The following is a 48,328-nucleotide window of genomic DNA, read 5'->3' as shown; positions in this document are numbered from 1 at the left end:
GGCTGCTTGCGGCGTGTGATTGCGATGAGGATCGCGATGCAGTCTTGGAAATTTCGGCCGATGTTGCCAGTTCAAGCCTTTACCGCGCGCTGAGCCGTTGCCGCAAACTCATGATGGCTGACGCGCGAGGCGCGGAGTAATGGGGAGTGTGATGCGTATCGATCCCATCCCCGACACCAAGCCGGTCACCCTCGAAGAGGGGATATCGCTGTTGGAAGCCGGGCAGGGCGAAGGCCTTGTTGTGGATCTCGGCAATGGGCGTACCGCCAGTGCTGACGGGCATCGCGGAACCGACGGCCTACTCCAGAGGTTGCGCGGTCACCGTATGATGCTCTCGCTCGCGACTGGCGGCGCAGACCTTTCCCGCTTTGAAGGCCTGAACGACTCAGTGATCGTTGCGCCGCTCGTGCAGGAAATCCTCGACGCAACGGGTCAAAAGGACTAGTTCGGCGCCCATGAGCGCAGACCTTCTCTCCCTATTTACCGCGACCTTTGTCACTTTCTTCGTGTTGATCGATGCATTGGGTGTCGCGCCAGTTTTTGCGACGCTTACGGCAGGCGGCGACGCCGCCTATCGGCGAAGGATGGCGGTGAAATCCATCATCGTGGCCACGATCATCATTTATGGTTTTGCGTTTGGCGGGTCCTGGTTGCTCGGCGCGATGCATATTTCCATTGATGCGTTTCGGGCGGCTGGCGGCATTCTGCTGTTCATGATTGCACTGGACATGGTGTTCGAGAAGCGCACCGAACGCCGCGAACACCGGGCCGAAGAACATCTCGGGACGCACTCCGCCGATCCCGAGCCAGACGACATTTCGGTATTCCCGCTGGGGATTCCCATGGTGGCAGGCCCCGGTTCCATTGCAACCGCCATGTTCTACATGTCGGACAAGTCGGACTGGATCGAGAAGGGGATCGTGTTGTCGGCGATTGGGCTCAACCTCCTGCTGACGCTGGTCATATTTCTGATTGCCGGGCCGCTGGTGCGTCTCATGGGCGCGAGTGTTGCCGGGGCACTCACACGAATCCTGGGCGTTATCCTTGCGGCGCTTTCGGTGCAGCTCCTGATTGATGGCATTCGCGGGGCATTCAGTCTGTAGGGATCAGATGCCGGAGGGCTCCACGCTCTTCTTCGGCAGCCGGACGTTCCGTCGGAAGGTCGCAATCATCACATAAAGCAGGGCGAGACCAGACGCGGTCAGTCCCATTACCTGCAGCATCAGTTGTTGCGTCCATTTGATGCCGGTGTCGGCGATCCGCAGCGCGCCTGGACCATCCTGCTTGACCAAGGCAACCGACCGGTCTCCGCCAGCTTCAGCCAGCAAGCGCGCGCGCCGCAAGTCTGAACTGTCCTTCACATGTTCAATCAGCGTGATGGCCGCCGGTGTGCTGGTCAGCGTGCCGATGCGGTCGATCTGGCTCAGGTCCTTCTCGAGCTGCTGCAGGCCACCTGCGTCGATGGAGTTGAGATAAGCATTCCTTACCCGGTCGACGCGGACACTTGTCGTGGCCAGCTCACCGAGCGCTTCTTCCAGCGCTGGCTGCAATACATCGTCAGGCAAGGCATCATTGAGCCGGCTCTTCATGTAAGCGGTGAATTCGGGTGTCATGCGCCGTGCCCTGCGCGCGGACTTCAGGATCGAGGCGGCTCTTACATTGCCGTCTGATACACCATCAGATCCCTCCGCGCCGATCAGGGCGAGTGCCGTGATTTTCAGCGTAATGGGATCCACCCGGTCACCCTTCAGCCAGCGTTCGGAATTGTTGGCGAGATCAGAGAAGCTGCCCAGCAGCACAAACCGGCGGTCTGACGGTCGCGTATTGCCCGATACGGTCACTTCGAGCTTTTCGCTTGGCACATCGGCATCTTGCGTGTCGGCGGGATCGTCGGAGGCCTCTTCTTCCTCCACGATACTTGTGGAAGAGGGCGTGTTTCTTGGGCCGGCGGATGCCTGTGCCTTTTCGAACTTCAGGCCAATATCAAGAGGTAATTTACGGAGCGCCGCCGCGGCCATCCGGTCATCCGGACGGTCCAGCTTCACACCGCTGGAGTCAGCTTCGAGTTCGCGCACCGATTCCCGATCAAGCATTTGCGGCGCCGCCAGGAGGAAGCCGCGTGCTGCCGCAACATCCATATCCATCAGTTCACGTTCAACGATGTCGTGCCAGAATTTGTACTTGTCGCCGCCATTGCGGGGGGCGATTGACGCAAACGTTTCGTCAATGTTGCGACGGGTCTGATCAATCGATTCAATGGTGGGGGACTCTGAAAAACTCTCGCCAGAGAATGCCATGGCAAGACTTTGCGCAGCAATCACCGGCATGAGGACCAGCAGTGAGTTGAACACTACTGCCTGCATCCAGCCGGACGACTTATCCATAGTTTTCCGGCGTCGGGCCATCTACGCTGAAACCAGTGCATCAGTTGTGTTTTGGACAGGCGTTTATAGAGCGCGTCGTCGTCAGAAAGATCAAGTCCCGGCCTGTAAATTGCACGGGAATAGTCGATTTCAGGTGCCGAGGATCAGGGGCAAACTCATGAAGATTACATGATTTCGCCTCAATTGTCTGAAAACATTGATAAAAATTACACAGCATCAGGAATTGCAGAGAATCGCTAGGCGGTCTATATCCGCCCCCAAACAGAGTAAGGTGATAAGCGATGAGTGTTGACCTTTCGGACGACTATCGCCCCTCGGATGACGAGGAGTTCATGAACGAGCGTCAGCTTGCCTTCTTCCGGCGGCTTCTGGAGAACTGGAAAGCCGATATCCTCGACGGTGCGAAGCAGACGATCAATAATTTGCAGGATGAGTCAGGTTCGCTGCCGGATATCGTCGATCGCGCTTCAGCAGAGAGCGACAAGGCTCTTGAGCTGCGCACCCGTGACCGTCAGCGCAAACTGATCTCCAAGATCGATTCCGCGCTGCGCCGCATTGATGACGGTTCCTACGGATATTGCGAAGTGACCGGCGAGCCAATTGGCCTGCGCCGTCTGGAAGCGCGTCCGACAGCAACGCTCAGCCTCGAAGCGCAGGAGCGCCACGAGCGCAAGGAACGCACGCTGCGCGACGACTGAGCCTGCGCAAACCATTTCCGAATTAAAAAGCGGCGGTGATCCTGATCGGATCACCGCCGTTTTCATTTGCCCATCAACCCAACGCTTCGGCGGTTATGCTTGGAGCCTCATGCGTTGAGGACATAATGGCATCAAGGTCCAAAGGATGTCTTACAGCATGGTAATCAAGGCCTTAACGACGGCATGTGATATTTAACGCGAAGCGGACCTGCATTAACACTGGCGGAGTTTCGAGTGGAATCATGGCTGACAATGACCGCACCAAAGCGGAAATTCCTAACCAGTCGTTAACCGTATCTGACGCAAAACAGACTGGAACACGGAAGTCAGCTCACCGAACCATGACCAATGATCTGCCTCTTGCTGCCGATGACGGCTGGGACATGTCTCCCAGACGGGAAGCCGACATCATGCTCGACATGCCGACGACGTTCGAGCCAATTACTCCGGATCGTCCGATCCCGACATCTCGTGGCGTGCTGAGCGCCGCCGAGATCGAGGCATTGTTGCGTCCCAATCTGGACGACATGCCAGAACCGGAACCCGAGCCTGTCAAAGTTACGGACGTTGATGTTCCGAATTTGCGCAAGCTGGCGCCGGCTGAATCGACCGAAATTACAGAGGATGCGCGCCGTATCGCGTCCCGGCTGACTTTGGCGCTGAGAGATGGCTGCGGTCTGAAGGCGGCGGCGCTTGCCCGCGCCAGCGCGCGTGGCAGTTTTGACCAGGGACTGGCAACAGAATGCTCTGGTCGTGGCTCTGCCATTGCCTGCTATTCTGCGCCCGGTGGTGAAATTGCGGCGATGCTGGTGATCAGCGCGTCGCTCGCAAATGCACTCATTGAGACTGCCTGTGGCGGAAAGCCGACACAGGGGCATCATCGCGCCCTGACGCCGATGGATGCTGCGCTCCTCGAAGGCCTGGTACGCCCCCTGGGAGCGGCGCTGGCATCCTCACTGAAATTCTCTCGCATCGAAACTGATACGGAGTTCGCCTGCGCCCTTGCCGGACCGGGCATGACATCCATTCTCGATCTCGATGTGCGCGTCGATGACATCAAGATGCCGGCGCGCCTGATCCTGGCTGAGGATGACCTGTTTGACCTGTCCAGCGATGTGCCGACGACGCGCTCGCAACAGCGCATCTCCCGCGAGGTCGCTCCGGTTGTTGGGGCAGGGGCGATGACGGCTGTGCTGACCGCTCGCGTGGCAACCCTCAGCGTACCCATGTCACGCCTCGCCAATCTCAAGCCGGGTTCAACCCTGCTGCTGGGCCTGCCAGCCGATCAGCCCGTTGAACTGCTGACCGGTGGCCGCGATGGCGCTGTTGTTGCCGAAGGCGAGATTGGCCGGAAGGGCAATCGGATGGCGGTGCGCATTAATCGGCGGACAGCCCTTCTGCGCTAGGCAGGGGCTGCCCGAAAATTCCTACATATTGGCTTCAGCGCCCGCTTTCGACGCTTCTTCTGTGCCTCCACCCAGAATTTCAGCCTCGCGCTGCGCCCAGAGGCGGCGCTGGTAGCGTACTGAGATGATGTCAGTGACCACCAGTACGAAGATGACGAGGTAGAAGGAAGACTTCGACATGGCTTCGATCGTGTAGTCGAACAGTTTCAAGTGGGCGAGATGTGCGCCCTCGGTGACCAGAAGAACGCCGACGAGAAACAGGATGAACAGGCCCATGACCTCATACATCCGGTTTTTCTTCAGGAAGTCCGCCACCGCGTTTGCCATCAACGCCATAACGATGCCTGACGCGATGATCGCAATTGCCATCAACCAGACCTGGTAGTCCTTGCCCGGCCGGCATGCGACCGCATCTGCTATTGGCTGAGCGATCAGGGCTTCCTTACAATCGGTGACCGTGCCCTTGAACGTGCCAATCGTCTCACCTGCGGAATTCACGATGCGCGCGATTTCCTCATTCGCAATGGCCATGGCCGACAGGATGGAGTCGAACGAGAAGACGAGGTTCATTGCCACGATAAGGCCAATTGCCTGCAACACAGATTTCGACTTGCCGCCCTCGCTGTGTTCGATGTGCTCCACCGTCAACATGTGGGAGATTTCCTTGATCGCCGTGTAGATGATGAAGGCCCCACCGACGAAGGTGATCATGCTCTGGAAGGTGAACTCTCCCTCGATTATTCCTGATAGATGGAAGCCGAACAGAGGCTCGGCCAGAGCATCGAACAGCGCGACGATGACGAAGAGCAGGACGATCCGGAACAGCACTGCGAGGCCGATGCCCCATTGGCGCACCATCGGCGCTTTTGCTTCGCCGACCCGCTTTGATTCGATGGAAATGTAGAGCAAATTGTCGAAGCCGAGCACGGCCTGAAGCAACAATAGCATGAATAACGTAAACAGGCCCGATACGGAGAAGACCTCCGCCAACATTTCACCCAGCATCCCCGAATCTCCTGATATTAGTTCTGATCCTGTTCCCTGATAGGGAGGGTAGACCCGTCAGATCAAGTTACGCCGGGAGTCTTTAACAGTTCCACCTCGATTTCAACGCCCACCATATCTGTGATCAGTCCGCTGAACCGGCTGATGCCGAAAACGGTCCGGTCGATCTCCGTGGTAGCCGAGAATCCGGCCACCTGCGCGTTGCGTAGCCGGTCGAAGCCCGCGCCATTGAAGGTCACGGCCAGAGTGACTGGAGCATTCTTTCCATGCAGGGTCAGGATGCCTTCGACGTCCGCTGTGGTTTCGCTGGTCATCACGATGCGAGTCGATTGGAACCGGGCTTCGGGGAAGTTGGCGGCGTTGAACCAGTCTGCTCCCATAAGCGTTTCGGCAAACTCGTCATTTGCGATGTCGAGCGAACTCATGTCCACCTTGCCTTCGACCTTCGCATCGGCTGGATTGTCAGCGGCGCCGCTCATCTGAACATCAAATCGTTCGAACCGACCAATATAAGTCGAGTAGCCCAGATGATCGATCTTGAAGGTGAGGGCGGCGTGAGCCGGATCCAGCTGCCAGTTGCCGCCCTCCAATTTCACGACGTCCGTGGTGACGTTCGGTTTGAGCACCGGCGCCAGCACAGATGTACACGCAGCCAGCCCCACCAGTGCGACAGAAGCGAAACAGGCGGGACCGAAGCTGCGTGCAGTCATGATCAGTCTTCCTTTTTCTCGGCGACCCAAGCCATGACATTCTCTTCCAGAATGCTCAGGGGCACGGGGCCATCCTTCAGGACAACATCGTGGAATTCGGCGATGTCGAATGACTCACCAAGTTCCCCCTTGGCTTGTTCGCGCAACTCGAGAATTTTGAGCATACCGATTTTGTAGGCCGTTGCCTGTCCCGGCATCACGATGTAGCGCTCAATGGCCTTCTTCGCGTCACCTTCCGGGTTGGGCGTATTGTCAAGCAAATACTGGATCGCCTCTTCGCGGGTCCATTGTTTGTCATGGATGCCTGTATCGACGACCAGGCGTGCTGCGCGCCAGATCTCCATCGCAAGTCGTCCGAAATCGTCATACGGGTCGGAATAGTAGCCCATCTCTTTTGGCAGGAATTCCGAATAGAGGCCCCAACCTTCGGAGAAGGCAGTATAGCCGCCATACTTGCGGAAGCTCGGAATGCCTTCCAGCTCCTGCGCAATGGCGATCTGCATGTGGTGGCCTGGAATGCCTTCATGGAAGGCGAGGGCCTGCAACTGGTAGGTCGGCATATCCTGCATGCGATAGAGGTTGGCATAGTAAGTGCCGGGCCGGCTGCCATCCGGGGCAGGGCGGGAATAGAAGGCCTTGCCGGCGGATTTCTCGCGGAATGGTTCGACCGCTTTGACGATCATGTCAGCCTTGGGGAATGTGTTGAATACGCTGGGCAGGTCGACCTTCATAAGCTCGATTTGGGCGCGAGCTTCGGCCAGATAGGCCTCGCGGCCTTCTTCAGTGTTGGGAAGATAGAATTGCTCATCTGTTCGCATGAACTCGAAGAATTCCTTCAGCGTGCCCTCGAATCCGACCTTCGCCATGATCCCGCGCATTTCCTCATGGATGCGAGCCACCTCGTCAAGGCCGAGCTGGTGGACTTCTGCCGCGCTCTTGTCGGTCGTCGTCATCCGCTTCAGACGCATCGCATAATAGGCGTCGCCCTCGGGCAGCTTCCATGCGCCATCCTCTGTGGTCGCGCTTTTGGCCTGCTCGGTCATGGTCGCGATGAGGTTTTCATAGGCCGGGCCGACCGCTGATGTGAGGGCGGTGGTGGCATCAGCGAGCAGCTTAGCCGCCTGAACATCGTCAATCGTTCCGGCCTCAACAAGTCCGGAGACCTTGCTGCGGAAATCCTTCATCAGTGGGCTGTCTTCGCTGCCATCACTCACATCGGTCGTGAAGGGATAGCCGGTGATTACGCCCTTGGAATCGTTCAGTACGTAGGGGTAAGCGAAGGCGGGTGGTATGATACCGAGGCTGGCGGAATATTCCGCATTTTCAATGTTTTGCGCCAGGTAAGTTTCCACGCCTTCGAGGCGGGCCACATAGGCCTCCGCATCGGACAGGCTGGTCACGCCATGCTGGTTGACCAAGAAGGCCGGAATGCCGGACTGGACGCCGCGCATCTGGTCGAAAACATAATCATAGTGGCGATACGGAAATCCGGCTTCTGCTTCGGCCAGCTCATATTCGGCGAGCCGCCAGGACAGTTTGGCCTGATCATTCAGTAGGTCAAAATCAAAGAGTGTTTTCATCTCAGCGATATTGGCGCGCTGGATTTCCATATCTTCGATAGCCTTGGCGTCGGAGACGTCATTCCATTTGTCATAGTCGGTCTTCACACCGAGATAGGTCTGGTACATCGGGTTGCGGTCCAGAGTTTCCTGGAACTTGTCCTCGAACCATTCATTCAGCCGGGCGCTTTCGGCCGCGACCAGTTCGCTCCGGTCGGCTTGGGTTGGCGAAGGCGGCATTTCAGCGACAGGAGGCGGCAGCGTTGTGTCATCCGCGCTTTGGCAGGCGCCGAGCAGCAGGAGCGCTGCGATTGCTGTTGAAGTTCGTCTCATGAAAAGCTCCGATTTCACTGTGATTTCTGTAATTTTCAACGTTTGTCTTAACGCCTTTTTCGCTTTCATTAACCTTTGTCGTGCCACATTTGGTACACTAGGATTCCGTATGACTGAGTCGGCAGTGATGCCGAACGGAAAAGGCGTAGAGTGCTGGCCTGACCTTGGCGGCTGGCAACAGGAGTGTAAAGCGACCAATGGATTTTCAAATGCAGGCGAAGGCCGCTCCCGCTGACGATCAGGATACCACCGCTGAAACAAGCGAAGTGACTGAGCGCGGACGCGTGGATTTCATGCAGCTTTCGTTCTGGGTCTGCCTGCTCGTTTCGATTGCTGCGGCCAGTGTTGCGCTTGCCTGGCCAAATGCTTCGGGCGCGCCTGGCCCGATCCTGCTGATTGCGATGGCCTCTGGTGGACTGGTATTCTTGCTGTGGAGCGTACGCGGCGCTGGCCGGATGCTGGGCTTGTTCCCGGAGCGCGGCTCGATTGCGCGCGCCGCTCAAGCGGCGACGCCGCGCTTTGGCTGGATCGAGGCGCTGGATGAATCGGTCCTGATTGCCGATCAGGGGGGTGCACCTGTTGCGGCCAATACATCTTATCGCGAGCTGACAAGCCTCGCGCTGATCGGCTCCCAAGCCGAAGGCGCTCCGGTGACCGTGGATCGCCTGTTCGGTGCCAATCCAGGTCTGGCTGCACCGGTTTACCGCCTGTCCAAGGGGGCGAAGGCTGGTCATGCGCGCCGCGAAATCCTGCCGCCGATCACGATTGGCCCGGAGCGTGTGCCCGCCCAGTTCGAAATCACTGTGTCGCCGCTACCGCGTGACAAAGTGCTCTGGCGCATTCGTCCGATCGCCGGCGAGCGCGAAGCGACCGGCGCGGCCGACTTGAAATCGCTTTATGTCGAAGACGCGCCGATGGGCTTCTTCGCTGCGCGCCCGGATGGCACGATCACTTATGCCAATGGCTGGCTGCGCGATATGCTGGGTCTGCCGGAAACGGCCAAGAATATTCGTATCGACGACATCATGCGCCCTGAGTTCGTGAAGATGCTCTCGCGCGACCGCAAATCCGGCGTGCCGGGCCGGGTCGACATCCAGCTGCGCGGTCGTGACGGTGTTGAGCGCCCGGTTCAGGCGATTACGACCTGGTCGGGCAAGGGCGCGGACGCGACAGGACGCACGATCATTCTGGCTAGCCAGCAAGTCATGAACACCGGCGAGGAAGGCTTCCGCATTTCGACCGCGTCACGCCCACCGCGTCCGGATGGTGATCCGATGTTTGATGATGCGCCCTTTGGAGCGGTGCGCCTCGAGGGCGGCAGCGTAGACAGCGCAATCATCATGGATGCCAACCGTTCGCTGATGGACCTGACCGAGGGCAAAGCCGCGCCGGGCGGCAAGTTCTCTGAATTGTTTGCCCCGGAAGAAGGCGAAGATGCACTCAAGAGCCTGCTCATTGATGCCATCGACAAGCCAGTGAACCTGAAACTGGTTGGAGAAGAGCCCAAGCACGTAAACGTCTTCGTGGCGCTTGACGGCGCAGGCCGTCCCTCGGTGGCCTATGTCATGGACATCACCGAACAGCGCCAGCTGGAAATGCGTCTGGCGCACGGTGAGAAGATGCAGGCCATCGGACAACTGGCCGGCGGCGTCGCGCATGATTTCAACAACGTGCTGCAAGGCATCATCCTGAACAATGAACAGCTGATGGTTCACCACCCTCTGGGAGATCCATCCTATTCCAATCTGAAATCGATCCACGAATTCTCGATCCGTGCGAAAGACCTTGTGAAGATGCTGCTCGCCTATGCGCGCCAGCAGACCTTCAAGCGCGAAGTGTTTGCGGTGACGGACTTCATGTCAGAATTCTCGATCCTCCTGCGCCAGTTGCTGGATGAGCGGATCGAGCTGGACGTCAAGCATGGCCGCGATGTGCCTTACATCAAGGCCGACAAAAACCAGCTTGAGAACGCACTGTTCAACCTTGCCACCAATGCGCGCGACGCGATGCTCAGCCACAAGAATGGTGGCAAGCTGACAATCCGCACGGCGCGCGCCACCGGCAAGGAAGCCCAGGACAAGGGCTTCGCCTTTGTGAGCGATGGCGACTATATGCTGATCGAAGTGGAAGATAGCGGTCACGGCATGCCGAAAGACGTCATGGACAAGATCTTCCAGCCCTTCTTCACGACGAAGGAAGCTGGCGTCGGCACAGGTCTCGGGCTTGCGACGGTCTACGGCATCATCAAGCAGTCGGGCGGCTATATCTGCACCACTTCCAGCGTAGGCAAGGGCACAACGTTCCACATCTATCTTCCCGCGCTCAAGGCAGAGGAAATACCTGAGCCGGTGGACATGGCGCAGGCCGAGAAAATTGCCAGCCAGCCGGTGGATATTTCCGGTCGCGGTCGCATCCTGTTGATCGAGGATGAGGACGGCGTGCGCGGCATTGCCGCCTCCTTGCTACGGTCGAGCGGCTATGAAGTCGAAGAGGCCTGCGATGGCGAAGAAGCGATGGAAATTCTCGAGGACAATCCGGAAAGTTTTGATCTTGTCATTTCCGATGTGGTGATGCCGGGCAAGGATGGTCCGACGCTGATCCGCGAAGCCAAGGATCTGCTGGGTCACGCCCGCGTGATCTTCATCTCCGGCTATGCCGAGCGCGACATTGCCAAACAGCTGGACGACGACCGCGCGGTCTCGTTCCTACCGAAGCCGTTCACCGTCCGTCAGCTGGCCGAGCGCGTGAAACAAGAACTCGGCAGCCCGAAGAAGGAAGCTGCCTGAAACTCAGGCCCAGTGTGATTGGAGCAGGGCAGCGAACTCGGTTGCCCGCTCCGCACAGGCCCAATGTCCGGCGCCACGCTCGACATGCAGCGGCACGTTCCAGCGTTTGGAAAATCGTTCGCCCACAGAGAGGTCGACATAAGGGTCCGTCTCGCCCCAGAATAACTGGCCGCGCTCCGGAAGATTTTCGAGACCCTTCACCCATTCATCCGAAAAGCGCAGGCCGGCCGCTGACCGGTAGAGGCGAAGAATGCTCTGCCGCATCGTCTTGTCGATGAGCGGAACTTCCTGCTCGGCCAGGTTGCGCGGCATGCCGCCGGAAACCAGTGCAGGAAGGAGCCGTTTCTTGTTGCGCATGCCCAGCATGACAAGCTCACCCAACACAGGCGTTGCCCAGCGCCTTGCCAACGAGTGGCCGCGATAGTCGGGGTCGATCACCGCATTGGTGACGCACCAACTGCGTACAAGATCCGGCCTGAGGGACACGGCGCGCAGGGTCAGCAGTGCGCCCCAGTCATGGCCGACAATATCGACGTTGCCACCGGCCGCTTCCATCTGGTCGACCAGCCAGTTCGCATAGGCGTCCTTGGTTGCGCTGAACCCGTCCGGACGCGGGCAGCCAAAGCCGGGTAGGGCGGGGGCGCGATAGTCATCGGCGCCGAGACCGAGCGCCGCAATCAGTGGCTCCCACAGATGCGGCGTATCCGGAACGCCATGTATGAATAGTTTCATAGCAGTTTTCTCACCCTCACTTGACAATAGGTGAATATTCCTATTTAGCGGCGAGTGCAACCTTTGGGAAAATTATCCCATGAAACATCGAGATATCTGGCGGGGGCTTGATGCCCTTGCTGCGTATCATGGGCTGACGCCGTCTGGACTGGCACGCCGGGCCGGGCTGGATCCGACGGCCTTCAATCCTTCCAAGCGGGAAGGGGCTGATGGACGTCCGCGCTGGCCGTCCACGGAAAGCCTTGCGCGCGTCCTGGAATCTGTTGGCAGTCGGTTTGAGGATTTTGCCGCCTTGGTCGATGGTCGGCGCGGAGCGATTGCCCCCCTGATAGGCTTTGCGCAAGCCGGGCAGGACGGCTTCTTCGATGATTCCGGGTTTCCGGTTGGCGGGGGCTGGGAGGAGGTTCGGTTTCCGGGGCTGGAAACGGAGTCGGTTTACGCATTGGAGATCAGCGGAGATTCCATGGAGCCGGCCTATCGGGCCGGGGACCGGATTATCGTGTCGCCGGGTTCCGAAGTGAAACCGGGCGATCGGGTGGTGGCAAAAACTGTTGGTGGCGAAGTGATGGCCAAGGTCCTGGCGCGCAAGAATACGCGCACAGTTGAACTGGCCTCGTTGAACCCGGCCTATCCCGTGCGCAGTTTCAAACCGTCAGAGATTGCCTGGCTCGCCCGTATTCTCTGGGCGAGCCAGTAAGCCTTATCCCTTGCGTTGGTCGGATGTCGCTTGAGCCAGTTCCTCATCCTGGGCGGGCTGGTAGAGTGGGGCATATTTGTCGACCATCTCGATGCCGTCTTCTTCGTGATAGACGTCACGCCAAAAATTCGGCTTCCCGTCTTCGTCCACTGTGACGGTCATGTAGGTGATGTGAATCTGGGTTTCGGACTTGAACTCGATTCGTTCCGGATTTGACCCTTCGAGCGCCTCCGATACATCCCTGGATGTGATTTCCGGGTCATGCGCCGCAATCCATTTCGCCATGTCTTCAGGCCTTTCCAGACGGACGCAGCCTGAGCTGAACGTGCGCTGCGCGCGGTCAAACAGGCTCACGCCGGGCGTGCCATGGAGGTAGACAGAATACTGATTGGGAAAGATGATCTTCAGATCGCCGAGGGCATTACTGGCGCCGGGGCCTTGGACCAGTTGGTAGTTGTCGGCGGCGGCTGGCTCGGTCCAGTCCACCGAGGCGGCGGAGACGGACTGGCCGGTGGCTCGGTCAATCACCCTGAAATTCTTGCGGGCCGCATAGGACGGGTCCTTGGCCAGCTTTGGCAGCTTGTCGCGGCGCACGATGCTGACCGGGGCATACCAGCGCGGATTTGCGACTGCGTATTCCACCTGGTCGGAAAAGACCGGGGTTTCGCGGCTTGGCATGCCGACGATTGTCTTCATCGCGATTTCGCGACGGTTGTTGCGCCAGCCTTCGGCGGTGAAGGAGGGAATATTGGCCCAGATATACTGGTCACCCAGATCATCATAATGACGCCAGCGATTCATCGTGTCGGCGATCCGGTCGATTTTCGAATCGACACTCTCATTCAGGGCGGCAATCGTATTGCCACCTACAACACCGTCATCCTCAAGGCCGTGATGGCGCTGGAAATCCTTCAGGGCGTTCTGAAGACGCTCATCAAACACGATCTCCGTAGCGGATGTGCCGTCATCATTTTTCGAAGCCATGCTGATGGCGGACAGCAAATCGCCTGCCCATGTCTCGGGCGTGTAATAGCCTTCCGCTTCCAGGCGGTCGCGCAGGGCCGGAATACGTGGGTCTTCGTCGTCCAGTTCAATCGCTTCCCCATCCGGGATGGCGAGCCAGCCGCCCTCCGACCGGATTTCGCGATACTGTTTCAGCTGTTTCTTGAGACGATTATATTGGGGGTGCACAGGTTCGAGCTCGGAAAGGATGTCGTCGGCATCACCCCGCGCCGCCTTGATCAGGCTTTTCTGCACAGTGGATTTCGAGGGCGCGTCGGTCTTCGATTTTGCCGCTTCGCCATTATCGGACAATCCTCCGCTTACGGCAGAGGCCGTGCGGATCCAGGCTGCGGTCAGTTGCAGATCGGCTGTGGCGCGAATCTCGTCGCTGTCGCCTTTCAGGCGCTTGGCTGCGATCTTTTTGAGATTGGCTTTCGAGACGTCGGATGGGACGAGGCCGTATGAGAAGAGATCACTGCGCGCGCGCTTCAGCGAGCGGATTCCTTTCTCGGTCCAGATCGGCTTGAAGACATTCTGAGCATAGGCGGCGCGCACTGTGGTCAGGACACCAGCTTCGGTCTCACTGCCCAGTTCGTGCTCCAGCCAGTCATTCAGGATCAGGGTCTGCATGGCAGAGGCTTTTTCCGCTTCAAGTTCGCCGCCCATGACCTCTTTCTCGCTCAGATCGGCCAGCTGCACAGTATCGGCGGGTGCGGCATGCTGGGCGCTGGCGGGAACGGCGGTCAGCAGGCCAGCGGTCGCGAGGAGGGTTGATGCAAGAAGTCGGCGATGCGTACGCATAAATAATCTCCAAAATACTCTTGTTAGAGAAGAGCGCGGCCGCCGCATCAGGCTGGCCTGGCCGGTCGGGAAGACTGGCGGAACTCTTCGCGGTGTTGCTGGATAAACCGATCGCGCCCGTTCCGGTTCCGAATTACGGCTCTGAAAAACATCAGAAAAAGTATGGCACTATTTGCCCTCTGATGCGTTTGAGGAGGCATGCGTAATGGTTAAAGTGATGCGTGCCAGCTCAGACCAGACAAGAGGACCAGACCCATATTTTCCGCGTTCATGAAATTCATCTTCATGCCCTGGATCATCGCATCGGCGGAGCTGCACCCGGTCCAGCCGGTCGACAAGACTGAGACCGTCAAGACAGGTGCTGGCGTCGAGATTACCGTAAACGGAACACGCTCTGCGCTGCCGCTGATCTCTGTTTCCGCCATGCCGAGTGAGAAGGTCAGGCTGGCCATTCCCGAAGATGCCCGTATTGAGATTTCTGATGGAAAATTGAGCCGTGACGCGGCGGAGATTGCCTGGACCGCTCCGGAGGCGCCGGGGCTGGCCGACATGAAGATCTCCCATCGCGGCGCTGAAACCCGTCTGAACCTGCTGGTGCTGACGCCGTTCGAGAATGGCGTGGATGACAGCCTGAATGGCTATCGCATCGGGATGTATGCCCGGCCGTTGCGGGATCTTCCGTCCTATGCCGTGCCCAAGGGCTTTATCGATTTGACGGCGATGTCGGAGGATTTGCATGTCTCGCCCAATTTCCAGCTCGGCCAGTTCCGCTGCAAGCAGCAGCCGGGACATGAGCCGACCTATCTGCTGATGCAGCCGGAAATGCTGGTGAAGCTCGAAACCCTTCTTGCCGCTGCCAATGAGAAGGGCTGGGAAGCGGATACTTTCTTCGTGATGAGCGGCTATCGTACGCCATTCTATAATGCGGCCATTGGCAATACGACAACTTCATCGCGCCATTTGTATGGTGATGCCGCCGATATCTATATTGATCAGGACCGGGACGGGCAGATGGATGATCTCGACGGCAATGGCCGGATCGACAAGGAAGATGCCCGCGCACTGGTCAAGCTGATTGACGAACTTGCCGCCGAGCAGCCCGAAGGTTGGGTCGTGGGCGGCGCATCGGCCTATGGATCGAATGCGGCGCATGGGCCGTTCGTGCATGTCGATACGAGAGGCTATTCGGCGCGCTGGTAGTTAGTTGACGGTTTTCTCGGCATTCCACATTTGCATGAAGGCCGGCGGCGGAGAGGGCTTGAACTCGGTTTCCCACAAGGCGTCCAGCGCACGTTGACGGTCGGCCTCGGTGAAGGTGCCGGAGGTCAGGCAGAATTCCACTGCATTGTCGTTCGGGTCCTTCGTATAGATCGAGTGACACCAATTATGGTCAATCTCGAAGACGTCCAATCCGGCGGCGAGCCATTTCTGTTTCCAGCTTTCCAGTTCTTCCTTCGTATCCACCGAAAAGGAATAATGATTTGTGCCCGGCGGGAGTTTGGCGGCGGCGTTGATATCGTAGACATAATCGTCCCTACCATCGGTCTCGTGCAATTCCCAGAAGGCGATGAAGTGGCTGTCATTGCCATCCATGCGGTAGAAGAAATGCTTGCCCCAGCCACCGCCCATGATCGGGGCGACTTCCACCTTGACCAGTTCAAAGCCCATGATGCCTTCATAAAAGGCGTGCGTCGCTTTCATGTCTTTCGCAGCGAGCGCGAGGTGATGGTAGGCCATGTCAGTTTCCTCCTCTGTCGACCATCGACATTACATCCGTATCCGATCCATCCGGCGCGGCGATCTCGACCACGCGGTCATCGACATCATCATATTCCAGTTTCAGCGCACGGCTCATGATGGCGTGCATCATATAGGTGCAGGTGATGTAGGTGAATTCGAGGATTTCCTCGTCTGACAATTCCGCTTTCAGGGCCTCGAAGACGCCATCGGGCACGCGGCCGCGTTGCAGGACCAGGCCGTCGGTATAGGCGAGCACGGCGCGCTCCACCGGGCTGAAACAGTCTGCGACCTGCCAATGGGGGATGGCGGCGATCTGGTCTTCGGTCAGGCCGACATCGCGGCAGGCCTTGCAATGCTGTGAGAAGACGAATTGCGAGCCGACGGCAAAGCCGGCGCGGATCTGGCCCAGCTCGCGCAGCTTCGGATCAAGCTTGCGGTTCTTTGAGCGGTAGAACTGGAAGCCTTCGGTCGTGTGCTTGAAGGCATCCGGCACAATGTTGAAAACCGTCCACCAGTTTCCGGGCGTGCCGGTTGCGGTGCCGGGCTCGGCAATCGGGTCGCGGTCGGCAAACAACAGATCGAAAATCTGGTTGGCAAACGGATTGCCGGCTTCGCGGCCCGCCTGTTTCAGTCGTGGCATACGCGTATCCTCCCGGTCGGGAGTGTACCACCGCGCGGAAAGAAAGACAGGCATGACAAGGGGCCGTCACGCGAGGGAAACGGGCGGAAAGGAATGGTTTTTCGGGGGAGTCAGCCCGAGCTTTCCCACGTTTCCAGGCCCACGCTGATCTGCGCGGGCAGCAGCGTGGCCAGCGCGCCAAGCTCTGGCGAGAGGCGAAAGGCGGGGATTGCTGCGCCGACCATTGGCTTGGGCTCGCCGTTTGTCTGCAGGCGTTTGAGGGTGCGGGCGAGGCGGGTTGCGTGGGCTTCGGGCGCGGCAATCACGCGCCGGAGCGCGGCGATGCGGGCCATCAGCTTGTGTGGGGAAACGGGTCCATAACTGGTACCGGAAATGTCCGGAAAGCCGCCGGGGCCTTCAAAGGCCTGGCGCGCGGGCAGCAGTGTCAGCCGTCTGGGCGAAAGGCGGGGGAAAATGGCCAGCTCGACGCCTTCGGGCAGGTCCGGCTCTGGTGCGGGTTTGGCAGGAGCCGGGCGCGGCTGCGTGGGAGCCAGCTGCAGGCCGAGCGCCATCAGGAGGATCAGCCGACGAACGATTGTCTCAAGAATGCGGAGCCGGCCGGAGACGCGCTGTGCCAGGCCGCGCCCGATCCGCTTCGGCCCCAGATGCAGGTTCGCCAGCGCCGACGCATCCATCACGGCAAGGGCAGCGTGTTCCAACCCGCGTTTGAGAATGTCGGTCTGCGCATCCATGCGGGAAGTATGGGGGAAGGGGCTATCAGACGGATTGTGGGTTGGATTTTTCGCTAACTAGCAAATCCACCCATGCATCTGAATAAGTATAGTCGTGGTGTGCTTGGTGATACATGCAATAGTCTAGGTTGGTATTCGCCGGGTTTTTCGCTTTCGCATGGGGCCGGACTTTGTGCTTCTTCCAAGCAAGCGTGTGGTCACTCATGTTGAACTTCGAGCCAAGAGATTGCGAGACAAGGGTGCAAACAGTTCCAGGTTTGTGGGGATACAGCTCATCCGAAGCTTTGTATTTTACCAGAACATTCTGAATCGCCTTGCCTTCCGAACTCTCAGGCCGAACAAAGTGCATGTGTGCTTTCGACTTCGAGGAAGCTGTGAGTGTATAAACAACACTGAATTGATAGTCTAAATCTCTAAGTTGATCCTCTGTCATGCCTTTAGAAAGGCTAGCATCAATGGCTTTCATTTCAGATGGAATATCAAACGGGTTTAGCTCGCTTAATTGCGCAATATCCATTTTAGCGAATTGTATAGCCAGACCAAGCTCTTCTGAGAGAGATAAGTTCGCGCCAAAATTCTCAGTCAGCACACGGTCAAAATTCAAGCAGCAGGCTTGAAATAAACTTTGCCATTGAACATCCGATTTTCCAAGCAACAAATGCTCAACTTCATCGCGTATTACCTTGAGGGACCTCAGGTTGTTCTTCATTCCATCGGTTAGCGGAACGTCATGTCTCTCAACCATTTGGCTTAGTAATAGCGATCGCCCATCTTTTCCGACAATTTTAGTGCCGCGCCTTTCGTAGAACTCATGGAGCAAATACGTCCAAGCAATATTTGCGATAACTGCGAAGACCTCGGTCTTGAATTTTAAACCCGCACTATTGAAAATTTGAACTGCTAAAATCATCGATTCACGCGCACGTATCAGCCGCTCGTCATCGTATAGATTCAGGCCCGTCTTTGGATCAAATGAGTGCTTCTTCGCTATGAAGAAATCTACTTCTTCATTGGTTGCCACTCGTTGCTTGGTATTTTGTTTCACCTCTGTGACGCGCGCACTATTTACAGTGGCATTTCTTCCGCGATTTACTAATGCCTGAATATCTTGATTGCGCCATCCGCGCGCAAGCAGTGACTTAACTACGCGGCGCTCTTGTGCAGTTAGCGCACCATCTCGCGATCTCTTCGTCATTGAAAAAGCTAATCATAAATCGCTTAACAATCGCATTCCACTTGATGTTGAATTTTTGTTCCCAGTCAAAGTTTGAGTATAAGTTTCTGTTTGCTGTATTATCCCCACGAAAAGCTGTTTAGCTGTAATGCGGGTATCGCTTTGCTCAACCCGCCCTACAGATTGCGCCGCTGCCACCTCCCGCATTCTCTGCTTGCCGCCGGGTCATTTAGGCGTCACAAACGATCCCCATGGATTGGGGTAAGCTGAAGTCTTTTCACGCGGCAGCGGAAGCGGGCAGCCTGACGTCTGCGGGCGAGCGGCTGGGCATTTCGCAGTCAGCGGTGTCGCGCCAGATCGCAGCGCTGGAAGAGGCGCTCGGCGTCTCCCTGTTCCAGCGGCATGCGCGCGGCCTGGTGCTGACCGATAGCGGCCACACGCTGTTCCGTTCGACCATGGAAATGGCGACGGCGGCGCAGTCGGCCAATGCCTTGCTGAAGGACCAGCAGGAGACCCCACAGGGCGAATTGATCGTCGCTGCGCCGGTCGCGTTCGGCTCGACCTGGCTGGTGCCGCGCCTGGGCGGGTTTGCCCGCAAGCATCCGGACATGAATCTCGACCTGCGCCTTGATGACAGCCGCGAATATGACTTGCTGAAGCTGGAGGCCGAATGCGCCATCCGCCTGTGGGCTGCCGACAAGGCGGACCTGATCCAGCGCAAGCTGGGCACGGTGGCGACCAATCTCTATGCCTCGCCGGAATATCTCAAAGCCTATGGCATGCCGCGCACGCCGCAGGACCTCGATAATCACCGGATCATTGCCTATGGCGATGAAAGCTCGATGCTGGATGTGATGAGCTTTGCCTGCCGTGTGGGCCGGGATGACAGCCCGCCGCGCCAGGCCGCACTGAAGGTGAACAATGTGTTCGCCATGTTGCGGGCCGTGGATGCCGGCCTGGGGATTGCCGACGTGCCGGACTATATGGCCGGGACCATGCCGCGGCTTGTGAAAGTGTTGCCGGAGACGGTCGGCCCGATCTTCGATCTCTACTTTATCTATCCGAGCGATCTGCGCCGCTCGAAGCGCGTGTCGGCCTTCCGGGACTTCATCACCGCAGAGACCGAGATCCTGCGCCGTCCGGCTATGCGTCAGAATTAGTCAGAAATGCGACATCCATGCATAAGTGCATGAAAGCTTTGCTGTCATGTTGGTTGTATTCATCGGGGGAGAGGTTATCTACCACGCATGCCAAGGGCCTCGGGCATTAACCCAATCATTCCTCCGATTGGGCGTTTCCTCCCCCCTACGGGGCCCGATACTTACAGCCCGGCGCGTTCATTCGCTGCCGGGCCTTTTTTTGCCTTGAATTCAGGGCTCTAACGGCCGCTTTTTCATTAACTGAATGCAAGATTGCCGCGCCTCATGGGCGCGGTCAAGCCCATGAGGCACGGCAAGTGTTGTGCAGTGCAATATGCAGGATGCGCCAATCCAGTATTGGCGGGCGGATCAGAGGTTCGCGCGCAGCATCCAGGCTGTTTTTTCTGCGATCGCCGCGCGCTGCGTCATCAGGTCTGCGGTTACCGCGTCACCATTGTCTTCGGCAATTTTCAGGCCTGCCTTGCCAGCGCGGCTGACGGCTTCATGCCCTTTGACCAGATTCTCGACCATCGTGTCGGCATCCGGAATGCCATTGTCTGGCTTGATCGTGGCTGGCTCTACCATTTCTGCAGGTGATGTCGGGGCGAAATGGCCCAGCGCGCGGATGCGTTCGGCAATCTCGTCCAGCGCCATCCACAGTTCGTTATACTGTGTCTCGAACATGGTGTGCAGGCTGTTGAAGCGCGGACCGGTTACATTCCAGTGATACCCGTGGGTCTTGGAATAGAGTGCATAGGTCTCCGCCAGCAGAACGCGCAGGGCGTCAGCGGACGTATTACGGGCTTCGTCGTTCAAACCGATATCTACAGGCATGGGGTAACTCCTTTGTCTCTCTTATGAAAGACGTAAGAGCCCCGATCGTTCCATGCCAATCAATAGGGGGAAGGCCGGATATAGGATTGTTCTATAGCAGTTTCCTACGTCAGATTTGCGCAGAAACGCTGGATGCGCGTGAGGGCTTCCTGCAGCGCCTCGGTTGAGGTGGCATAGGATACGCGGAAGGCCGGGGACAGGCCGAACGCCTCGCCGAAGACGATGGCCACCTTTTCCTGCTCCAGCAATTCGGCGGCGAAATCCTTGTCGCTTTCAATCACCTTGCCGGACGGGCTGGTCTTGCCGATGACGCCCGCGCAGGACGGATAGACATAGAAGGCGCCTTCCGGCGTGGGGCAGGTGATTCCTTCGGCGGCGTTGAGGCCGGCGACCACCATATCGCGGCGTTGCTGGTAGACGGCGCGGCGTGTGGGCAGGAAATCCTGTGGGCCGTTCAGCGCTTCGACGGCGGCCCACTGGCTGATCGAGCAGGGATTGGATGTGGTCTGGCTGATCACCTTGCGCATGGCGGTGATCAATTTTGCCGGGCCGCCCGCATAGCCGATGCGCCAGCCGGTCATGGCATAGGCCTTGGAGACGCCATTTACGGTGAGCGTGCGCTCGTACAGGGCGGGCTCGACCTGGGCGATCGTGAAGTATTTGAAGTCGTCATAGACGAGGTGTTCGTACATGTCGTCGGTCAGAACCCAGACATGCGGATGGCGCAGCAGGACATTGGCGAGGCCGCGCAGCTCAGCCTCGGTATAGGCGGCGCCGGTCGGGTTGGATGGTGAGTTCAGGAGCAGCCACTTTGTGTTCGGGGTGATGGCGGCCTCGAGGGCTTCGGGTGTCAGTTTGTACTGGGCATTCGGGCCGCATTCGATGGCGACGGGCGTGCCGCTGGCGAGCAGGACCATGTCTGGATACGACACCCAATAGGGGGCCGGGATGATGACTTCGTCGCCGGGGTTCAGGGTGGCGAGGAAGGCATTATAGATGACCGGCTTGCCGCCCGGCGCAATGTGGATCTGGCTGGGCGTGTAGGTGAGGTCGTTCTCGCGCTGGAACTTGGCGCAGATCGCCTCCTTCAGCTCCGGGATGCCATCGGCGGGCGTGTATTTGGTCTTGCCATCGCGAATCGCCTGGATGGCGGCGTCCTTGATATTGTCCGGCGTGTCAAAGTCCGGCTCGCCCGCGCCAAGACCAATCACGTCATGTCCGGCCCGTTTCAGCTCATTGGCCTTGGTGGTGACGGCGATGGTGGCAGATGGCTTTACGCGGTCGAGGGCATCGGAGAAGTGGAAGGTGTCGGACATGAGGTTTTCCCGTGAAGTGTCACGCGCGGCGGCGTTTGCCTTCGCTTAATCCTGAGGGCCCCGGCCCGCAAGGGGAGGGCGAGGGTAATTCTGACGCACGGGCCTCAAGGGCCGGCCTCAAAGCCTTTCTGAGGCCTTAACAACATTCCCCAAAATCACCTGCGCGCTTGGGCCAGACTATTAGCCTTGTTTTGGCATGATGCAGGATTATGCAACCCAGTCGAAAGGCGGTCCCGGAAAGGGATCAGTGATACGGAGCCATGAGCATTTCATCGAGTATGGACCTGTTGAATCGGGTTCTGGACAAGGTCGCCGAAGTGGCCAATGAGGCCTATCTCGAATTCTCACGTTGGGTAGATCGTCTCGACGACATGGAGAAGCTGTTCTTCATGGTCGTGTTCATTCTGATATTGTTCATGCTCATCCTGGTGCGGGCAGGGCGTCGCAAGGCCGACCCGGCACGGGGGCGATCCTTCGTCTCGTCGATCGTCCTGGTGATGCTGTTCAGCTTCGGTGCGGGATGGATGATTGATTCCCGGTTTGACGTTCAGGATGTAATCAACTTCTTCTGAGGCTCGCATCCCCGGCCAAGCCGGACTATCTGTTGAGGCATGAACCCGACTGATTCCGGCGCAGCTTCCCTACGGGGCATTGACGTCATCAAGGACAATCTCAAACGACTGCCTGCAAAGCCGGGCGTCTATCGCATGTTCGGTGAGCATGACGATGTCCTGTATGTGGGCAAGGCGCGCGACCTGAAGGCGCGGGTCTCGAACTATGCGCGGCTCGGCGGGCATACCCAGCGGATCGCCCGCATGATCTCCATGACCAAGCGGATGGAGTTCGTGGTCACCGAGACGGAGACCGAAGCGTTGCTGCTGGAAGCAAGTCTCATCAAGAGCCTGAAGCCGCGTTTCAACGTATTGCTGCGTGACGACAAATCGTTTCCCTACATCCTGATCCGCCGGGACCATGAAGCGCCCCAGATCAAGAAGTATCGCGGGTCCAAGATGGATCAGGGCGACTATTTCGGTCCGTTCGCCAGTGCCGGGTCTGTCATGCGGACGCTGGACACATTGCAGAAAGCCTTCCTGCTGCGCACCTGTGAGGACAGTGTCTACAGTGTGCGCACGCGGCCCTGCATGTTGCACCAGATCAAGCGCTGTGCGGCGCCCTGCGTCGGGCTGATCGAGACCGAGGACTATCAGGCGCTTGCCGATCAGGCGGCAGACTTCCTGCGCGGAAAGGGGGCCGATCTGCAAAAGCGCCTCGCTGCCGATATGGAAGCGGCGGCAGATGACATGGAATTTGAACGTGCGGCGCGGCTGCGCGACCGGATCCGGGCGCTGGCCCATGTGCGTGCCAGTCAGGATGTGAACCCGGAAGACATCGAAGAGGCAGATGTGTTCGCCATCGAGATGGATGGCGGGGTCTCCTGTGTGCAGGTCTTCTTCATCCGGGCGGGACAGAACTGGGGTGCGACCGCGCACTATCCACGCCATGAGCGCGAGCAGACACCGGAAGAAGTGCTGTCGGCCTTCCTCGTGCAATTCTATGACAAGCGCCCGCCGCCAAAGCTGATCCTTGTGAACAAATTACCGGGCCAGGCCGAACTGATCGCTGACGCGCTTGAGCTGAAAGCCGGGCGCAAGGTGGAAGTGCGTCGTCCCGAACGGGGCAGCAAGAAGGACCTTGTCACCCAGGCCGCGCGCAATGCAGGGGAAGCCCTGTCGCGCAAGCTGGCCGAGACGGCCAGTCAGACGCGCCTGCTGGCCGAAGTGGCGAAAGTGTTCGAGCTGGAGACTCCTCCGGAGCGTATCGAGATCTACGACAATTCTCACATTCAGGGCACAAACGCCGTGGGCGGAATGGTGGTTGCCGGTCCGGAAGGCTTCATCAAGAACGCGTATCGCAAGTTCAATATCAAGGATACGAGCATCGAGCCGGGCGATGATTACGGCATGATGCGCGAGGTTATGCGACGGCGGTTTTCCCGCGCCCTGAAAGAGCGCGAAGAGGGCAATGGCGCAAACTGGCCAGACCTTGTTCTGATTGATGGTGGGTTGGGGCAATTGAACGCCGTGATCGAGGCGTTGGCCGGAATTGGTGTGACCCCGGAAGATGTGAACCTTGTCTCCATCGCCAAGGGCGTGGACCGGAATGCCGGGCGGGAGCAATTCTTCCGGCCGGGCCGCGCGCCCTTCAAGCTGCCGGAAACCGCCCCAGTGCTCTATTACCTTCAGCGCCTGCGCGACGAGGCCCATCGCTGGGCGATTGGCGCGCACCGGGCAAAACGCTCTGCTGCAATCAAGACCTCACCCTTGGACGAGATCGAAGGGGTCGGTCCGACGCGGAAGAAGGCTCTGCTTCACCATTTCGGATCGGCCAAGGGCGTCTCGCGCGCGAAGGTCGCCGACTTGATGGAAGTGGACGGCGTCAACGAAGCTTTGGCCGAACGCATTTGGGGCCATTTCAATAGCGGCTAAGCTGACCGCGCAGGGGTGCGTGTCATCAGGCTTTCGATATAGCTTTCCACCAGATGGACGAGTTCATCTTCCAGAATGTCCGCATCGAGTTCCAATTCCGGTTCTGCGGCAGCCGCTCTCAGCAATTGCACGACAGTGTGTGTCAGGATGAAAGCCGCTTCCCGGCCGTGGGGGAAATCGAAACTTTGCTGCCCACTGATGGATTCAAGGAAGGCAAAATGCTGGCGGCTCATGACATCGCTGCCGCCAGAGCGAAACAGGACGTCTGAGAGGATGAGCCGTGTTTGAGGCGAACCTGTGGGGCCATGCATCAGTGCCCGGATGACAGCACGTACGGGTGATGTCTCTGGGGAATCCAGAACAATCTTCGTGATCATTTTGCGGACATTGTCGCTTTGGCGCTGACTGAGCGCAAAGAGGATGGCTTCCCGGTCGGCAAAATACTGGTAGAGCGTGCCAATACTGACGCCAGCGCGCTCAGCGATGTGGTTTGTGGTTAAATTTGTGAGACCATCCGATTCCAAAAGCTGAAACGTTGCTTCCAGAATGGCTTCCACCGTTGCCTGAGCTCGGGCTTGCCTTGGTTTTCTTCTATTTTTTTCAGTCACTTGTGCATTCCGATTTGCTTGACCCTGCGTACATCCTGATGCGAGTGGAATATCTGAGCTTTGCTTACATTATAGGGCGGCGACTGCCAAGAACACTACAGGAGGCGTCTGGATGCATCCCTCGCTCGCGCAGGTTCACGACCGGATTGAGCTGCAGAAATTAGCCTTGCCTCAAATGTATGGCGATGTCGATTTCACGCAGACACCAGAACGCTACACTCAGGATGTAGCGGAAAGTTCACTACCGCCATCGCTGCACAATATGGCGCCGCCTCCAGCGGATATGGTTGCGCGGGTCAAGGCCTATACGATGTTGGGGGATGTGACGGCTGATGCCTATGCGGCCCTGATGGGTGAGTATGGTTTCAGGCGGCTCGTGGATATGTTGACGACGGCCTGCGATGAGGGACTGGAAGCTGTGCCCGATGCGCCGCCGGAACTGGTGGCCCTGATCACGGAAATGGAAACCAGGCCGGACTGGTTGGACATGGACATGGTGCGGAAGGGCGCGGCGCTGAACCGCCTCCCCATGGCGGTGACGTCCCCGTGGATGATCCGGGGGGCGTTCCTTGCAACCTTCATGAACAAGTATACCGCGCTGCCCATGGCGATTACGGGCACGCTCGGCTACTCGACGTCTGCGCGCCGCGTCAACGAGACGGCGACTTTCTTTACGGTGACCACGCTGCCCGGTGCGCTGGAGCCGCGTGGCGAGGGCTTCAAGGCCGCTGCCATGGTGCGGCTGATGCATTCCATGGTCCGGTTCAACATCCTGCGCAAGATGAAAAGCTGGGACGTGTCCGTGTACGGCATTCCGGTGCCACAAGTCGACCAGATGCCAGCTGGCCTGATCGATGTGTTCCTGCTCGCCTACCAGATGTTGGATGAGGGGCGTACCGAGTTCACTGCGGATGAGCGCGCCCGTGTCGAGTTCAGCCGCTATCGCTGTTACCTGCTCGGCCTGCCGGAAGATTTGCTGATGGACACGCCGCAGGGCATTGTTGACATCATGAATGCCCGGGGCGCGTCCATCCGCCAGGGCTTTGACGACGAGACTTGTGGCACACTGGTGCGCGCCACGCTGGAGGCGTATTTGCCACCAGACCGCAAGCTCGGTCACCGCATATTCAACGCACTGGAAAAGCGGCTCGCGCGGCTGGTCCTGGTGAAACACTTTCTTGGCGGTGACAGCCAGAAAGCGCGTGAGATCGGCGTGCCAGTCGGGCCGCTGGACTATGCGGTGGCGATGGGCCTGTTCCCTTACATCTCGGCCAAGATGGCACTGTACCGATTTGCCCTTTCCGTGCCCGGATTACGCGGCATTGCGGATCGGCGACTGACGGCGCGTATCCGCAAGTTGCTGAAACGCTACGGCCATGCCGAGTTCACATCAGATGCTGAAGCTTACCGTCCTGCAGTCCCCGTGGCTGCATGACGGTGGGAGGGGAGTTTGGTGCCCCCCGAGGGACCCGGGTGGGCGGGGGGCATGAAACGTTTTTTAGTCCCCACTATCCATTGCCACAATGATCTGGGCATAGCCTTCCGACAGGCGTTTCATGTTCTCGACCGCGAGACGTTCATTGGTGCCGTGAAAGCCTGAAAGGTCGGTCGGGTTCAGCACGGACGGCGCGAAGCGGTAGACGCTGTCGGTGATGGCGCTGGCATAGCGCGCATCCGTGGCACCCAGCACCAGGCCGGGTGCCACTGCGGACCCGCCGCCTTGNNCTGCGGCGCCGCCGCCTTGCGCTTCGGCTACGGTAGCGAGCACGGCATAGGCCTTGTTGTCGGTAGGCGAGACTGGCGATGCTTCGCTGCCGCTGATGCCGCCGTCGGAGACCGTCACTTCAATCCCCTTGATGTCAGACGTGACGTCTTTCACGTGTTTGATCACGTCCTCGACCGTATTGTTCGGGTGCACACGGAAATTCACGGTCGCCATGGCGCGCTGGGCCAGAACATTTTCCTTGGCGGAGCCGGCCAGCATGGTGGGCGCCGTGGTCGTGCGGATCATGGCATTGCCGGCCGGGATATCGGCCATGGCGGAATCCACGCTGCCTGCGAACAGCCAGAGATTGGCAAAGGCCATCTTCTGCATGAAGGGCAGGTCCGGGGCGGAGACGCGGAAAAGATCAGACACCGGAGGTTTGGAAAAGTCGGCTGGCATCTGATTCTCATCCAGCGCAACAATGGCGCGAGCGAGACGGACCGCAGCAGAGTCGCGTGGCGGTGTGGATGAATGCCCGCCCTCGGCCAGCGCGGTCAGGGTGAGCGTCAGATAGCCTTTCTCGGAGACGCCGATATAGGCCATTGGCTTTCCGGTCAGCGGGGAAGGGTCAATAATCGCAAAGCCTTCGTCCAGTGCCATGACCGGCGAGATGCCGCGTGATTTCAGCAGGGCGATACCAGCCTCGGCACCATTGCCGAGCACTTCCTCGTCATGGCCAAACATGATGAGGACGGTGCGCTTGGGCTGGAACCCGTTTGCGGCGAGTGCGTCAGCCGCTTCCATCAGGGCGACGAGGCTGCCCTTGTCGTCAAGCGCGCCGCGACCATAGACATAGCCGTCGACGATCTCGCCTGCGAAGGGCGCGCCGGTCCAGTCGCCCTCAGTGCCGATGTTCACCGGTACGACGTCCTGGTGGGCCATCAGCAACAGCGGGTCGAGCGAGGAATCTGATCCTTCCCATGTGTAGAGCAAGGACAGGGTACCGGGCACGAGTTCACGGCTCATGGCGGCGTGCGCGGCGGGATAGGTCGTCTCCAACCAGTCATGCAATTCCAGCCACGGGCCTTCCTGACCGACGCGCGGGTCACCGGAAGCGACCGTGATCGTGCGGAACTGGATGGCTTCGCTCAGATGGCTTGCGGCGCGATCTGCGGAGACCTCGGGCGCAGGGGGAAGCTCTACGCGTTCGCCCGTCGCCGCGCCGCCATATGTGAATGTGCGGAACAAGACCACCGCCACCAGAAGCACAATGAGCGCGACGACCCCCAACAAGATTTTCTTCAGCATTGGCCCATTTCCTCCCGGCACATCTTTTATCCGGTGTCAGGCCCGACCGGCGCGACGTCAACCGTTCCGGCAATAAAAAAATGACTTGGCCGTCACGTTTTTACCGGGCAGGCTGCGCACATGACTGACGCAAGTGGCCCGCGCCTGTCCCTACCGAGAGTACTCGCCTTTTCCTCACTCAGCGTCCCGCTGGCGGGGGTGGGGTTGCCGTTGGCCGTGTATCTTGCACCGCTCTATGCAAATGAAGTTGGCCTGGGCCTGGAGCTGACCGGCTTCCTGTTCATGGTGCTGCGATTCTGGGACATCCTGACCGACCCGGTGATGGGGTTCGTGGTCGATCGATACCGTAGCCCGTGGGGCCGTGTGCGTCATTGGATCGTACTGAGCGTGCCGATACTGGGGCTGGCGACCTATTTCATCTACATGCCCGAGCGCGGTGCAGGGCCAGGCTATTTCGTGGTCTGGATGCTGCTCTTCTATGTCGGTTTCACCCTGTTGCAAACCGCGCGGTCTGCGTGGGTGCCCGCCATTGCGACCGACTATGATGATCGCTCCCGCTTCTTCACATGGGCAGAAGTGCTCAGCATCATTTCGATGCTGGCCTTGCTGGCTGTGCCAGCGATCCTTGCTGCAGCTGGTGTCGAAGTGGACCGGTTCGGGCAAGTCGAGGTAATGGGCTGGGCGCTGCTTATCTCCCTGCCGATCGTGGCCTTCCTCGCCTGCACCTTCGTGCCGGACAGGCCCATGCGCGGCGACAAGGGCGAAGCAGCCAAGTTTGATCTGAAAGCCATGATCGCGGCGCTCAGGAACAGGTTTCTCGGCGTCGTCCTGTCCATGGAGCTGTTGGTCGGGACGGCCGTGGCCATTACAGCGTCGAACTATCTGTTCGTGGCTGAATACGTGTTTGGCCTGTCGGATTCCATGTCCAGCGTCGTGCTGATGATCTTCTTTTCTACGGCCGTTGCGGCGTTGCCCTTCTGGCTCAAATTCTCGGCGCGGACAGAGAAGAACACCGCTTTTCTGTGCGCGGTGATCATGGGGATGTCGAGCTATGTGATCTACTATCTTGCCGGACGTTTGGGCGGAGGTTTCTGGGCGCTTCTGATCGGGGCGCTTGTCAACGGTGCGGCCTTCAGCGCGCCCGTCGTGATCGCGCGATCAATGGCGGCAGACGTGGTGGAATACCAAGCGGCGCGAACCGGGGAAAACCGCGCCGGGATCTACTATTCCCTCCTGACAAGTGCCTACAAGATCGGCAGCAGCCTGGCGTTCGGTGTTGGATATTTCGTGCTGGGACGGGTGGCCGGGTTCCGGCCGGGTGCGGAGAACTCCCCCGAAGCCCTGCATGGCCTCCTTCTGGTATTCTGTGTGTTGCCGGTCATCCTGTACGGCCTCGCGGCGCTTGTCGCATCACGCTACACGCTGACCCGGGCCATGCAGCGGGATATCAGCAAGAGCCTGGATCCGCGCGGGCCGGAAATGCTGGACTAGAAGCCGCCGCCTTCTGCCAGCCACTCGGCTTCTTCCGCGGTTGTCTCACGCCCAAGCGCCTTGTTCCGGTGCGGGAACCGACCAAAATCCTGAATCACCTTCAAGTGCTGGTGGGCATAATCCAGCGTGCTTTTCGCGAAATCCTTGAACTCTGGACGCGCATCCGCGACCAGTTCTTCGAACATTTCGACGCAATGTTTCTGGTCTTCCAGGGATTCCGAATGTTCCAGTGGCAGGCAGAGAAAAACGCGCTCTGTTTCGCTGAGGGATTTGTGCTCATTCAGCGCGAGGCCGTCCTTGCACATACGAAGGGCGAGCGAGTCCTGATGGAATGCGCGCGCATCCCCCCGGAACAGGTTGCGGCTGAACTGGTCAAGCACAATGATTGCGGCCAACCGTCCGCGCGGGCCCTCGGCCGCCCAATCATCGGCGAAGGGCATGTGCGAAGTATCGTCCAGCAGGCCCAGAAACCGATCCCGAATTTCGGCATCGGTCTCGTCCGATTTGCCGAACCAGAGCTTGTGCTTTTCCTTCAGGTTTTCGGCAAAATGGCGCGTATCGCCGATCCAGTAGGCCAGCACATCTTCGGGGGTGGGTATTTTCGTCATTCGGCAGGTCTCCGGGCCACGATCATGTAGTTCACCTTGGTGTCGCCAGAGAGCTTCCAGCTGTCGGCCAGCGGATTGTAGGAGACACCAATGGCCGGTTCGGTGACGAGGCCTGCGGCTGTGAGTCCCGCATCGGCCTCGTCCGGCGTCACGAATTTCGACCAGTCATGTGTGCCGCGCGGCAACCAGCCCAGCACGTACTCGGCACCGATCACGGCAGTGGCCAGCGCCTTGGCGGTGCGATTCAGTGTGGCGACAATCATCAGGCCGCCCGGTTTCACGAGACCGCCCGTGTCTTTCAGGAATTGGTGCGGGTCAGCGACATGTTCGACAACTTCCAGATTGAGCACGATGTCGAACAGGGGCTCTCCGCTTTCAATCAGGCCTTCGGCTGTGCCTGCGCGATAGTCGATGTCGAGGCCTTGTTCGCTGGCATGCGTCATCGCTGTCTTGATGTTGGCCTCCGAGGCATCCACGCCGGTTACCGACGCGCCCAGCCGTTTCATCGGCTCGCAGACGAGCCCGCCGCCGCACCCGATATCGAGCAGTCTCAGGCCGTCCAGCGGGCGTCTGGCCTCCGGTGCAATCCCGAAATGCTTCTCTGCCTGGTCACGGATGAAGCGCAGCCGCACGGGGTTGAATTTGTGAAGCGGCCGAAACTTGCCGCGGGGATTCCACCAATCTGCAGCCATCGCTGAGAACTTGGCAACTTCGTCCGGATCGATGCTGGGTGTGGCAGGCGCGTGGTCTGCCGTGTCTTTTGCTACTGTCATAGTTCAAGAAACCTGTTTGATCCGGGCGTGAACACCCCCTATGAGGGCGAATATAGTGGGATATCCCAAGAAAACGACAGGATATGGGGCGAAATGGCGCGCACGGTTCTGAAATTTGGCGGCACATCCGTAGCTGACCTAGATCGCATTGCGAATGTGGCGGACATCGTCGCCGCACGTGCGGAAAAAGGTGAGCGCATGGCGGTGGTTGTGTCCGCAATGTCGGGCGAGACCAACAAGCTGGTGGGCTATGCCGAAGGCGCTGCGGGCGATGCCCTTCCGCGCGAGCAGTTTGATGATGAGTATGATGTGGTCGTGGCCTCGGGTGAGCAGGTGACGGCAGGTCTTCTCGCCTTGGCGTTACGCCGGCGGGGCCTGAAGGCGCGCAGTTGGCTCGGATGGCAATTGCGGCTGAAGACAAACAAGAGCCATGGCCGCGCGCGGATCATGGGCTTTGATGATTCCACGCTGCCGGACGCGATTGATGCCGGCGAGATTGCCGTCATCGCTGGATTCCAGGGTGTGACCGACGATGACCGTGTGGCCACGCTTGGCCGGGGCGGTTCGGATACCAGCGCCGTGGCGGTTGCCGCCGCGCTTGAGGCAAGTGTGTGCGACATCTACACAGATGTGGACGGCGTCTACACCACCGATCCCCGGATTGTGCCCAAGGCGCAGCGGATCGAGAAAATCTCGTTTGAGGAGATGCTGGAACTGGCATCCCTCGGCGCCAAGGTTCTGCAGACCCGGTCTGTCGAGATGGCGATGAATCACAATGTGCCCGTAAGGGTTCTGTCCAGTTTCCTGAAGCCGGGCGAGCCGAACCCCGGAACCATTGTCTGCTCAGAGGAAGAAATCGTGGAAAAACAGGTTGTCAGCGGCGTTGCCTATTCCCGGGATGAAGCCAAGGTCACGCTCTATGGAGTGCCGGACAAGCCGGGTATCTCCGCCAAGATCTTCTCGGCCCTCGCCCGCGCTGGGGTGAATGTGGACATGATCGTCCAGGCGCAGGCGCGCGGGCCGGAACAGGCCAACATGGTATTCACCTGCACCGACCGGGACAGCCCCATTGCACGCGACACACTTGAGAGCATGCATGAGGAAATTGGCTATGAGCGCCTCGAAGTTGTGCGCGACGTGTCGAAAATTTCCATCGTTGGTGTTGGCATGCGTAGCCATACCGGCGTCGCAGAGACAATGTTCAAGGCCCTGTACGAGAAGGGCATCAATATTGACGTGATCTCTACTTCGGAGATCAAGATTTCAGTACTGATTGGAGATGCCTATACTGAGTTGGCCGTTCGGGCCCTCCATACGGCATTCGGCCTTGACGCTGCCTGATAGAGGCTGCGACATACGGGCTGACCATGCCTTATAATCTGCCCGCGACGCGCTTGCTGATGAACCGGCTCCGCCAGGTTATGGCGGAGGAAGGCGAAACACGGTCTCGGCTCGACAAGGTCGTGCGCCTGATCGCCTCCACCATGGTGGCAGATGTCTGTTCCATCTATCTCAGACTGCAGGGCGGCGCGCTGCTCCTCATCGCGACGGAAGGTCTCAAGGCCGATGCTGTCGCGGCCACACGTCTCAGCGTGAATGAGGGCCTTGTCGGCCTGGTTGCGCGCCGCGCCGAGCCGATGGCCATTCAGGACGCGCCGCGCCACCCCTCATTCTCCTACCGTCCGGAGACCGGGGAAGACCCGTTCCACGCCTTTCTCGGTGTCCCGATCCTGCGCGGTGGCCGCGTCATTGGCGTGCTTACGGTTCAGAACCGGACCGAGCGGGCCTATGATGATGAGGAAATCGACAACCTCCAGACAATCGCCATGGTGCTGGCCGAGATTGTCGATCGGATTGATCCCGATGCGCTGAACAATGGCGGTAATGAGAAGCGAGAGCGCAACACGGCATCCTTGACAGGACGCGTGTTTTGCGAAGGTCTCGGTTATGGGCGCGCTGTGTTGCACGATCCGGTCGTGCCGGCCGCGAAATTCTTTGCGGCGGATCAGGTGACCGAAAGCAAGCGCCTGTCCGAAGGCATGGCGGAGCTGAAGGCCTCTATCGACCGCATGATGGCATTGGATGGCGCCGCGCTGGGCGAAGACCCGCGCGATGTGATGGAAACCTATCGTCTGCTGGCACATGATCCGTCCTGGGCCGAAAAGCTGCAGGAAGGCGTGAAGTCCGGGCTTTCCGCTGAGGCGTCGGTTGACCGGGCGCGGCGCGAACACCGCGCACGTCTGCAAAGTGCGCGCGACCCTTATTTGCGCGAGCGGCTGCACGACCTCGAAGATCTCGACAACCGGCTGCTACGCATTCTCGGCGGGGAAGAGGGCAAGCCCCAGATCAGCGAGGAGCGCAGCGTGCTTGTCGCGCGGCGGCTTGGACCGGCAGAACTGCTGGAATACTCCAACACCGGCCTCAGGGCGATCCTGATGGAGGAGGCAGCCGCCTCGTCTCATGCGGCCATCGTTGCACGCGCCCTTGGTATCCCGACATTGGGTGGCATTGCCGGCCTGACCACACGCATCGACCAGGGCGATTGGGTCATCGTCGATGCCGAGGATGGCACGCTTCATATTCGCCCGGATGACTCCCTGTACGATGCGTACAAAGGGCGGGTTTCGCTGCGTTCAGAACGTCAGGCGGGCTATGAAGCGCTGAAGGATCTGCCAGCCCGCACGACCGATGGCACGGAAGTCTCGTTGATGCTGAATGCGGGGCTCGACCTCGACATGGACATGATGAAACAGGCAGGCGCTGACGGCGTAGGCCTGTTCCGCACTGAATTTCAGTTCCTCGTCTCGGAATCTCTGCCCAAGCTGAATGACCAGATCGACCTCTACAAGCGCGTTCTGGACAAGGCCGATGGCAAGCCGGTCATCTTCCGCACCGTGGATTTGGGCGGCGACAAAGTGCTGCCCGCGCTGAACTTGCAACGAGAAGAAAACCCGGCACTGGGCTGGCGGTCGATCCGGTTCGCGCTGGACCATAAGGGCTTGTTCCGGCGCCAATTGCGCGCGCTGGTTCGCGCCGCTGGAGAGCGACCGCTGACCGTCATGTTTCCGATGGTGACCGTGGCGTCCGAATTCGAGGAAGCGCGAGACCTGTTGCTGACAGAGGTCGAATGGTCGGCAAAGCGCACGGGGCGCCGACCGTCACGCGTGGAAGTCGGCGTGATGCTGGAAACGCCAGCTTTGGCGTATGGTTTGCCAGAACTTGCCGGCAAGGCGGAATTCCTGTCGGTCGGGACGAATGACCTGATGCAATTTTTCTTCGCGGCTGACCGGATGACGCCGCATGTATCGGATCGCTACGATCTGGTGTCACCCAGCGCATTGCGATTCCTGAAAGAGGTCTCGGACGCCTGTAAAACTCATGGCATACGCATGTCCGCGTGCGGGGAAGCGACGGGATCAACCCTGTCTGCGCTTTGCTTCGTGGCACTGGGATTTACCACATTGTCGATGTCAGCGGGCTCTATTGGACCGGTCAAGCAAATGATACGGTCATTCGACTTGCAGGCATTCAGGCCAGACTTTTTGGCTGCTCTGGACGCCCCGAAGCAGGATTTCCGTAACCAAGTATTAGCCTTGGCAGCCGATCATGGGATTGAGCTTTCTGATGGTTAATATGGACTGGCCCATATAATAACCACATTCATGGACCAGAAATTGCGCTGCAGGGAGGGGACCCCCTCGCTGTATCGAAGAGCTGGAAGAATATGGCACACGACGACCTGACCCCTGAGCAAGACCGTGATGATGCGAGCCCTGTGGCATCGCAGGACACGTCTGCGAGCGTGTCGGAATCTGTGTCGAATGAGACGGAAATGACGCCGCGCGAACGCGCCATGGAGATTTTCCAGGCGCGCGAATTCGATGGCGAGCCGTTGCGTATGGGCCAGGTCCTGCGCCGTGTGCGGGAGGCTTTGGGCCTCGAAATCGCAGACGTGTCCCGCGCAACATTGATGCGCAAAGATTATCTGATGTGGATTGAGCGCATGGAAGTCGGCGAACTTCCACGTGGCGGCTATTTGACTGCGATCCTCAATACTTACGCCAAATATCTCCAGCTGCCGGAAAAGGAAGTTATCCGGATTTACAGTCAGGAATGCGGCGCTGTCGAAGAAGTGCACAGCGACGCCCCGGTCCCCAAGATTGGCCAGATCGCACCGGAAAAGGCCAAATGGCCGCTCGCGGTTGCTGCAGCCGCGGTCTTGGTAGCGCTGGGCGCAGGCGCGCTTGGCGTGTCGCAATTGGTGCGCCCGAATGTCGAACTTTCCGCCGAACCTGGTGTCGTCGCCGTGAATGGCGCGCGTGACAGCCTGTTCGCGGAATCCACGAAATCCGATCGCCCTGTCCCCAAGAATTTGCCGCTGGAACTGGTGGCGGTGAAGCAGGGCTGGATGGAAGTGCGCGGCGCTGATGGCACCATTTTCCGCAGCCGCGTTATGGCTGCCGGAGAAAGCTATTTTCCACGGCTTCAGGCTGGCTGGACCGTGTCTGCCCGCAATGGCGGCGCCTTTGAGTGGCGTGTCGGTGATGTCACGATCGGCCCTCTGGGCCCTGAAGGCGCCCAGGTGTTTTCGGCGAGCATTGATGACCAGATTGGTCGCGCCGCCGATGCAGCGGCCCCAGCCATGGCTGCCAATGGTGGCACCAAGGCCACCCGCTAGGCTTGCCATGAGCCGCCGGACCCGCCATGTGATCCGGGACACTCACCGGACAGGACCCCGCGCCCATGTCGCATAATCCAATCCGTCCCTGGCGTAACATCGAGCGCCGGAAATCCCGCCAGATCCGCGTTGGCAATGTGCTTGTGGGCGGCGATGCCCCGATTGCCGTGCAGACCATGACGAACACGCCGACCGAGGATGTCGCGGCCACGCTCGCGCAGATCGAGCGCGCCGCAGAAGCGGGCGTAGACATTGTGCGCGTCTCCTGTCCAACGGAAGACTCCACAGCGGCGATGCCGGAAATTTGCCGGGCGAGTCCCGTGCCAATCGTCGCGGACATCCATTTCCACTATAAGCGCGGTATCGAAGCCGCCGACGCTGGCGCGGCTTGCCTGCGGATTAATCCCGGCAATATCGGGTCTGAAGCCCGGGTGAGGGAAGTCGTGGCAGCGGCGCGCGCCAATGGGTGTTCCATCCGGATCGGCGTCAATGGCGGCTCGCTGGAGCGGCATCTGCTGGAAAAATATGGTGAGCCGTGTCCGGATGCGATGGTCGAATCCGCGCTGGACCATGCCCGTATCCTCGATGATCTCGGCTTCCACGACTACAAGATTTCGGTGAAGGCCTCAGACATGTTCCTGACGGTCGCGGCGTATCACCAACTGGCCGACGCAACTGACGCGCCGCTACATTTGGGCATCACTGAAGCTGGCGGTCTGCGCACAGGTACCGTCAAATCCTCTATTGGTATGGGCGCGTTGCTCTGGGCCGGCATTGGCGACACGATCCGCGTCTCCCTGTCGGCCGATCCGGTGGAAGAGGTGAAGGTCGGCTTCGAGATGTTGAAATCGCTCGGTCTGCGGACACGCGGCGTCAACATCGTGGCGTGTCCCAGCTGCGCGCGGCAGGGCTTTGACGTCATCAAGACCGTCGAAGTGCTCGAACAACGCTTGGCGCACATTTCCGAACCGATCAGCCTGTCAATTATCGGCTGTGTCGTGAACGGACCGGGCGAGGCAGCGCTGACCGATCTGGGCTTTACCGGCGGCGGCAAGGAAAGCGGCAAGATGTTTGTGTCCGGCCGCGCCGACCATAATGTCTCGAATGCCGAAATGGTCGATCACATTGTCGGTCTCGTGGAGCAGAAAGCCGAATCCCTGCGCCGCGAGCGCGAGGCGGCCGAGGTGGCAGCGGAGTAGGCGGTCACTGCATTTCGGCATTGTTTCCTAACCCTGTTTTCATGTCTCAACGCATAGAAGAACCCGCCCTGCGTTGCAGGGCGTCGAGGAGTATGTGTGATGCCGGATAGTTTTTCAGGGACCGAGACGGTCAGGAAGCCCAGTGTTTTCCATAGAGAACTGCGCCGTATTCAGGCATTCCAGCACCTGATTTCTCGCCAGGTAGACCATGAAGATGTGGTCGCGCATGTCCGTGATGATGGACAATTGTCAGGTCGCTATATCTTCATGATTGTCATGTCCTGCGCGATTGCGACCCTGGGCCTGCTATTGTCATCCCCGGCCGTAATCATCGGCGCCATGCTGATCTCGCCGCTGATGGGGCCGATCATGCTGTTCGGCTTTTCACTCAGCGAACTGAAACTTTCCTTCCTGCGAAAGTCTGCGGTGTCCCTGGTCGTGGGTGTGCTCAGCGCGCTCCTGATTTCTATACTCATTGTGAAGCTTTCGCCGCTGACAGATCCGACCCCGGAAATTGTGGCCCGGACCCGGCCGAATTTCTTTGACCTTCTGGTTGCTGTCTTTTCCGGCTTGGCCGGCGGCTATGCCGTGATCCACAGGAAAGGGGAGACGATTGTCGGTGTGGCGATCGCGACGGCTCTTATGCCGCCACTGGCGGTAACAGGCTACGGCATTGCTGTCGGCTCGCTCGCTGTGGCCGGCGGGGCCTTCTTCCTGTTCATGACCAATCTTCTTGCAATAGCCTTGTCCGTGACCGTCCTGTCCCGGATTTACGGGTTTGGCGACGAGGAAGCGGGCGGCAAGCGCGGCTATTGGCGATCGGCACTCGTCGTCGGCGTGTTCGCGGCCCTCTCGATTCCACTCGGCCTGGCTCTGCGCGACATTGCTTATGAGGCCCGGGCCACGGTGACCGTGCGGGACACGATCCTGTCTCCTTTTGCGGATGAACGGGCCCGGTTGGCAGACCTGGTCGTGACATTTCCGCGCGAGGCGCCGGTCGAAGTGGTTGCCACGGTCCGTGCACGGGAGCGTGTGGAAAATGCCGAGGCCGCGATCAGGGACCTCCTCCAAGAGCGGCTTGGTCGTCCGATCAGTGTGTCAGCCTGTACCAAGTCATGATCGACGAAGACAAGGCGCTGGAGCGGACTGAATTGCTGCAACTGGCGGATGCGTCGATTGCCGCACCGCTCCGGGCGCAGATGGCCCGACTGGAATCGGTGGCGCTGGTTCGCGAGCGTGAAGCCGAAATGCGCCAAGCCGCGCCATTTGCCGTTTCAGCAGCAGATGTAAATGCCGACGAGCGCAAGGCCATCTTCTTCGCCGAACCGGAAGCCGGCTTCACCATTGCCACCTATCGCGCGCTGGAGCAGGGCCTGGCCCGGCAATATGGTGACTGGTCGGTCCGTATCGTTCCTCCTGTGGGCGAACTTCCGCGGATCTCCTTCAGGGAGGGCGGCGTGGAGTTGGAAGACGGCGCGCTGCAAACGGTCGAGGATTGTGTGTGGGCCCTACAGCGATGGGGCGCCACGGACATTGCGGTTGTGGGCTATGCTTCGACGGCCGGGGAGTTGCAGCGCTTCAACAACCAGGCGCTTGCCTACCAGCGCGCCCAGGCGGTGGCCAACATGCTGGCGGAGCGGGGGTTTGTGGCCCGCGTCACGGGTGAGTATCGCGTAGTCAACCAGCGCCAGGATGAGCGCCAGCAAGGCTATCAGCGCTTCCAGACGGTTCAGATCCGGCCTGAATAGTCCTGCGTACGGCCAAGGACGTGGCCTCTTCAAGCTTGCGCATACACGGGCGAAGGGAAGCCTTCACCCGGGGAGGTGATTGCGCCTGTTGGGAGCGCAACGGGGCTTATGATGGCCCGCGGTCTGATGGCGACTCCCACCATCATGTCATCGCGGCCATTGATCCGGCGGCCAAAGCCGACTTAATCGCTTAATGACCCCTGACCTTCTTCTCCTGTTTGCCGATCGGATCGGCGTGTTCGTCTTTGCGATCTCTGGCGGCATTGTCGCCGTGCGCAAGCAAATGGACATGTTCGGCGTCATTGTGCTGGCTTTCCTGCCTGCGATTGGCGGCGGCACGCTGCGCGACCTGATCCTGTCCCAACCAGTCTTCTGGCTGGAGGACACGCAGACCCTCGGGCTTGCGGTCGCAGGAGGCTTCACCGCCTTCTTCTTTCATCGCTGGCTTGAGAATTTCCGGCCCCTGCGTTGGGCCGATGCGTTCGGCATGGCGCTGTTCGCGGTGACCGGCGCGGCGAAGGCCATGTCGCTTGGCTTTGGCTGGCCGGTCGTGCTGATCATGGGCACGATGACGGCAAGTGCAGGCGGCTTGCTCCGTGATGTCGTCGCCAATGAAGAGCCGCTGCTGCTCAAGAAGGATATTTACGCAACAGCCGCCCTGATGGGGTCGCTCGTCTATTTCCTGCTCAAGTTGAGTGCCGTCGAGGAGACCTTTGCCTTTGGAGGCGGCCTCCTCGCAGCCTTCATGATCCGCGCGCTGGCGATCATTTTCAAACTGTCGCTGCCGCGCTCGCCTTTCTAGAGACGGGCGACGCGCTGGCGGGCTTCAGCCCGAATAGTGGCCGCAGAAAGCCGACGCGGCGGATGGCCAATTCGTGCAACAGGGCACATCCGGCAAATGTGCCGCCGATGACAAGCGGCGCTTCGATCCCGACAGGCAGGTCCTGCCGGGTCAGCCAGTAGCCGAGCATGACGGTCAGCGTCTGGTGCAGGATGTACCAGGGGAAGATCGCCTCGGTCATGTAGGTCAGCGCGCGGCTGGGCCGGTTGAGGTAGCGTTCGGCGAGACCGAGCAGGGCTGCGATGGTGATCCAGGCATAGGCGAGGCGCGCAATGCGGGCTGGCCAGATGATCCAGTCCCAGTCTCCGCCCTCGCTGAGCATTTCCCAGTTTTCCCAGAGGACAGACAGGCCTGCGCCGAGACCGACCATCAGACCGACCGCAAAGGGCAAGACGCGGCGGATTGCGCTCCAGAAATGGACGTCCTTGGCCAGCAGGAAACCAATCATCAGCAAGGTCAGGCTGTGGGCGTGATTGGCCCAGTCCCAGGTGAGGTCGTGGGTAGTTTTGAAATAGGGATCGAGGGTAATGCGGTAGAGTATGTGGGGCAGTACGGGCAGGACAAGCGCCGCGGCTGGCCCCCATTTTCCGCCAAACAGACGCTTTGTAATCTGCGCACCTGTGCCGCCCATGAAGCGTGCGATCCGACCCGCAAATGGCGCCAGCATCAGCGTGTAGACGAGCAGGTACACAATGTACCAGAGATGGTTCCAGGTGGGGGTTGTGATCGAAAAATCCGACCCGAAATCAAGGTATTGAGGCCAGAAGGCTAAGAAACTGCCTGAAAACTCCCCGGATTCGACCAGCTGCAGCCAGCTTTGCGGCGCGACCACGACCGCCATGCCGAACAGGATGGGCAGGCCCAGACGTACGACGCGTTCCCGGGCCAGTTTCGAGCCGCCCAGCTTGTCGGCTGCAAAGCGTAGCGCCACGCCGGAGATGAAGAAAAGCAGCGCGAGGCGCCACGGGTTCAGCAACATCATCGCCCATTCGGCCTCAGGGCCTGCATGCACGCTTTTCACGTGCCAGCCCCAAGTCACGTAGAACATGCCGGAATGGTAGAGAATGAGCAGGCCAAACGCGATAATGCGCAGCCAGTCTAGATCGTATCGGCGCGGGAAGGCGGGAGCGTTGGGCATGGGTTTCTCCTGTGGATTTGACGCCAGCCTCTCGCGCGCCTGTCGTCAGGTCACGCGGATTGGGATGTTCGGTGGATGCAGGGGACGAATGACCCGCCAGAGGGGTGGGCGGCGGTATTCAGGGACGAAATCCTGAGATTTCTATTCCGGACTTGGCCGGGCTTGTGGCAGGAAGCGGGTCATGGAACCTCGCAAGCTGCATCCCGAGATCGAAGCTGACCGTCGCGCAGACCGGAAGACGTGGATCTATTTCGGATGCTTCTTGTTCGCGTCATTTCTCGTGGAGTCCTTGTCAGATCAGCATTTGCTGAATCGGGTTGGGGATCCGTACCCAAACCTGCCATGGCTGAGCCAGGCGACGTCGCATGGCGTGATCCTGGCATTGACGCCCTTTATCACTTTCATGCTCAGCCGGTTCCCACTCTCGGCGGGGCAGTGGCGCACCAATCTGCTGGTGCATGCAGCGGCGACAATACTGTTCTCGGTCGTACATATCCTGGCCATGGTGGCCCTGAGGAAACTGCTCACGCCGATTGTGTTCGGCATTCCGTATGATTTCGGGCTCTCGAATGTTTCGGTCTGGCTCTACGAATACCGCAAGGATGTGCTGAGCTATTCGCTGATCGCTGCGATCTTCTGGATGAACCGACTGGTCGAGCAACGCGCACTTGATTCCCGGGTGGCGCAACGCGACGCAACTGATTTGCATCGGCTGACACTGAAATCCGGTGGGCGTTCCTATTTCGTGAATGCCCCGGATGTGATCTGGGCCAAGGCGGCGGGCAATTACGTCGAAGTTGTCACCAAGGGCAAATCCTATCTGGCGCGCCTGACGCTGACAGAGCTGTCACGTCTGTTGGATGCTGCTGGCGGACGGCATGTGCGGGTGCACCGCTCACACATCGTCAACCTGGACCATGTGCAGGCAATTGAGCCTACCGGCGAAGGGGATGTGACCCTGCGGCTGGACACGGGCGACGAGGTACCGGGCTCGCGGCGGTATCGCGCCCAGTTCGAGCCGGAACGGGTGGCCTGACCACTTTTCCGTGAGGGGGTAGGCGGCCGGATAAATGCCGCTAGGGTGCCGGAACATTTTTCTCGGAGAGGTCCATGCTCAACGTGTTTCGTGCCCTTGTCTGGTTTCTTGTCCGCGTGCCGCTCTTGTTGCTCATTTTTGTGACCGCGCTGATCATGAGCAGCTGCACCATGCTGGGCCTGAATTATGCGAGCCTGGAGACGGCCGACAAGCCTGTGCCCCAGCCTGAACTTAATGTGGCGGCGATTGTAAATGAGCCAGCTTACCGATCAGACGTTATGCAGGGCTTTGAGGACGTTCTCTACGGGCCATGGCCGGAAGGACTGCCGATCGAATGGGGTGAGCCACGTCTGGTCGATGCCAATTTGCTTGGCGGAAAAGGACGGCTTGAAGAGATACCTGTCACGATCGGTGAAGGTGAGGGTGCGAGCCAATTCTGGTTGGCTGTAGCCACTCCCGCCGGGGATGGGCCATTCCCGCTTGTGATCAGCCAGACCTTTTCTTCCAACTGCGCGGCCTTTCCCGGTTACCCGGTCACCGCGACCGACGGAACGATCTGCGAGGGCAGCGAGATGGAGGGTACATTCGGCTTCATCGCGACCCAGATCTTCGGCACATATATCGCCAAAGTGCCGCTCGACCGCTTCATGGATTCGGGCATTGCCTATGCGAGTTTCTATGGGTCGGATTTTGTGCCGGATCGCCGCACTGAAGCGCCGGGCGTGATGGCCAATCTGGGCGGGCCGATCAATCCAACCAGCACGTTGATGGCTTGGGCCTACGGGTATTCGGCCGCTATGGACGCGTTGGAGGGACGCGAAGCGATCGATTCCGACGCGATAGTGCTGTTCGGGCATTCGCGGTTCGGCAAGGCTGCGCTGATCGCGGGCGCCTGGGACCGGCGGACTGACGGGGTCATTGCGCACCAGGCCGGGTTCGCTGGCGCATCGCTCTCGCGTTCGGAAACAGGTGAAGGATTGAAGCGTATGGCAGAATCCTACCCGCACTGGCTGGCGCCTGAAATACAGGATTGGCTGGATCGGCTGGACGAATTGCCGGTGGATCAGCACCAATTGCTGGGCCTGTTGGCGCCAACCCCGGTCTTGCTGGGCAATGGACGCCGCGATGTCTGGTCCGATCCGAATTCCTCCTTTCGCGCAGCCCTTTCGGCTTCAGACGTTTATGAAGCGGCGGGTGAGCCGGGATTGCCAGCGGGCGGCATGAAGCAGGATTTCGTTCCAGAGGCGGGGATTGCGTGGTGGCTGAGGCCGGGCGGGCACAGCATTGTATCGGAAGACATCGACACGTTCATTGCTTTCGTTCACGCACAGTTTCCTGAAGCCTCTCGGACGCAAAGTGCTGTTCATGCTGCAGAATAGTGCCTAAGCTCCCCTCAATTAAAAAAGCTGTGGGAGGCCAAAATGCCAATCAATGTCGAATTTCTCCATCCTGTTCTTGCGCTTATCGTATGGACGCTGATCCTCTGGTTGTGGATGTACGCGACGCGTATCCCCGCTATGCAGAAGGCTCATATAAACCCGGACGACGCCCGTCATCCAGGCACCTATGGCGATAAACTGCCGGCGAATGTCCGGTCTGTGGCGGACAATTACAATCACCTCCATGAACAGCCGACCATTTTCTATGCCCTGATGTTCTTTGCGGCCTTGACCGGTGGTGGGGACCATCTCGCGACGCTGATTGCCTGGATTTATGTCGGCCTGCGCGTTCTGCATTCCTTCGTCCAGATCCTGTCGCCGAAAGTGGTTTTGCGGTTTACGTGTTTCGCGCTCGCCTCGATCACGCTGATCGTGCTGGCCGGTAAGGAAGTGATCCGCATCCTCCTCTGACTTAGGCAATCACAGCCGAAGGGACTTATCAGGTGGCCAAAAGCGCTCTAAAGGGCGCGGATGGCTACTCTTTCCCTTTCCCGGCTCCAGCAGGTTGTTGATCGTTTCGAACAGGTCGAGGCGCGCATGGGCGCGACGACCGAAACCGATGAAATCATCGCCCTGTCCAAGGAGCATTCCGAACTGAAACCCGTGGTCGACAAGGCGCGGGAAGTGATGACAGCGCGCAAGGGCCTGGAGGAGGCGCAGGCACTGGCATCCTCTGGCGATGCCGAAATGGCTGAACTGGCTCAGATGGAAATCGAGGACATCAAGGACCGCCTGCCGGACCTGGAGCAGGAGATGCAGGTCCTGCTATTGCCGAAGGATGTCGATGACGCGGCCAATATCGTGCTGGAGGTTCGCGCCGGAACGGGCGGGGACGAGGCCGCCCTGTTCGCAGGCGACCTCTACCGCATGTACACACGCTACGCGCAGACGATGGGATGGAAAGTCGAAGTGGTCGACGCGTCCGAAGGCGATGCCGGCGGCTATAAGGAAATCGTCGCCAATATTGCTGGCGACGGCGTGTTCGGTCACATGAAGTGGGAAAGCGGTGTGCACCGCGTCCAGCGTGTGCCAGCGACCGAAACGCAGGGACGCATTCATACGTCGGCCGCGACTGTGGCTGTTTTGCCAGCGCCCGAGAATGTCGAGATCGAAGTCAAACCCGAAGACATCCGTATCGACACAATGCGGTCTTCCGGTGCGGGCGGCCAGCACGTCAATACAACGGACTCCGCGGTGCGTATCACCCATCTTGCGACCGGTATCATGGTGACGAGTTCGGAAAAGTCCCAACACGTGAACCGCGAGAAGGCGATGGAACAGCTGAAGATTCGCCTCTACGAGAAAGAGCGCTCCGAGCGCGATGCTGAACGCGCCGAGGCGCGCGCCAGCCAGATCGGCACGGGCGACCGCAGCCAGAAGGTGCGGACCTATAATTACCCGGAAAACCGGGTCACGGATCACCGTATTGGCCTGACACTGTATTCGCTCGACAAGATCATCACGGGCGACAAGCTGAACGATGTTGTCGAAGCGCTGATTACGGAAGACCGGGCGCGCAAGCTGGCCGCGATGGAGGCGAACTAAGCTGCCTGCGAAGACATATGACACTTTACTGGCAGAAGGCGCGGCGCAGTTGCGCAAAGCCGGCATTGATACATCGCGGCTTGAAGCGCGGTGGTTGCTGGCCCATGCGGCTGGCTGTCAGTCCTCAGACCTTATAGCGCGAGGGGGAGGCAATGTTTCAGATGAAATCAATTCTGCATATTCCAACAGTATTTTGCGCCGTGCCGCCCGCGAGCCTCTGCAACACATCATTGGCTCGACGGAATTTTTCGGTCTTGAATTCCTGAGCGATGGGCGCGCATTGATTCCACGCCCGGACAGCGAAATTTTGGTTGAGGCGGCCCTTGCGCGCATCCCTGACAATGCACCTGTCTTCATTGCTGATCTTGGAACGGGGAGTGGGTGCCTGTTGTCCGCAATCCTCGCAAATCGACCGCTGGCGACCGGGGAGGGCGTCGAGGCAAGCCAGGATGCAGCGGAACTGGCGGAGGAAAACCTGTCCCGGCTCGGCCTTTCGGATCGCGCATCGATCCATAACGGCCCATGGTCCGATTGGCAGAAATGGGGTGCAGCGGACCTGATCATTTCCAATCCGCCCTATATTGTCAGCGCGGAAATGGCAGGCCTCATGCCTGAAGTTCGTGACCATGATCCGACGGCAGCGCTTGATGGCGGCCCGGATGGCCTGAATGCCTATCGGGAAATCGTTGGCCTTGCAGCGGGTCGGATGAAGCCCGGCGGCTGGCTCGTATTCGAGATCGGGTATGACCAGAGACTATCCGTCGGCGCCTTGCTGGAAACGGCCGGATTTGAAGCCATCACCTGTCTGAAGGATCTAGGCGGAAATGACCGGGCCATTGCCGCGCAACACCCTGTTGTGTAATACTTACATTTCTTCTTGGCGTATTGGGAAAGTCGCGCTAGAAGATTCTCGTGAGACGGCGACCACACACGGTGTAATTGCATGTCCCCCTCACAAGACTCGCGCAAATCAAGGGCTGGGGCCACTTTATCCAGAAGGCCAATTGCGCTGGGAATTGCCTGAAAACTGATCAGGCGCATGAAACGGGAAGATCTGCATGAAACGTTCACGCGGGCGCAATCGTCGCTCAGGCGGTAACAACCAGAACAGCCACAACAATCCGAATCGTCACTATGAAAGCGTCGGTCCGGATGTGAAGATTCGTGGCTCTGCACAGCAGGTTCTGGACAAATACCAACAATATGCCCGTGACGCCCAGACCAGTGGCGACCGGATCCTGTCTGAGGCGTATTACCAGTTTGCCGAACACTATCAGCGCATCGTGGCCAAGCAGGCGGAAGCGAAAGAGCGCTCCCAGCAGAATCGCAATCAGAATCGCGACAATCGCCGCGATGATCGCGATAGCAATGACAACAATGACAACAGCAATGCCGATGACGACAATTCGTCCAAGCAGGAAGCCGAAGTCGAATCGCGCAACAAGAACCGCAACGAGGATGACCGTTCCGATCAGGACTCTGACTCATCCAGCGATGCGAAATCCAACCAGGACGACGCGTCGGAAAATTCAGACAAGTCCGATGATGGCGATGACAAGGCTGACAAGCCCCGTCCGCGCAGTCGCCGCAAGCCTTACGCCAAGCGCGAAAAGGCCGATGATGCGCCAGAAGCTGAAACCGATGGAGTGCTGAAAACCGTCTCCCGTGGTCGTCGTAAAGCTGCGCCGAAGGGGGATGATGGTGCCCAGCCCGAAGAGGCTTCCGCCGAAACCACCGACTGATTGCAAGTCGTCAAACCGATTTGAAGCGCCCGGCTGCATCTTGCAGGCCGGGCTTTTTCTTGCGCGTATCGTGACGGTGCGGGCGGTTGCAAACCCATCAAGGCTTCCCACATCAGGAAAGAACCGGATACCGGCTGCCGCTGAGCGGGGCCATTGTCCACCAACTTCCATGATCTGCCTTTCAAAGGGGATGTAGATGAATATTGAACAATACACAGAGCGCGCTCGCGCGATCATTCAGGGTGCACAGACCGCTGCCTTGGCGAATGGCCATCAGGTTCTGACGCCTGCCCATGTCCTGAAGACCATGCTGGAAGACCGCGACCAGCTCGCGGTGAACCTGATCCGTGCAAGCGGGGGTCGTCCGGAACTGGTTGCGCAAGGCATAGACACGGCGCTTGGCAAACTGCCCAAGGTGCAAGGCGCAAGCTCTGGCCTGCGTCTCGAGCAGGCAGGGGCCCAGCTGTTCCAGACTGCCGAAGCGGACGCAAAGAAAGCTGGCGACAGTTTTGTCACCGTTGAACGCCTGTTGCTGGCAATCGCCAGTCTGAGGGGTGATCCGGCTTCTGACGTGCTGGCCAATGCGGGCGTGACCTCGTCTGGCCTCGAAGGTGCCATTGCCGAACTCCGTCAGGGTCGCACCGCTGACAGTGAAAATGCCGAAGAAGGCTATGAAGCCCTGAAAAAATACGCCCGCGATCTGACCAAGGATGCGCGGGAAGGCAAGCTCGACCCGGTTATCGGGCGCGACGAAGAAATCCGCCGTGCGATCCAGGTCCTGTCTCGCCGCTCGAAGAACAACCCAGTCCTGATTGGTGAGCCCGGTGTGGGTAAAACGGCAATCGCCGAAGGACTCGCGCTGCGCATTGTTAATGGCGACGTACCAGAAAGCCTGAAAGGCAAACGCCTGCTTGCGCTCGACATGGGCGCACTGATTGCGGGGGCAAAGTTCCGCGGTGAATTCGAGGAACGCCTGAAGGCCGTGCTGAATGAAGTTCAGCAGGCGGAAGGGGGCGTTGTCCTGTTCATTGACGAGATGCACACGCTGGTTGGTGCGGGCAAGGGTGATGGCGCAATGGACGCCTCAAACCTCCTCAAGCCTGCCTTGGCGCGTGGCGAACTGCACTGTATCGGTGCGACGACTTTGGACGAGTATCGCAAACATGTTGAAGGTGACCCCGCCCTCGCACGACGGTTCATGGCCGTTTTCGTGGATGAGCCAACCGTTGCCGATACAATCTCGATTCTCCGTGGCCTGAAGGGTCGCTACGAGGCGCACCATGGTATCCGCGTGTCGGACGCCGCGATTGTTTCTGCCGCCAATTTGTCGAACCGGTATATCACTGACCGGTTCCTGCCGGACAAGGCCATCGACCTTATGGACGAAGCCTCTGCGCGTTTGCGCATGCAGGTCGATTCCAAGCCCGAAGAACTCGACGAGATCGATCGCCGCCTCCTGCAATTGCGGATCGAGGCCGAGGCTCTGAAGAAAGAAAAGGATGCTGCTTCGGTGGATCGCCTCAAGACAATCGAGAGCGAGATTACGGATCTGCAGACAAAGTCTGATGAGCTGACGGCGACATGGTCCGCCGAGAAGAACAAGTTGAAGGGCGCTGCCTCCGCGAAAGAACAGCTCGACCGGGCCTATGCCGACATGGCGGAAGCCCAGCGCCAAGGCGACCTGACCAAGGCGTCTGAGTTGAAGTTCGCGACAATCCCGCAGCTGGAAAAGCTCATTGCCGAAGTCGAAGGCAGCGAGGATGATCAGGGAGACGGTGGACTCGTCTCCGAAGTCGTCCGCCCAGAGCATATTGCTGCCGTGGTCTCGAAGTGGACAGGCATTCCCGTCGACAAGATGATGGAGGGCGAGCGCGAGAAGCTGCTCAAGATGGAAGACGATTTGCGCAAGCGGGTCGTGGGTCAGGATGCTGCGCTGGAGGCCGTCTCCAATGCTGTTCGCCGTGCGCGTGCAGGCCTGCAGGATCCGAACCGCCCAATCGGCTCTTTCCTGTTCGTCGGCCCGACGGGCGTCGGCAAGACAGAGCTGACCAAGGCACTGGCCGAGTTCATGTTTGACGATGATACCGCGATCCTTCGGCTCGACATGTCGGAATTCTCCGAGAAGCATTCCGTCGCCCGTTTGATTGGAGCGCCTCCGGGCTATGTCGGTCATGATGAAGGGGGTGTGCTGACGGAGTCAGTGCGGCGCAGGCCCTACCAGGTGATCTTGTTCGATGAGGTCGAAAAAGCCCATCCGGACCTTTTCAATACGTTATTGCAGGTCCTCGATGATGGG

The 48,328-nt window shown here is 59.2% G+C and carries 43 protein-coding genes (1 of these 43 only partly in view); 26 read left to right on the top strand and 17 right to left on the bottom strand.

Annotated features, from left to right (window positions below; translation table 11 throughout):
- Positions 1-151: 151 nt before the first annotated feature.
- Both B2P82_RS03265 and B2P82_RS03260 read left to right on the top strand, forming a co-directional pair.
- Positions 152-445 carry a hypothetical protein gene (locus B2P82_RS03265; protein ID WP_290495121.1) on the top strand — a complete coding sequence of 98 codons (294 nt, stop codon included), beginning with the start codon at positions 152-154 and terminating at the stop codon, positions 443-445.
- A 10-nt stretch (positions 446-455) separates the two neighbouring features.
- Positions 456-1,103 (top strand): MarC family protein, encoded by a 648-nt coding sequence (locus B2P82_RS03260; RefSeq protein ID WP_034816142.1) that lies wholly within the window; start codon positions 456-458, stop codon positions 1,101-1,103.
- A gap of 3 nt (positions 1,104-1,106) precedes the next feature.
- Here the strand turns inward: B2P82_RS03260 and B2P82_RS03255 are convergent, their stop codons facing one another.
- On the bottom strand, positions 1,107-2,384 hold the full coding sequence (locus B2P82_RS03255; protein ID WP_290495118.1) for a hypothetical protein: 1,278 nt from the start codon (positions 2,382-2,384) through the stop codon (positions 1,107-1,109).
- A 281-nt stretch (positions 2,385-2,665) separates the two neighbouring features.
- Here B2P82_RS03255 and dksA point away from each other — a divergent pair, with 281 nt between their 5' ends.
- Together dksA and B2P82_RS03245 are read left to right on the top strand one after the other, a co-directional pair.
- The gene (dksA, locus tag B2P82_RS03250; protein WP_034816146.1) at positions 2,666-3,082 is read left to right on the top strand and encodes an RNA polymerase-binding protein DksA; all 417 of its coding nucleotides are present in this window, start codon (positions 2,666-2,668) and stop codon (positions 3,080-3,082) included.
- A 242-nt stretch (positions 3,083-3,324) separates the two neighbouring features.
- Entirely contained in the window at positions 3,325-4,488 is a 1,164-nt protein-coding gene (locus tag B2P82_RS03245; protein WP_290495116.1) for a FliM/FliN family flagellar motor switch protein, read from the top strand.
- A gap of 21 nt (positions 4,489-4,509) precedes the next feature.
- Here the strand turns inward: B2P82_RS03245 and B2P82_RS03240 are convergent, their stop codons facing one another.
- The 3 genes from B2P82_RS03240 to B2P82_RS03230 form a co-directional block, all read right to left on the bottom strand.
- Positions 4,510-5,493, bottom strand: coding sequence for a TerC family protein (locus tag B2P82_RS03240; protein ID WP_242517485.1), 984 nt, complete (start codon positions 5,491-5,493; stop codon positions 4,510-4,512).
- 62 nt (positions 5,494-5,555) lie between these two features.
- Positions 5,556-6,203, bottom strand: a complete 648-nt coding sequence (locus B2P82_RS03235; RefSeq protein ID WP_290495114.1) for a YceI family protein — start codon at positions 6,201-6,203, stop codon at positions 5,556-5,558.
- A gap of 2 nt (positions 6,204-6,205) precedes the next feature.
- On the bottom strand, positions 6,206-8,095 hold the full coding sequence (locus B2P82_RS03230; protein WP_290495112.1) for a DUF885 domain-containing protein: 1,890 nt from the start codon (positions 8,093-8,095) through the stop codon (positions 6,206-6,208).
- 197 nt (positions 8,096-8,292) lie between these two features.
- Between B2P82_RS03230 and B2P82_RS03225 the strand changes: the two genes are divergently transcribed.
- Entirely contained in the window at positions 8,293-10,881 is a 2,589-nt protein-coding gene (locus tag B2P82_RS03225; protein WP_206992407.1) for a response regulator, read from the top strand.
- 3 nt (positions 10,882-10,884) lie between these two features.
- On the opposite strand, the gene B2P82_RS03220 is transcribed toward B2P82_RS03225, so the two are convergent.
- Positions 10,885-11,613: an alpha/beta fold hydrolase gene (locus B2P82_RS03220; RefSeq protein WP_290495110.1), complete on the bottom strand. Its 729-nt coding sequence runs from the start codon at positions 11,611-11,613 to the stop codon at positions 10,885-10,887.
- Positions 11,614-11,692: 79 nt separating this feature from the next.
- Here B2P82_RS03220 and B2P82_RS03215 point away from each other — a divergent pair, with 79 nt between their 5' ends.
- Positions 11,693-12,310: a S24 family peptidase gene (locus B2P82_RS03215; protein WP_290495108.1), complete on the top strand. Its 618-nt coding sequence runs from the start codon at positions 11,693-11,695 to the stop codon at positions 12,308-12,310.
- Positions 12,311-12,313: 3 nt separating this feature from the next.
- On the opposite strand, the gene B2P82_RS03210 is transcribed toward B2P82_RS03215, so the two are convergent.
- Entirely contained in the window at positions 12,314-14,113 is a 1,800-nt protein-coding gene (locus tag B2P82_RS03210; RefSeq protein ID WP_290495106.1) for a L,D-transpeptidase family protein, read from the bottom strand.
- Positions 14,114-14,398: 285 nt separating this feature from the next.
- Here B2P82_RS03210 and B2P82_RS03205 point away from each other — a divergent pair, with 285 nt between their 5' ends.
- On the top strand, positions 14,399-15,313 hold the full coding sequence (locus tag B2P82_RS03205) for a D-Ala-D-Ala carboxypeptidase family metallohydrolase (protein ID WP_290495104.1): 915 nt from the start codon (positions 14,399-14,401) through the stop codon (positions 15,311-15,313).
- Here B2P82_RS03205 and B2P82_RS03200 read toward each other — a convergent pair whose 3' ends face one another.
- The 4 genes from B2P82_RS03200 to B2P82_RS03185 form a co-directional block, all read right to left on the bottom strand.
- Positions 15,314-15,850 carry a VOC family protein gene (locus tag B2P82_RS03200; RefSeq protein ID WP_290495103.1) on the bottom strand — a complete coding sequence of 179 codons (537 nt, stop codon included), beginning with the start codon at positions 15,848-15,850 and terminating at the stop codon, positions 15,314-15,316. It lies immediately after the preceding gene.
- Between the two features lies 1 nt (position 15,851).
- Positions 15,852-16,493, bottom strand: a complete 642-nt coding sequence (locus tag B2P82_RS03195; RefSeq protein ID WP_290495101.1) for a carboxymuconolactone decarboxylase family protein — start codon at positions 16,491-16,493, stop codon at positions 15,852-15,854.
- A 110-nt stretch (positions 16,494-16,603) separates the two neighbouring features.
- Complete coding sequence (locus B2P82_RS03190) at positions 16,604-17,224, bottom strand: hypothetical protein (protein ID WP_290495099.1); 621 nt, start codon at positions 17,222-17,224, stop codon at positions 16,604-16,606.
- Positions 17,225-17,249: 25 nt separating this feature from the next.
- Positions 17,250-18,419, bottom strand: coding sequence for a DUF3644 domain-containing protein (locus B2P82_RS03185; protein ID WP_290495097.1), 1,170 nt, complete (start codon positions 18,417-18,419; stop codon positions 17,250-17,252).
- A gap of 230 nt (positions 18,420-18,649) precedes the next feature.
- Between B2P82_RS03185 and B2P82_RS03180 the strand changes: the two genes are divergently transcribed.
- Complete coding sequence (locus B2P82_RS03180) at positions 18,650-19,558, top strand: LysR family transcriptional regulator (RefSeq protein WP_034812669.1); 909 nt, start codon at positions 18,650-18,652, stop codon at positions 19,556-19,558.
- Between the two features lie 348 nt (positions 19,559-19,906).
- Here B2P82_RS03180 and B2P82_RS03175 read toward each other — a convergent pair whose 3' ends face one another.
- Both B2P82_RS03175 and B2P82_RS03170 read right to left on the bottom strand, forming a co-directional pair.
- On the bottom strand, positions 19,907-20,371 hold the full coding sequence (locus tag B2P82_RS03175) for a Dps family protein (protein WP_034812667.1): 465 nt from the start codon (positions 20,369-20,371) through the stop codon (positions 19,907-19,909).
- A gap of 104 nt (positions 20,372-20,475) precedes the next feature.
- On the bottom strand, positions 20,476-21,687 hold the full coding sequence (locus B2P82_RS03170) for a pyridoxal phosphate-dependent aminotransferase (protein ID WP_290495095.1): 1,212 nt from the start codon (positions 21,685-21,687) through the stop codon (positions 20,476-20,478).
- A 260-nt stretch (positions 21,688-21,947) separates the two neighbouring features.
- On the opposite strand from B2P82_RS03170, the gene B2P82_RS03165 reads away from it, so the two are divergent.
- Together B2P82_RS03165 and uvrC are read left to right on the top strand one after the other, a co-directional pair.
- Entirely contained in the window at positions 21,948-22,259 is a 312-nt protein-coding gene (locus B2P82_RS03165) for a hypothetical protein (protein ID WP_206992418.1), read from the top strand.
- A gap of 39 nt (positions 22,260-22,298) precedes the next feature.
- Positions 22,299-24,173, top strand: a complete 1,875-nt coding sequence (uvrC, locus tag B2P82_RS03160) for an excinuclease ABC subunit UvrC (RefSeq protein ID WP_290495093.1) — start codon at positions 22,299-22,301, stop codon at positions 24,171-24,173.
- Here uvrC and B2P82_RS03155 read toward each other — a convergent pair.
- A complete protein-coding gene (locus tag B2P82_RS03155; RefSeq protein ID WP_290495091.1) occupies positions 24,170-24,730 on the bottom strand; it encodes a TetR/AcrR family transcriptional regulator in 561 nt (186 codons plus the stop codon). The genes uvrC and B2P82_RS03155 overlap by 4 nt on opposite strands.
- Positions 24,731-24,893: 163 nt before the next feature.
- On the opposite strand from B2P82_RS03155, the gene B2P82_RS03150 reads away from it, so the two are divergent.
- Positions 24,894-26,216 carry an oxygenase MpaB family protein gene (locus B2P82_RS03150; protein WP_290495089.1) on the top strand — a complete coding sequence of 441 codons (1,323 nt, stop codon included), beginning with the start codon at positions 24,894-24,896 and terminating at the stop codon, positions 26,214-26,216.
- 63 nt (positions 26,217-26,279) lie between these two features.
- Here B2P82_RS03150 and B2P82_RS03145 read toward each other — a convergent pair whose 3' ends face one another.
- Positions 26,280-27,512: a M20/M25/M40 family metallo-hydrolase gene (locus tag B2P82_RS03145; protein ID WP_422653695.1), complete on the bottom strand. Its 1,233-nt coding sequence runs from the start codon at positions 27,510-27,512 to the stop codon at positions 26,280-26,282.
- 402 nt (positions 27,513-27,914) lie between these two features.
- Here B2P82_RS03145 and B2P82_RS03140 point away from each other — a divergent pair, with 402 nt between their 5' ends.
- Positions 27,915-29,285, top strand: coding sequence for an MFS transporter (locus B2P82_RS03140; RefSeq protein ID WP_290495085.1), 1,371 nt, complete (start codon positions 27,915-27,917; stop codon positions 29,283-29,285).
- Here B2P82_RS03140 and B2P82_RS03135 read toward each other — a convergent pair.
- Both B2P82_RS03135 and ubiG read right to left on the bottom strand, forming a co-directional pair.
- Positions 29,282-29,893 carry a DUF924 family protein gene (locus B2P82_RS03135; protein ID WP_290495083.1) on the bottom strand — a complete coding sequence of 204 codons (612 nt, stop codon included), beginning with the start codon at positions 29,891-29,893 and terminating at the stop codon, positions 29,282-29,284. The genes B2P82_RS03140 and B2P82_RS03135 overlap by 4 nt on opposite strands.
- Positions 29,890-30,666, bottom strand: a complete 777-nt coding sequence (ubiG, locus tag B2P82_RS03130) for a bifunctional 2-polyprenyl-6-hydroxyphenol methylase/3-demethylubiquinol 3-O-methyltransferase UbiG (RefSeq protein ID WP_290495081.1) — start codon at positions 30,664-30,666, stop codon at positions 29,890-29,892. The genes B2P82_RS03135 and ubiG overlap by 4 nt, the downstream gene beginning before the upstream one ends.
- Before the next feature lie 93 nt (positions 30,667-30,759).
- Between ubiG and B2P82_RS03125 the strand changes: the two genes are divergently transcribed.
- From B2P82_RS03125 to B2P82_RS03095, 7 genes are all read left to right on the top strand, one after another.
- Positions 30,760-32,007, top strand: a complete 1,248-nt coding sequence (locus tag B2P82_RS03125; protein WP_206992426.1) for an aspartate kinase — start codon at positions 30,760-30,762, stop codon at positions 32,005-32,007.
- Between the two features lie 26 nt (positions 32,008-32,033).
- Complete coding sequence (gene ptsP / locus B2P82_RS03120) at positions 32,034-34,298, top strand: phosphoenolpyruvate--protein phosphotransferase (RefSeq protein WP_206992427.1); 2,265 nt, start codon at positions 32,034-32,036, stop codon at positions 34,296-34,298.
- A 92-nt stretch (positions 34,299-34,390) separates the two neighbouring features.
- A complete protein-coding gene (locus tag B2P82_RS03115) occupies positions 34,391-35,344 on the top strand; it encodes a helix-turn-helix domain-containing protein (protein ID WP_034812637.1) in 954 nt (317 codons plus the stop codon).
- Positions 35,345-35,409: 65 nt separating this feature from the next.
- On the top strand, positions 35,410-36,543 hold the full coding sequence (gene ispG / locus B2P82_RS03110; protein ID WP_290495079.1) for a flavodoxin-dependent (E)-4-hydroxy-3-methylbut-2-enyl-diphosphate synthase: 1,134 nt from the start codon (positions 35,410-35,412) through the stop codon (positions 36,541-36,543).
- Positions 36,544-36,642: 99 nt separating this feature from the next.
- Positions 36,643-37,662, top strand: coding sequence for a TIGR00341 family protein (locus B2P82_RS03105; protein ID WP_290495077.1), 1,020 nt, complete (start codon positions 36,643-36,645; stop codon positions 37,660-37,662).
- Positions 37,659-38,291 carry an OmpA family protein gene (locus tag B2P82_RS03100; RefSeq protein WP_290495075.1) on the top strand — a complete coding sequence of 211 codons (633 nt, stop codon included), beginning with the start codon at positions 37,659-37,661 and terminating at the stop codon, positions 38,289-38,291. The genes B2P82_RS03105 and B2P82_RS03100 overlap by 4 nt, the downstream gene beginning before the upstream one ends.
- A gap of 193 nt (positions 38,292-38,484) precedes the next feature.
- Complete coding sequence (locus B2P82_RS03095) at positions 38,485-39,093, top strand: trimeric intracellular cation channel family protein (RefSeq protein ID WP_206992431.1); 609 nt, start codon at positions 38,485-38,487, stop codon at positions 39,091-39,093.
- Here the strand turns inward: B2P82_RS03095 and B2P82_RS03090 are convergent.
- On the bottom strand, positions 39,062-40,270 hold the full coding sequence (locus B2P82_RS03090; protein WP_290495073.1) for an acyltransferase family protein: 1,209 nt from the start codon (positions 40,268-40,270) through the stop codon (positions 39,062-39,064). The genes B2P82_RS03095 and B2P82_RS03090 overlap by 32 nt on opposite strands.
- Before the next feature lie 181 nt (positions 40,271-40,451).
- On the opposite strand from B2P82_RS03090, the gene B2P82_RS03085 reads away from it, so the two are divergent.
- The 7 genes from B2P82_RS03085 to clpB all read left to right on the top strand — a co-directional run.
- The gene (locus tag B2P82_RS03085) at positions 40,452-41,306 is read left to right on the top strand and encodes a LytR/AlgR family response regulator transcription factor (RefSeq protein ID WP_290495071.1); all 855 of its coding nucleotides are present in this window, start codon (positions 40,452-40,454) and stop codon (positions 41,304-41,306) included.
- Between the two features lie 74 nt (positions 41,307-41,380).
- Entirely contained in the window at positions 41,381-42,685 is a 1,305-nt protein-coding gene (locus tag B2P82_RS03080; RefSeq protein ID WP_290495069.1) for a glucuronyl esterase domain-containing protein, read from the top strand.
- Between the two features lie 42 nt (positions 42,686-42,727).
- Positions 42,728-43,156 carry an MAPEG family protein gene (locus tag B2P82_RS03075; protein ID WP_290478544.1) on the top strand — a complete coding sequence of 143 codons (429 nt, stop codon included), beginning with the start codon at positions 42,728-42,730 and terminating at the stop codon, positions 43,154-43,156.
- Positions 43,157-43,216: 60 nt separating this feature from the next.
- Positions 43,217-44,290: a peptide chain release factor 1 gene (gene prfA / locus B2P82_RS03070; protein WP_206992436.1), complete on the top strand. Its 1,074-nt coding sequence runs from the start codon at positions 43,217-43,219 to the stop codon at positions 44,288-44,290.
- A 1-nt stretch (position 44,291) separates the two neighbouring features.
- Entirely contained in the window at positions 44,292-45,152 is an 861-nt protein-coding gene (gene prmC, locus B2P82_RS03065; RefSeq protein WP_339797644.1) for a peptide chain release factor N(5)-glutamine methyltransferase, read from the top strand.
- Between the two features lie 196 nt (positions 45,153-45,348).
- Entirely contained in the window at positions 45,349-46,032 is a 684-nt protein-coding gene (locus tag B2P82_RS03060) for a DUF4167 domain-containing protein (protein WP_206992438.1), read from the top strand.
- Between the two features lie 196 nt (positions 46,033-46,228).
- Positions 46,229-48,328, top strand: partial view of an ATP-dependent chaperone ClpB gene (clpB, locus tag B2P82_RS03055; protein ID WP_290495066.1) — the 5' portion only. The gene runs 522 nt beyond the window's last position; only the first 2,100 of its 2,622 coding nucleotides appear in the window; it begins with the start codon at positions 46,229-46,231; the stop codon falls past the right edge of the window.

The sequence above is a fragment of the Hyphomonas sp. UBA4494 genome (assembly GCF_002388935.1).
Lineage (GTDB): Bacteria > Pseudomonadota > Alphaproteobacteria > Caulobacterales > Hyphomonadaceae > Hyphomonas.
Note: the sequence above shows the minus strand (reverse complement) of the source record. Positions and strands in the feature narration are given on the sequence as shown.

Excerpts from the sequence above, each read along its gene's own strand:
- B2P82_RS03220 (WP_290495110.1), bottom strand. The coding sequence starts at position 11,613 with ATGAAACTATTCATACATGGCGTTCCGGATACGCCGCATCTGTGGGAG.
- B2P82_RS03260 (WP_034816142.1), top strand. The coding sequence starts at position 456 with ATGAGCGCAGACCTTCTCTCCCTATTTACCGCGACCTTTGTCACTTTC.
- B2P82_RS03080 (WP_290495069.1), top strand. The coding sequence starts at position 41,381 with ATGCTCAACGTGTTTCGTGCCCTTGTCTGGTTTCTTGTCCGCGTGCCG.
- B2P82_RS03205 (WP_290495104.1), top strand. The coding sequence starts at position 14,399 with ATGCCCTGGATCATCGCATCGGCGGAGCTGCACCCGGTCCAGCCGGTC.
- B2P82_RS03095 (WP_206992431.1), top strand. The coding sequence starts at position 38,485 with ATGACCCCTGACCTTCTTCTCCTGTTTGCCGATCGGATCGGCGTGTTC.
- B2P82_RS03255 (WP_290495118.1), bottom strand. The coding sequence starts at position 2,384 with ATGGATAAGTCGTCCGGCTGGATGCAGGCAGTAGTGTTCAACTCACTG.
- B2P82_RS03240 (WP_242517485.1), bottom strand. The coding sequence starts at position 5,493 with ATGCTGGGTGAAATGTTGGCGGAGGTCTTCTCCGTATCGGGCCTGTTT.
- B2P82_RS03190 (WP_290495099.1), bottom strand. The coding sequence starts at position 17,224 with ATGGATGCGCAGACCGACATTCTCAAACGCGGGTTGGAACACGCTGCC.
- B2P82_RS03165 (WP_206992418.1), top strand. The coding sequence starts at position 21,948 with ATGAGCATTTCATCGAGTATGGACCTGTTGAATCGGGTTCTGGACAAG.
- B2P82_RS03180 (WP_034812669.1), top strand. The coding sequence starts at position 18,650 with ATGGATTGGGGTAAGCTGAAGTCTTTTCACGCGGCAGCGGAAGCGGGC.
- B2P82_RS03100 (WP_290495075.1), top strand. The coding sequence starts at position 37,659 with ATGATCGACGAAGACAAGGCGCTGGAGCGGACTGAATTGCTGCAACTG.
- B2P82_RS03265 (WP_290495121.1), top strand. The coding sequence starts at position 152 with ATGCGTATCGATCCCATCCCCGACACCAAGCCGGTCACCCTCGAAGAG.
- B2P82_RS03225 (WP_206992407.1), top strand. The coding sequence starts at position 8,293 with ATGGATTTTCAAATGCAGGCGAAGGCCGCTCCCGCTGACGATCAGGAT.
- B2P82_RS03125 (WP_206992426.1), top strand. The coding sequence starts at position 30,760 with ATGGCGCGCACGGTTCTGAAATTTGGCGGCACATCCGTAGCTGACCTA.
- B2P82_RS03105 (WP_290495077.1), top strand. The coding sequence starts at position 36,643 with ATGCCGGATAGTTTTTCAGGGACCGAGACGGTCAGGAAGCCCAGTGTT.
- B2P82_RS03185 (WP_290495097.1), bottom strand. The coding sequence starts at position 18,419 with ATGACGAAGAGATCGCGAGATGGTGCGCTAACTGCACAAGAGCGCCGC.
- ptsP (WP_206992427.1), top strand. The coding sequence starts at position 32,034 with ATGCCTTATAATCTGCCCGCGACGCGCTTGCTGATGAACCGGCTCCGC.
- B2P82_RS03090 (WP_290495073.1), bottom strand. The coding sequence starts at position 40,270 with ATGCCCAACGCTCCCGCCTTCCCGCGCCGATACGATCTAGACTGGCTG.
- B2P82_RS03115 (WP_034812637.1), top strand. The coding sequence starts at position 34,391 with ATGGCACACGACGACCTGACCCCTGAGCAAGACCGTGATGATGCGAGC.
- B2P82_RS03215 (WP_290495108.1), top strand. The coding sequence starts at position 11,693 with ATGAAACATCGAGATATCTGGCGGGGGCTTGATGCCCTTGCTGCGTAT.
- prfA (WP_206992436.1), top strand. The coding sequence starts at position 43,217 with ATGGCTACTCTTTCCCTTTCCCGGCTCCAGCAGGTTGTTGATCGTTTC.
- B2P82_RS03085 (WP_290495071.1), top strand. The coding sequence starts at position 40,452 with ATGGAACCTCGCAAGCTGCATCCCGAGATCGAAGCTGACCGTCGCGCA.
- dksA (WP_034816146.1), top strand. The coding sequence starts at position 2,666 with ATGAGTGTTGACCTTTCGGACGACTATCGCCCCTCGGATGACGAGGAG.
- B2P82_RS03245 (WP_290495116.1), top strand. The coding sequence starts at position 3,325 with ATGGCTGACAATGACCGCACCAAAGCGGAAATTCCTAACCAGTCGTTA.
- ispG (WP_290495079.1), top strand. The coding sequence starts at position 35,410 with ATGTCGCATAATCCAATCCGTCCCTGGCGTAACATCGAGCGCCGGAAA.
- B2P82_RS03060 (WP_206992438.1), top strand. The coding sequence starts at position 45,349 with ATGAAACGTTCACGCGGGCGCAATCGTCGCTCAGGCGGTAACAACCAG.
- B2P82_RS03230 (WP_290495112.1), bottom strand. The coding sequence starts at position 8,095 with ATGAGACGAACTTCAACAGCAATCGCAGCGCTCCTGCTGCTCGGCGCC.
- B2P82_RS03175 (WP_034812667.1), bottom strand. The coding sequence starts at position 20,371 with ATGCCTGTAGATATCGGTTTGAACGACGAAGCCCGTAATACGTCCGCT.
- uvrC (WP_290495093.1), top strand. The coding sequence starts at position 22,299 with ATGAACCCGACTGATTCCGGCGCAGCTTCCCTACGGGGCATTGACGTC.
- B2P82_RS03235 (WP_290495114.1), bottom strand. The coding sequence starts at position 6,203 with ATGACTGCACGCAGCTTCGGTCCCGCCTGTTTCGCTTCTGTCGCACTG.
- B2P82_RS03170 (WP_290495095.1), bottom strand. The coding sequence starts at position 21,687 with ATGTCCGACACCTTCCACTTCTCCGATGCCCTCGACCGCGTAAAGCCA.
- B2P82_RS03200 (WP_290495103.1), bottom strand. The coding sequence starts at position 15,850 with ATGGCCTACCATCACCTCGCGCTCGCTGCGAAAGACATGAAAGCGACG.
- B2P82_RS03135 (WP_290495083.1), bottom strand. The coding sequence starts at position 29,893 with ATGACGAAAATACCCACCCCCGAAGATGTGCTGGCCTACTGGATCGGC.
- B2P82_RS03140 (WP_290495085.1), top strand. The coding sequence starts at position 27,915 with ATGACTGACGCAAGTGGCCCGCGCCTGTCCCTACCGAGAGTACTCGCC.
- B2P82_RS03195 (WP_290495101.1), bottom strand. The coding sequence starts at position 16,493 with ATGCCACGACTGAAACAGGCGGGCCGCGAAGCCGGCAATCCGTTTGCC.
- B2P82_RS03150 (WP_290495089.1), top strand. The coding sequence starts at position 24,894 with ATGCATCCCTCGCTCGCGCAGGTTCACGACCGGATTGAGCTGCAGAAA.
- B2P82_RS03075 (WP_290478544.1), top strand. The coding sequence starts at position 42,728 with ATGCCAATCAATGTCGAATTTCTCCATCCTGTTCTTGCGCTTATCGTA.
- ubiG (WP_290495081.1), bottom strand. The coding sequence starts at position 30,666 with ATGACAGTAGCAAAAGACACGGCAGACCACGCGCCTGCCACACCCAGC.
- B2P82_RS03210 (WP_290495106.1), bottom strand. The coding sequence starts at position 14,113 with ATGCGTACGCATCGCCGACTTCTTGCATCAACCCTCCTCGCGACCGCT.